Origin of the sequence: Paenibacillus sp. S150 (genome assembly GCF_019352175.1) — a bacterium.
Lineage (GTDB): Bacteria > Bacillota > Bacilli > Paenibacillales > Paenibacillaceae > Paenibacillus_AQ.
Genome location: NZ_JACBYI010000023.1, coordinates 1 through 52,130 on the forward strand (window position 1 = coordinate 1; position 52,130 = coordinate 52,130).

80 protein-coding genes and 2 tRNA genes (1 of these 82 running past the window's edge) are annotated in these 52,130 nt (G+C 46.2%); 66 read left to right on the plus strand and 16 right to left on the minus strand.

Annotation, left to right across the window (positions count from 1 at the left end; all coding sequences use genetic code 11):
• Window positions 1-412: 412 nt before the first annotated feature.
• The 4 genes from HYD27_RS19315 (at window position 413) to HYD27_RS19330 (ending at window position 4,231) form a co-directional block, all read left to right on the plus strand.
• Entirely contained in the window at window positions 413-1,432 is a 1,020-nt protein-coding gene (locus HYD27_RS19315) for an ABC transporter substrate-binding protein (protein ID WP_219217872.1), read from the plus strand.
• 116 nt (window positions 1,433-1,548) lie between these two features.
• Window positions 1,549-3,147, plus strand: coding sequence for a helix-turn-helix domain-containing protein (locus tag HYD27_RS19320; protein WP_219217873.1), 1,599 nt, complete (start codon window positions 1,549-1,551; stop codon window positions 3,145-3,147).
• Between the two features lie 512 nt (window positions 3,148-3,659).
• On the plus strand, window positions 3,660-3,866 hold the full coding sequence (locus HYD27_RS19325) for a hypothetical protein (protein WP_219217875.1): 207 nt from the start codon (window positions 3,660-3,662) through the stop codon (window positions 3,864-3,866).
• Window positions 3,867-4,120: 254 nt separating this feature from the next.
• Window positions 4,121-4,231, plus strand: coding sequence for a YjcZ family sporulation protein (locus HYD27_RS19330; protein ID WP_219217877.1), 111 nt, complete (start codon window positions 4,121-4,123; stop codon window positions 4,229-4,231).
• A gap of 322 nt (window positions 4,232-4,553) precedes the next feature.
• Here HYD27_RS19330 and HYD27_RS19335 read toward each other — a convergent pair whose 3' ends face one another.
• Both HYD27_RS19335 and HYD27_RS19340 read right to left on the minus strand, forming a co-directional pair.
• Window positions 4,554-4,823: a hypothetical protein gene (locus tag HYD27_RS19335; protein ID WP_219217879.1), complete on the minus strand. Its 270-nt coding sequence runs from the start codon at window positions 4,821-4,823 to the stop codon at window positions 4,554-4,556.
• A gap of 457 nt (window positions 4,824-5,280) precedes the next feature.
• Complete coding sequence (locus HYD27_RS19340; RefSeq protein WP_219217881.1) at window positions 5,281-5,568, minus strand: phosphatidylinositol kinase; 288 nt, start codon at window positions 5,566-5,568, stop codon at window positions 5,281-5,283.
• A 218-nt stretch (window positions 5,569-5,786) separates the two neighbouring features.
• On the opposite strand from HYD27_RS19340, the gene HYD27_RS19345 reads away from it, so the two are divergent.
• Entirely contained in the window at window positions 5,787-6,194 is a 408-nt protein-coding gene (locus HYD27_RS19345; RefSeq protein ID WP_219217884.1) for a hypothetical protein, read from the plus strand.
• 402 nt (window positions 6,195-6,596) lie between these two features.
• Window positions 6,597-6,710, plus strand: a complete 114-nt coding sequence (locus HYD27_RS19350; protein ID WP_219217885.1) for a YjcZ family sporulation protein — start codon at window positions 6,597-6,599, stop codon at window positions 6,708-6,710.
• A gap of 578 nt (window positions 6,711-7,288) precedes the next feature.
• On the opposite strand, the gene HYD27_RS32100 is transcribed toward HYD27_RS19350, so the two are convergent.
• Window positions 7,289-8,167 carry a hypothetical protein gene (locus HYD27_RS32100; RefSeq protein ID WP_309242092.1) on the minus strand — a complete coding sequence of 293 codons (879 nt, stop codon included), beginning with the start codon at window positions 8,165-8,167 and terminating at the stop codon, window positions 7,289-7,291.
• A 208-nt stretch (window positions 8,168-8,375) separates the two neighbouring features.
• Between HYD27_RS32100 and HYD27_RS19360 the strand changes: the two genes are divergently transcribed.
• Genes HYD27_RS19360 through HYD27_RS19370 form a run of 3 tightly spaced genes read left to right on the plus strand, consistent with a single transcriptional unit; the run spans window position 8,376 to window position 9,491 of the window.
• Window positions 8,376-8,567 (plus strand): hypothetical protein, encoded by a 192-nt coding sequence (locus HYD27_RS19360; protein WP_220101691.1) that lies wholly within the window; start codon window positions 8,376-8,378, stop codon window positions 8,565-8,567.
• A gap of 11 nt (window positions 8,568-8,578) precedes the next feature.
• Window positions 8,579-8,788, plus strand: coding sequence for a YhjD family protein (locus HYD27_RS19365; protein WP_219217887.1), 210 nt, complete (start codon window positions 8,579-8,581; stop codon window positions 8,786-8,788).
• Window positions 8,769-9,491, plus strand: coding sequence for a hypothetical protein (locus tag HYD27_RS19370; RefSeq protein WP_219217889.1), 723 nt, complete (start codon window positions 8,769-8,771; stop codon window positions 9,489-9,491). The genes HYD27_RS19365 and HYD27_RS19370 overlap by 20 nt, the downstream gene beginning before the upstream one ends.
• A gap of 319 nt (window positions 9,492-9,810) precedes the next feature.
• On the opposite strand, the gene HYD27_RS19375 is transcribed toward HYD27_RS19370, so the two are convergent.
• Together HYD27_RS19375 and HYD27_RS19380 are read right to left on the minus strand one after the other, a co-directional pair.
• Complete coding sequence (locus tag HYD27_RS19375; RefSeq protein WP_219217891.1) at window positions 9,811-10,962, minus strand: site-specific integrase; 1,152 nt, start codon at window positions 10,960-10,962, stop codon at window positions 9,811-9,813.
• Complete coding sequence (locus HYD27_RS19380; protein ID WP_309242093.1) at window positions 10,959-11,174, minus strand: helix-turn-helix domain-containing protein; 216 nt, start codon at window positions 11,172-11,174, stop codon at window positions 10,959-10,961. The genes HYD27_RS19375 and HYD27_RS19380 overlap by 4 nt, the downstream gene beginning before the upstream one ends.
• Window positions 11,175-11,607: 433 nt before the next feature.
• Here HYD27_RS19380 and HYD27_RS19385 point away from each other — a divergent pair.
• The 4 genes from HYD27_RS19385 to HYD27_RS19400 all read left to right on the plus strand — a co-directional run bounded on the left by HYD27_RS19385 (window position 11,608) and on the right by HYD27_RS19400 (window position 13,187).
• Window positions 11,608-11,678 (plus strand) — tRNA-Trp (locus HYD27_RS19385).
• Between the two features lie 345 nt (window positions 11,679-12,023).
• A tRNA-Gly gene (locus HYD27_RS19390) sits at window positions 12,024-12,094 on the plus strand.
• A 153-nt stretch (window positions 12,095-12,247) separates the two neighbouring features.
• Window positions 12,248-12,427, plus strand: coding sequence for a hypothetical protein (locus tag HYD27_RS19395; protein WP_219217894.1), 180 nt, complete (start codon window positions 12,248-12,250; stop codon window positions 12,425-12,427).
• 124 nt (window positions 12,428-12,551) lie between these two features.
• Window positions 12,552-13,187: a hypothetical protein gene (locus HYD27_RS19400; RefSeq protein ID WP_219217896.1), complete on the plus strand. Its 636-nt coding sequence runs from the start codon at window positions 12,552-12,554 to the stop codon at window positions 13,185-13,187.
• A gap of 31 nt (window positions 13,188-13,218) precedes the next feature.
• Here the strand turns inward: HYD27_RS19400 and HYD27_RS32725 are convergent, their stop codons facing one another.
• Entirely contained in the window at window positions 13,219-13,404 is a 186-nt protein-coding gene (locus HYD27_RS32725) for a hypothetical protein (RefSeq protein ID WP_220101702.1), read from the minus strand.
• 3 nt (window positions 13,405-13,407) lie between these two features.
• Here HYD27_RS32725 and HYD27_RS32730 point away from each other — a divergent pair, with 3 nt between their 5' ends.
• The 18 genes from HYD27_RS32730 to HYD27_RS19490 all read left to right on the plus strand — a co-directional run bounded on the left by HYD27_RS32730 (window position 13,408) and on the right by HYD27_RS19490 (window position 28,795).
• Window positions 13,408-13,521 carry an HNH endonuclease gene (locus HYD27_RS32730; RefSeq protein ID WP_309242099.1) on the plus strand — a complete coding sequence of 38 codons (114 nt, stop codon included), beginning with the start codon at window positions 13,408-13,410 and terminating at the stop codon, window positions 13,519-13,521.
• Between the two features lie 305 nt (window positions 13,522-13,826).
• Complete coding sequence (locus tag HYD27_RS19410; RefSeq protein WP_219217898.1) at window positions 13,827-14,363, plus strand: phage terminase small subunit P27 family; 537 nt, start codon at window positions 13,827-13,829, stop codon at window positions 14,361-14,363.
• Window positions 14,329-16,020 carry a terminase large subunit gene (locus HYD27_RS19415; protein ID WP_219217899.1) on the plus strand — a complete coding sequence of 564 codons (1,692 nt, stop codon included), beginning with the start codon at window positions 14,329-14,331 and terminating at the stop codon, window positions 16,018-16,020. The genes HYD27_RS19410 and HYD27_RS19415 overlap by 35 nt, the downstream gene beginning before the upstream one ends.
• A complete protein-coding gene (locus HYD27_RS19420) occupies window positions 16,017-16,190 on the plus strand; it encodes a hypothetical protein (RefSeq protein ID WP_219217901.1) in 174 nt (57 codons plus the stop codon). The genes HYD27_RS19415 and HYD27_RS19420 overlap by 4 nt, the downstream gene beginning before the upstream one ends.
• Entirely contained in the window at window positions 16,190-17,419 is a 1,230-nt protein-coding gene (locus tag HYD27_RS19425) for a phage portal protein (RefSeq protein WP_219217903.1), read from the plus strand. The genes HYD27_RS19420 and HYD27_RS19425 overlap by 1 nt, the downstream gene beginning before the upstream one ends.
• Complete coding sequence (locus HYD27_RS19430; RefSeq protein WP_219217906.1) at window positions 17,416-18,435, plus strand: head maturation protease, ClpP-related; 1,020 nt, start codon at window positions 17,416-17,418, stop codon at window positions 18,433-18,435. The genes HYD27_RS19425 and HYD27_RS19430 overlap by 4 nt, the downstream gene beginning before the upstream one ends.
• A gap of 4 nt (window positions 18,436-18,439) precedes the next feature.
• Entirely contained in the window at window positions 18,440-19,852 is a 1,413-nt protein-coding gene (locus HYD27_RS19435) for a phage major capsid protein (RefSeq protein WP_219217908.1), read from the plus strand.
• A gap of 43 nt (window positions 19,853-19,895) precedes the next feature.
• The gene (locus HYD27_RS19440; protein WP_219217910.1) at window positions 19,896-20,240 is read left to right on the plus strand and encodes a hypothetical protein; all 345 of its coding nucleotides are present in this window, start codon (window positions 19,896-19,898) and stop codon (window positions 20,238-20,240) included.
• Window positions 20,203-20,727: a head-tail connector protein gene (locus HYD27_RS19445; RefSeq protein WP_219217912.1), complete on the plus strand. Its 525-nt coding sequence runs from the start codon at window positions 20,203-20,205 to the stop codon at window positions 20,725-20,727. The genes HYD27_RS19440 and HYD27_RS19445 overlap by 38 nt, the downstream gene beginning before the upstream one ends.
• Window positions 20,727-21,050: a phage head closure protein gene (locus HYD27_RS19450; protein ID WP_309242094.1), complete on the plus strand. Its 324-nt coding sequence runs from the start codon at window positions 20,727-20,729 to the stop codon at window positions 21,048-21,050. The genes HYD27_RS19445 and HYD27_RS19450 overlap by 1 nt, the downstream gene beginning before the upstream one ends.
• Entirely contained in the window at window positions 21,050-21,499 is a 450-nt protein-coding gene (locus tag HYD27_RS19455; protein WP_219217916.1) for an HK97 gp10 family phage protein, read from the plus strand. Before HYD27_RS19450 ends, HYD27_RS19455 begins: the two co-directional genes overlap by 1 nt.
• A complete protein-coding gene (locus HYD27_RS19460; RefSeq protein WP_309242095.1) occupies window positions 21,496-21,882 on the plus strand; it encodes a DUF3168 domain-containing protein in 387 nt (128 codons plus the stop codon). Before HYD27_RS19455 ends, HYD27_RS19460 begins: the two co-directional genes overlap by 4 nt.
• 14 nt (window positions 21,883-21,896) lie before the next feature.
• Window positions 21,897-22,301 (plus strand): phage tail tube protein, encoded by a 405-nt coding sequence (locus HYD27_RS19465; RefSeq protein WP_219217920.1) that lies wholly within the window; start codon window positions 21,897-21,899, stop codon window positions 22,299-22,301.
• Window positions 22,302-22,364: 63 nt separating this feature from the next.
• Window positions 22,365-22,742: a hypothetical protein gene (locus HYD27_RS19470; protein WP_309242096.1), complete on the plus strand. Its 378-nt coding sequence runs from the start codon at window positions 22,365-22,367 to the stop codon at window positions 22,740-22,742.
• A 282-nt stretch (window positions 22,743-23,024) separates the two neighbouring features.
• A complete protein-coding gene (locus tag HYD27_RS19475) occupies window positions 23,025-25,730 on the plus strand; it encodes a phage tail protein (protein WP_219217922.1) in 2,706 nt (901 codons plus the stop codon).
• Window positions 25,731-25,747: 17 nt separating this feature from the next.
• A complete protein-coding gene (locus tag HYD27_RS19480; protein ID WP_219217924.1) occupies window positions 25,748-26,110 on the plus strand; it encodes a DUF6711 family protein in 363 nt (120 codons plus the stop codon).
• Between the two features lie 4 nt (window positions 26,111-26,114).
• Window positions 26,115-28,154 (plus strand): hypothetical protein, encoded by a 2,040-nt coding sequence (locus HYD27_RS19485; protein WP_228745219.1) that lies wholly within the window; start codon window positions 26,115-26,117, stop codon window positions 28,152-28,154.
• Between the two features lie 71 nt (window positions 28,155-28,225).
• Window positions 28,226-28,795 (plus strand): hypothetical protein, encoded by a 570-nt coding sequence (locus HYD27_RS19490; RefSeq protein WP_219217926.1) that lies wholly within the window; start codon window positions 28,226-28,228, stop codon window positions 28,793-28,795.
• 176 nt (window positions 28,796-28,971) lie between these two features.
• Here the strand turns inward: HYD27_RS19490 and HYD27_RS19495 are convergent, their stop codons facing one another.
• Window positions 28,972-29,382, minus strand: coding sequence for a hypothetical protein (locus HYD27_RS19495; protein WP_219217928.1), 411 nt, complete (start codon window positions 29,380-29,382; stop codon window positions 28,972-28,974).
• A gap of 107 nt (window positions 29,383-29,489) precedes the next feature.
• Between HYD27_RS19495 and HYD27_RS19500 the strand changes: the two genes are divergently transcribed.
• The 10 genes from HYD27_RS19500 to HYD27_RS19545 all read left to right on the plus strand — a co-directional run bounded on the left by HYD27_RS19500 (window position 29,490) and on the right by HYD27_RS19545 (window position 37,395).
• The gene (locus tag HYD27_RS19500) at window positions 29,490-29,735 is read left to right on the plus strand and encodes a hypothetical protein (RefSeq protein WP_219217931.1); all 246 of its coding nucleotides are present in this window, start codon (window positions 29,490-29,492) and stop codon (window positions 29,733-29,735) included.
• A complete protein-coding gene (locus HYD27_RS19505) occupies window positions 29,668-31,710 on the plus strand; it encodes a glycosyl hydrolase family 28-related protein (protein ID WP_219217933.1) in 2,043 nt (680 codons plus the stop codon). The genes HYD27_RS19500 and HYD27_RS19505 overlap by 68 nt, the downstream gene beginning before the upstream one ends.
• 16 nt (window positions 31,711-31,726) lie before the next feature.
• Window positions 31,727-32,005: a hypothetical protein gene (locus HYD27_RS19510; protein WP_219217935.1), complete on the plus strand. Its 279-nt coding sequence runs from the start codon at window positions 31,727-31,729 to the stop codon at window positions 32,003-32,005.
• 119 nt (window positions 32,006-32,124) lie between these two features.
• Window positions 32,125-33,108 carry an acyltransferase family protein gene (locus tag HYD27_RS19515; protein WP_219217937.1) on the plus strand — a complete coding sequence of 328 codons (984 nt, stop codon included), beginning with the start codon at window positions 32,125-32,127 and terminating at the stop codon, window positions 33,106-33,108.
• A 168-nt stretch (window positions 33,109-33,276) separates the two neighbouring features.
• Complete coding sequence (locus tag HYD27_RS19520; protein ID WP_219217939.1) at window positions 33,277-33,786, plus strand: phage holin family protein; 510 nt, start codon at window positions 33,277-33,279, stop codon at window positions 33,784-33,786.
• A gap of 12 nt (window positions 33,787-33,798) precedes the next feature.
• Window positions 33,799-34,659 carry a M15 family metallopeptidase gene (locus tag HYD27_RS19525; RefSeq protein WP_219217940.1) on the plus strand — a complete coding sequence of 287 codons (861 nt, stop codon included), beginning with the start codon at window positions 33,799-33,801 and terminating at the stop codon, window positions 34,657-34,659.
• 2 nt (window positions 34,660-34,661) lie between these two features.
• On the plus strand, window positions 34,662-35,018 hold the full coding sequence (locus tag HYD27_RS19530) for a phage holin (RefSeq protein ID WP_219217942.1): 357 nt from the start codon (window positions 34,662-34,664) through the stop codon (window positions 35,016-35,018).
• Window positions 35,019-35,211: 193 nt separating this feature from the next.
• Window positions 35,212-35,424, plus strand: coding sequence for a hypothetical protein (locus tag HYD27_RS19535; RefSeq protein WP_219217944.1), 213 nt, complete (start codon window positions 35,212-35,214; stop codon window positions 35,422-35,424).
• 50 nt (window positions 35,425-35,474) lie between these two features.
• Entirely contained in the window at window positions 35,475-36,626 is a 1,152-nt protein-coding gene (locus HYD27_RS32735) for an AAA family ATPase (protein ID WP_219217945.1), read from the plus strand.
• 4 nt (window positions 36,627-36,630) lie between these two features.
• The gene (locus HYD27_RS19545) at window positions 36,631-37,395 is read left to right on the plus strand and encodes an HNH endonuclease (RefSeq protein ID WP_219217946.1); all 765 of its coding nucleotides are present in this window, start codon (window positions 36,631-36,633) and stop codon (window positions 37,393-37,395) included.
• A gap of 132 nt (window positions 37,396-37,527) precedes the next feature.
• Here HYD27_RS19545 and HYD27_RS19550 read toward each other — a convergent pair whose 3' ends face one another.
• Together HYD27_RS19550 and HYD27_RS19555 are read right to left on the minus strand one after the other, a co-directional pair.
• Window positions 37,528-37,755 carry a hypothetical protein gene (locus HYD27_RS19550; protein ID WP_219217947.1) on the minus strand — a complete coding sequence of 76 codons (228 nt, stop codon included), beginning with the start codon at window positions 37,753-37,755 and terminating at the stop codon, window positions 37,528-37,530.
• Between the two features lie 86 nt (window positions 37,756-37,841).
• Complete coding sequence (locus HYD27_RS19555; protein ID WP_219217948.1) at window positions 37,842-38,702, minus strand: ATP-dependent DNA ligase; 861 nt, start codon at window positions 38,700-38,702, stop codon at window positions 37,842-37,844.
• A gap of 277 nt (window positions 38,703-38,979) precedes the next feature.
• Between HYD27_RS19555 and HYD27_RS19560 the strand changes: the two genes are divergently transcribed.
• Complete coding sequence (locus HYD27_RS19560; protein WP_219217949.1) at window positions 38,980-39,192, plus strand: hypothetical protein; 213 nt, start codon at window positions 38,980-38,982, stop codon at window positions 39,190-39,192.
• Window positions 39,193-39,732: 540 nt separating this feature from the next.
• Here the strand turns inward: HYD27_RS19560 and HYD27_RS32740 are convergent.
• The 3 genes from HYD27_RS32740 to HYD27_RS19575 are packed head-to-tail and all read right to left on the minus strand — an operon-like array spanning window position 39,733 to window position 40,833.
• The gene (locus tag HYD27_RS32740) at window positions 39,733-40,218 is read right to left on the minus strand and encodes a helix-turn-helix domain-containing protein (RefSeq protein WP_309242097.1); all 486 of its coding nucleotides are present in this window, start codon (window positions 40,216-40,218) and stop codon (window positions 39,733-39,735) included.
• The gene (locus tag HYD27_RS19570; protein WP_219217950.1) at window positions 40,215-40,382 is read right to left on the minus strand and encodes a hypothetical protein; all 168 of its coding nucleotides are present in this window, start codon (window positions 40,380-40,382) and stop codon (window positions 40,215-40,217) included. The genes HYD27_RS32740 and HYD27_RS19570 overlap by 4 nt, the downstream gene beginning before the upstream one ends.
• Window positions 40,383-40,401: 19 nt before the next feature.
• The gene (locus HYD27_RS19575; RefSeq protein WP_219217951.1) at window positions 40,402-40,833 is read right to left on the minus strand and encodes a hypothetical protein; all 432 of its coding nucleotides are present in this window, start codon (window positions 40,831-40,833) and stop codon (window positions 40,402-40,404) included.
• Window positions 40,834-40,993: 160 nt separating this feature from the next.
• Here HYD27_RS19575 and HYD27_RS19580 point away from each other — a divergent pair, with 160 nt between their 5' ends.
• Window positions 40,994-41,185: a hypothetical protein gene (locus tag HYD27_RS19580; protein ID WP_219217952.1), complete on the plus strand. Its 192-nt coding sequence runs from the start codon at window positions 40,994-40,996 to the stop codon at window positions 41,183-41,185.
• Window positions 41,182-41,565: a YhjD family protein gene (locus HYD27_RS19585; RefSeq protein ID WP_219217953.1), complete on the plus strand. Its 384-nt coding sequence runs from the start codon at window positions 41,182-41,184 to the stop codon at window positions 41,563-41,565. The genes HYD27_RS19580 and HYD27_RS19585 overlap by 4 nt, the downstream gene beginning before the upstream one ends.
• Window positions 41,566-41,590: 25 nt before the next feature.
• Here the strand turns inward: HYD27_RS19585 and HYD27_RS19590 are convergent, their stop codons facing one another.
• Complete coding sequence (locus tag HYD27_RS19590) at window positions 41,591-41,812, minus strand: helix-turn-helix domain-containing protein (protein ID WP_219217955.1); 222 nt, start codon at window positions 41,810-41,812, stop codon at window positions 41,591-41,593.
• Between the two features lie 159 nt (window positions 41,813-41,971).
• Here HYD27_RS19590 and HYD27_RS19595 point away from each other — a divergent pair, with 159 nt between their 5' ends.
• The 9 genes from HYD27_RS19595 to HYD27_RS19635 all read left to right on the plus strand — a co-directional run bounded on the left by HYD27_RS19595 (window position 41,972) and on the right by HYD27_RS19635 (window position 45,351).
• The gene (locus tag HYD27_RS19595) at window positions 41,972-42,142 is read left to right on the plus strand and encodes a hypothetical protein (protein WP_219217956.1); all 171 of its coding nucleotides are present in this window, start codon (window positions 41,972-41,974) and stop codon (window positions 42,140-42,142) included.
• Between the two features lie 30 nt (window positions 42,143-42,172).
• Entirely contained in the window at window positions 42,173-42,403 is a 231-nt protein-coding gene (locus HYD27_RS19600; protein ID WP_219217957.1) for a hypothetical protein, read from the plus strand.
• A gap of 43 nt (window positions 42,404-42,446) precedes the next feature.
• Window positions 42,447-42,719, plus strand: coding sequence for a hypothetical protein (locus tag HYD27_RS19605; RefSeq protein ID WP_219217958.1), 273 nt, complete (start codon window positions 42,447-42,449; stop codon window positions 42,717-42,719).
• A gap of 41 nt (window positions 42,720-42,760) precedes the next feature.
• Window positions 42,761-42,925, plus strand: coding sequence for a hypothetical protein (locus HYD27_RS19610; protein ID WP_219217959.1), 165 nt, complete (start codon window positions 42,761-42,763; stop codon window positions 42,923-42,925).
• A 208-nt stretch (window positions 42,926-43,133) separates the two neighbouring features.
• Complete coding sequence (locus HYD27_RS19615; protein WP_219217960.1) at window positions 43,134-43,760, plus strand: hypothetical protein; 627 nt, start codon at window positions 43,134-43,136, stop codon at window positions 43,758-43,760.
• Entirely contained in the window at window positions 43,753-44,280 is a 528-nt protein-coding gene (locus tag HYD27_RS19620) for an accessory gene regulator ArgB-like protein (protein ID WP_219217961.1), read from the plus strand. Before HYD27_RS19615 ends, HYD27_RS19620 begins: the two co-directional genes overlap by 8 nt.
• A gap of 14 nt (window positions 44,281-44,294) precedes the next feature.
• Window positions 44,295-44,387 (plus strand): hypothetical protein, encoded by a 93-nt coding sequence (locus HYD27_RS32950; RefSeq protein WP_375373934.1) that lies wholly within the window; start codon window positions 44,295-44,297, stop codon window positions 44,385-44,387.
• A gap of 12 nt (window positions 44,388-44,399) precedes the next feature.
• On the plus strand, window positions 44,400-44,774 hold the full coding sequence (locus HYD27_RS19630) for a LytTR family DNA-binding domain-containing protein (protein ID WP_219217964.1): 375 nt from the start codon (window positions 44,400-44,402) through the stop codon (window positions 44,772-44,774).
• A 193-nt stretch (window positions 44,775-44,967) separates the two neighbouring features.
• On the plus strand, window positions 44,968-45,351 hold the full coding sequence (locus HYD27_RS19635; RefSeq protein ID WP_219217966.1) for a LytTR family DNA-binding domain-containing protein: 384 nt from the start codon (window positions 44,968-44,970) through the stop codon (window positions 45,349-45,351).
• Between the two features lie 141 nt (window positions 45,352-45,492).
• Here HYD27_RS19635 and HYD27_RS32955 read toward each other — a convergent pair whose 3' ends face one another.
• Complete coding sequence (locus tag HYD27_RS32955) at window positions 45,493-45,720, minus strand: helix-turn-helix transcriptional regulator (protein WP_219217967.1); 228 nt, start codon at window positions 45,718-45,720, stop codon at window positions 45,493-45,495.
• Between HYD27_RS32955 and HYD27_RS19645 the strand changes: the two genes are divergently transcribed.
• Window positions 45,714-46,052, plus strand: coding sequence for a S24 family peptidase (locus HYD27_RS19645; protein WP_375373932.1), 339 nt, complete (start codon window positions 45,714-45,716; stop codon window positions 46,050-46,052). The genes HYD27_RS32955 and HYD27_RS19645 overlap by 7 nt on opposite strands.
• Window positions 46,053-46,092: 40 nt before the next feature.
• On the opposite strand, the gene HYD27_RS19650 is transcribed toward HYD27_RS19645, so the two are convergent.
• Window positions 46,093-46,740 carry a LexA family protein gene (locus tag HYD27_RS19650; protein ID WP_219217969.1) on the minus strand — a complete coding sequence of 216 codons (648 nt, stop codon included), beginning with the start codon at window positions 46,738-46,740 and terminating at the stop codon, window positions 46,093-46,095.
• 168 nt (window positions 46,741-46,908) lie between these two features.
• Between HYD27_RS19650 and HYD27_RS19655 the strand changes: the two genes are divergently transcribed.
• The 4 genes from HYD27_RS19655 (at window position 46,909) to HYD27_RS19670 (ending at window position 48,776) form a co-directional block, all read left to right on the plus strand.
• Complete coding sequence (locus tag HYD27_RS19655) at window positions 46,909-47,148, plus strand: helix-turn-helix transcriptional regulator (protein WP_219217970.1); 240 nt, start codon at window positions 46,909-46,911, stop codon at window positions 47,146-47,148.
• A 116-nt stretch (window positions 47,149-47,264) separates the two neighbouring features.
• Window positions 47,265-48,176 carry a DUF3102 domain-containing protein gene (locus tag HYD27_RS19660; RefSeq protein ID WP_219217971.1) on the plus strand — a complete coding sequence of 304 codons (912 nt, stop codon included), beginning with the start codon at window positions 47,265-47,267 and terminating at the stop codon, window positions 48,174-48,176.
• Window positions 48,145-48,549, plus strand: coding sequence for an ORF6C domain-containing protein (locus HYD27_RS19665; protein ID WP_219217972.1), 405 nt, complete (start codon window positions 48,145-48,147; stop codon window positions 48,547-48,549). Before HYD27_RS19660 ends, HYD27_RS19665 begins: the two co-directional genes overlap by 32 nt.
• Window positions 48,546-48,776: a hypothetical protein gene (locus tag HYD27_RS19670; RefSeq protein WP_219217973.1), complete on the plus strand. Its 231-nt coding sequence runs from the start codon at window positions 48,546-48,548 to the stop codon at window positions 48,774-48,776. Before HYD27_RS19665 ends, HYD27_RS19670 begins: the two co-directional genes overlap by 4 nt.
• Here HYD27_RS19670 and HYD27_RS19675 read toward each other — a convergent pair.
• A complete protein-coding gene (locus HYD27_RS19675; protein ID WP_219217974.1) occupies window positions 48,764-49,003 on the minus strand; it encodes a hypothetical protein in 240 nt (79 codons plus the stop codon). The two genes, HYD27_RS19670 and HYD27_RS19675, sit on opposite strands and share 13 nt — an antisense overlap.
• A 91-nt stretch (window positions 49,004-49,094) precedes the next feature.
• On the opposite strand from HYD27_RS19675, the gene HYD27_RS19680 reads away from it, so the two are divergent.
• From HYD27_RS19680 to HYD27_RS19715, 8 genes are all read left to right on the plus strand, one after another.
• Window positions 49,095-49,346, plus strand: a complete 252-nt coding sequence (locus HYD27_RS19680; protein ID WP_219217976.1) for a DUF7667 family protein — start codon at window positions 49,095-49,097, stop codon at window positions 49,344-49,346.
• A complete protein-coding gene (locus tag HYD27_RS19685) occupies window positions 49,343-49,534 on the plus strand; it encodes a hypothetical protein (protein WP_219217978.1) in 192 nt (63 codons plus the stop codon). The genes HYD27_RS19680 and HYD27_RS19685 overlap by 4 nt, the downstream gene beginning before the upstream one ends.
• Window positions 49,531-49,878 carry a type II toxin-antitoxin system PemK/MazF family toxin gene (locus HYD27_RS19690; RefSeq protein ID WP_219217980.1) on the plus strand — a complete coding sequence of 116 codons (348 nt, stop codon included), beginning with the start codon at window positions 49,531-49,533 and terminating at the stop codon, window positions 49,876-49,878. The genes HYD27_RS19685 and HYD27_RS19690 overlap by 4 nt, the downstream gene beginning before the upstream one ends.
• Window positions 49,875-50,150: a hypothetical protein gene (locus HYD27_RS19695; protein ID WP_219217982.1), complete on the plus strand. Its 276-nt coding sequence runs from the start codon at window positions 49,875-49,877 to the stop codon at window positions 50,148-50,150. Before HYD27_RS19690 ends, HYD27_RS19695 begins: the two co-directional genes overlap by 4 nt.
• Before the next feature lie 24 nt (window positions 50,151-50,174).
• The gene (locus HYD27_RS19700) at window positions 50,175-50,342 is read left to right on the plus strand and encodes a hypothetical protein (RefSeq protein WP_219217984.1); all 168 of its coding nucleotides are present in this window, start codon (window positions 50,175-50,177) and stop codon (window positions 50,340-50,342) included.
• Window positions 50,343-50,443: 101 nt separating this feature from the next.
• Window positions 50,444-50,716, plus strand: coding sequence for a hypothetical protein (locus HYD27_RS19705; protein ID WP_219217985.1), 273 nt, complete (start codon window positions 50,444-50,446; stop codon window positions 50,714-50,716).
• A gap of 16 nt (window positions 50,717-50,732) precedes the next feature.
• Window positions 50,733-50,894, plus strand: coding sequence for a hypothetical protein (locus HYD27_RS19710; protein WP_219217987.1), 162 nt, complete (start codon window positions 50,733-50,735; stop codon window positions 50,892-50,894).
• Between the two features lie 87 nt (window positions 50,895-50,981).
• Window positions 50,982-52,130 carry the 5' portion of an AAA family ATPase gene (locus HYD27_RS19715; protein WP_219217989.1) on the plus strand. Its footprint extends 483 nt past the window's final position, so only the first 1,149 of its 1,632 coding nucleotides appear in the window; its start codon is at window positions 50,982-50,984; its stop codon lies off the right edge, out of view.

Genomic DNA, 52,130 nt, shown 5'->3' on the forward strand with positions numbered 1-52,130 from the left:
ACCGACGTATTTTATGGTATTCTTCATAGTAACAGCTCCTTTCGCATGTAGCTCTGAAATGGTGGTTTTCACTTCCATTTTAACCTACGATGTGCGAACAGGGGCTGCCTTTCGTTCATCATAACTTGTGCTTCCAGCCGGGTCTCAGCGGCCGGGAGAAGGAAGACACGCTTTCAAAATTCAGATTTATATGTTTTACCTGAAAGCGATATGCAGTCCACGCTGCTTCGGAAGCATATGCTCCTGTTGAGGGCAGCGCAGCCGTTTCCGCTTGTGAAAATATAAGAATTTAGTTTGTATAAGATTTTTGCAGAGAAAGTGCATTGCATGCAGAGGGAGACATGCTACTATTGTGATTGAGATTATATGAGAATGATAATCAATCACAATGAGGCACAGGAGTGAAGAGAGAATGGTAAAATGGGGCAGGAAATTCATCTGGGCAACTGTATTGCTTCTGGTATTTACCATACCCGCGGCATGTGCAACGAGTAATAATTCTGCGGACAGCAGCGCCGTTCAACCGGCAAATGGCGCGGCCGAAGCCACAGCAGGCAGCGCATCCTCCGGTGCAGGGGACAGTGCGCAGGCTGAAGCTGCAACACGAACCGTTGCCGGTGAATTCGGCGATGTTGAGATTCCAGTGAGCCCTCAGCGGATTGCAGGAATCTATGTGGAGGATTACCTGAAGGCGCTCGGGGTGACTCCGGTGGTTCAATGGTATCATCCGAGCTGGGGCAAGCAGGATTACTTAGGCCTGGATGTGCCTGAATTCGATATCACCGGAAGTATAGAGGCCTTGCTGGAAAAGGAGCCGGATCTGATCATCGTCGACGGCGGTGCGGATGCGGCGAAATTTGAACAGTATTCCAAGGTCGCTCCAACCTACCGGCTGCCGGAGCGGGTGCTGCAGGACTCCAGACAGGTGCTTACGGCCATTGCAGACGCACTGGGTGTTCCGGAGAAGGCGGAAGCTGTGCTTGAGGAATATGACCAGAAGGTGGCGGATGGCAAAGCCAAGCTGCAGCAGGCGGCGGGACAAGAAAAGGTAGCCGTCATCCGGCTGAATGTCGCAGACAAAACCTTTGCATTATTCGGTATCAAAAACCGCTATACCGGTGTGATTTATGATCAATTCGGGCTTACTCCGGTCCCGATGGCTGCGGAAATGACAGAGTATCAGACGATTATTTCCGAAGAGCTGATTCCCCAGCTCGAAGCGGACCATATCATCGTCTTTCCCGACAATGGGGGCTGGGATACAGCGGAGAATCAAGAGGCCATTCAAATCCTTGATGGGCCGCTGTGGAAGAACCTTCCTGCCGTGAAGAACGGAAATATTTATCGAATGGAGCGTTCACACTGGCAGTCCGGCGCGATTACGGCCAACTCCATGAAGCTAGACGATCTGCTGGAGGCTATGGTGAAATAAACCGGAAGTGAGGCACTCCCAGTTGCATAAAGAAGGTCTGTCAGCATAGTTGATGGGCCTTCTTTTTTGTTCTACACTAAGATAGTGAAAATGATTCTCAATTAGGGGGCGCGACGATGCAGGACCTGGATGGCCAGAATGGAAAAAAGCTGTTGTACAGCCTGATCGGTATAGAAGCAGTTACCCATTCCTTTAATGAAAACAGGCCAGTTGCCGTGTTTCCGGACTATACGCTGATCATTATTTCAGAGGGAGAGGGCTGGGTCGAGGCAGGCAACAGCCGTTTTCCTTTGGAGAAGGGCACGGGGTTTCTGTTTGAAGCCGGGGAGGTTCACCGGCTCCAGGCAGGGGAGAAGGCGATGGGCTACCACCGGATCACCTTTGAAATCATCGGCAGCGGGAGCAGTGGACAATGGGGAGCTGAAAGGCTGCCTAAGAACGGATCGCTCCAGCCGGGGCCGCTCAGCTGCAAGCCATACTCACAGTGCGCATTGCTGCTGGAAGCGATCTGCCATAGCCGAAGAAGCCCGGAAGAGATAGGGGAGTTTGCGGGTCTTATCCGTTTTCAGGAGCTGCTGCTGCTGATTATGCGTGCGAATGCTCCGGAGCTGAAGACAAGGGATGAGCATGAGGCGGTGCAGCGTTCCATCCGTTATATGCAGGAGCATTATAATGAAGATATCTCTGTCGGCCGTCTGGCGGAGATCGCAGGTGTTGGCCGTACCCGGTATACCCGGATGTTTAAAGAAATGACCGGGCAAATTCCCGTGGAGCATTTAAACCGCATGCGGATAGAGCGGGCGCAGCAGCAGCTGCTTCTCACCAGGGACCGTCTGCATGATATCGCACAAGCTGTCGGCTACAGCAATGAATACTATTTCAACCGGCGCTTTAAAAGCCTGGTGGGTGTTACACCGGGCCAATACCGGAGCCTTCATCAGGAGGGAGTGCGTGTATTCGCTCCTTTTTTGGAGGATTATCTGCTGGCGCTGGGCATTGTTCCAGTGGCTCAGTTTTCCCATGCCCAGTGGGGGAAGCAGGAGTACCTGGGGCTGCCTCAGGTGCCTGCGTTCGATATTTCAACCGGAAACTGGCAGGAGCTTTTCCGCTACATGCCCGAGCTGATTATGCTGGATGACGGTTTTCAGCGCTGGCATCTGGATGAATGCCGCGAGATTGCCCCGCTGCTCCGGCTTCCCTTTCATCAGGAAGACTGGCGGGCAACCCTGCGCTCCGCCGCGGTCGTCTTCGGCAGAACAGATCGTGTGCGGGAGGTCATCGGCAATTACGAGCAGCAGGCCAAGCGGGCCAGGCAGAAGCTTGACCGCTGCATGAGGGACAGAAGTGTAGCGTGCCTCCGGATTTCCTCCTGCGGAATTACGCTGTATGGATCTGGGGAACTGGGGTATACGGCCGGCGTACTGCATCGTGATCTCGGACTGCGGCCTCATCCGCTTGTTCAGAGGCTCACCCGGGGGCAGAAGCGTGTGGGCCTGACCCATGAAGAGCTGTCACAGCTGACTGCGGATCATTTGTTCATTACCTTTGACCGGCAGGAGGGCGAGGGAAGAGAGCTGCTGGATACAGAGCTATGGAGCAGATTGCCCGCTGTACGCAGCGGATGCGTATACGAGGTGGATTTCCTGGCCTGGATGAACTACGGCGTGCTCTCCCATCAGCGGAAGATTGAGGACGTGCTGCGTGTGCTGGCGTAAAGGTTAACCAGCTTGCTGTGTGCTTGGTATTCACACAAGCAGGAGCTTAAGGAGCAAATGAGACGTTCTGAATAATATATCGGATCACAAAGAATGCGATAATCAGCATAGATGCAAGCCCGAGTAAAAAAGAGACGATGGCTTTATCTGAACGTTTGGATTTGCCCATGCTTTCCACCCCGTATAATTTAAGGACTGACGAAACGTTTTATGGTCCAAAAAGGGAGGGCTAGCCGCCCTTCATCCGTTGATATCTCCAAAACGTCGGAAGCAGGATTGATTTCACATTTTCCAGTATAGGTTTCTCCGCTAACAAGAAGAACACGCTGACACATACTGCTTACGAGTGCAAGCTGAATGTCCGTTTTTTTCATCTCTTTCACTTCCCTTGCTTCTATCTCTAAAATACCTTGTACTATTAATTAAACTACATTAGCATGAATTAACAGTCATTAAAGTTACATCTTTGTATTATTTACCGGAATGCTCTGATCGAGGATTACATGATTCTTGTGACCAGAATGCGCATGGACTCCGAGGATAAGAGCAGTCCCTTCTGCATCAACAGCTTCGATCACAGCATCAAAACAGTTCTGAGCTATTTAAAGCAGGAAACCTATGTTTGGGAAAGCTCGCTTGAGGATGTTCTGAAGGCTGTTCAAAGAGAGCTTGCCGTCCAGCGCTTCATGCTCACACAGCGGGCGGATATCAGACAATGATGAGCGGTTGGCTCTATAGTGTGTGTAAGCACAAATAACCCGCCAGGCCTGGCGGGTTATTTGTGCAAATATAAGAATTTATATGCTTGGCCCATTAAATGATCCTTATATTTCTCGCTGAAACACCCCGTCCCTTATAAGGACGGCGTAGCCGGTTCTGCTTGTTGAAGGGAATTTCTTTGCCTATATGCCCAGGCGATTGGAGGCCATTCGCATATCTTAAGCTGTACTCTATTTTAAGGAGGAATTAACTTATGGGTGAAAATGTTGGCGGATACGGCGGCTATGGCGCATTTACTTCTACCGGTGCTATTTTGGTTCTCTTCATTTTGCTGGTGATCATTTCTAAAACCATTTTGCTGTAAGCAGCAAAACTGCAATTGTACTCTTAGGACCCCGCCAGCCCCGGGCTGGCGGATTTTTTTGAAAGGAATTATATGTTTCACGCTATACATTAGCCTTATCTTTCTCGCTGAAACGGATACCGTCCTTATAAGGACGGCGAAGCCGTTTCCATTTGTGCAGCGCTTATCCAATGCCTGCAGCTTGCATACTGCATTTTATGAGAGGGGAGAGAGAATGGCTTGTGCTGAAGCAGGGGCATGTTTGTACGAATTCAATTGTTTTTGCCGTGAAGACTATTTCATTAACCGGGGGGTCCGGAAGTTCAAAGCTTGAATATATCTGTTATTCAATCATCCCCATCTCGCGGAGGCGCTGCTTGATCACTTCAATCTTCCGTTCCCGTTCCGCCTTCGAATTACTCCCTGCCTCCATTAATTCCAATACCTCCAGATTGATAATTAGACCGGGATCGTCTGAAATTCGCTGCAGAAACTCAAGCAGTATATCATATTCTCTGCGCGGAAGCCCGTCTACACTGAGAAGTTCAGCATCCGCAGCATCCAGTATGTCTCCGATCCGTTTATAGCCTGCCAGGTTAAGCTTTTTTAACAATTTGTTAACAGGGGTCCTTTTTTCGCCGGGTCTAACGGCTAACTTAATGTGATTTATTGGAAGTGCCTCACAGGATTTATGTATGTGAAAACGGTCTCTTAATATGCTGTGGAAATCATTCGACATCTGATATCACCTCAATGGAATATACAGACAACATAACATTTCAGCAGAGGAGATGAATAGTTGTAAAATATTACAGTAAAAGAAAATCGGTTTCGCTTGAAATGCCTGCCCAGACATCCGGCTTGTCCCTGAAAGATCCGTGCTATGTGACCTTCTGTCAATGTCAGGGGCAGGGAGGGGAGTACCCTCCCTCTGTTCAACATATCATTTATAGGCTGGACGCTATAAATGATCCTTCTATTTCTCACCGTAACGGATACCTGAAAGCGATACATAGCATCGCCGCTTCGGAAGCATACGGTTTCTATAAGGATGGCGCAGCTGTTGCTTGTTACAGGAAAAATGGAAGCAAGTACAAAGCCGTAATGGCACCCAAAGGTATTCTTCTTGGATAAAAACGGCGTCTCGGGTAGAAACCCGGATAGTACCCAAATTGTCTGTAAACAGAGTTTTGCGCCGGCATACCTTGAATCATTTCGTTCGTAGGCAAGGCAAGTGTAACAAAATCCTGGTCCACATGAGCGATGAACCCATCATGGGATTGACCGTCGGTTGTAGTTACACCCACGTACTTATTCATGCAACTCCAGGCGACCTGTTGATAATTATTGGCTTCCATGAAAACCCTCCTCGGATAAAATATATCTCCCGTCAACAGTCTATGGCCTTTAACCTATATTGTTCACGGCGAATGCCCATTAATAAATATTTGGATCTTCCCGGGTCATAGATCAAATATGGTAAATAATGGGTTAATTGCAGTTGTGATATATCCAATCCTTTTCTCTCTCTTTACATACTCTATGAGTAGACCATAGGAGAGGAGGTGGAGTGATCATGGCACAAGTCATAGATGTGGGAGCAAGTACAGCGTCAACAGGAAGCCAAACCCTGTCAATTCCGATTCTCTCGCCTGCCCAAAATTTAATACTGGCCGAATTTGGTTTGGCAACGGTATTGAATGGAGATGTTCTGCTGAATGCCACCATTGGATTCCAGACGACTTTAGGTGTCCCAAGCGTCATATTTACCTTGTATCGGGATGGACAACCTATCTTTAATATAGGCGCAAGCGGACTTTCAGTTTTGGCAATCCAGCCGATTGCGATTTCATTCATGGACTTGAATGTTCCGGCGGGGTATCACGCTTATACATTGGGCGTAGCCAATAACAGTCTGAATATCCTGCTGAACACAGCTAGTGTTACCGGACCCGTAACGTATTCCGGTGTTTCCATTGGCTAAGAAAAGCTATTAATAAGCCGCGCCAACCTGAAGGGGGCGGCGCGGCTTATTGTTGTTCAGTCTGCTGTTGAATACTGCTGCCCTGCTTGCAGCATCCTCTCTTGCTGCAGGCATCTCCCAATCAGCCCCAGCGGACCGCCAGTACCTGCACCGCTACTTTCGTTTCTTGCGTCCAATCAGAGCAGCCGCTACACCAACAATCAAAACAGCGACAAAGACAAAAACAATCCAAAAAGCTATACGCAACACTAACCACTCCTTTAAAACAACAGTACGATACTGTGCAGATTTGCGCAACAAAGCATATGCTGGGTCCAATTAATTCTATTTCCAATATACCCAGGCACGGCGTGGTTTATCGCATATTCTAAGCTGTACTCTAATTTAAAGGAGGAAACTGCAATGAGTGAAAATATTGGCGGATTTGGCGGATACGGTGTCGGCCTCACATCTACTGCCGGAATTTTAGTTTTGTTCATTCTGTTGGTCATTATCTCTAAAGCATTTCTTGTCTAATCTTTAAAACCGTATTCAGCCCCCATGATTTATTTGATCCGCCAGCGCCCCCTGGCGGATTTTTATTGTATAAGAAAACCCGAGTCAAACTGGGGGGGGGGGGGCTTATATAACAAAACACTCTCTACAAGCGCGGCGGGTTATTTTATGTATGCTCTAAATTCAAATCGTTCCAACATAATCCATCAATCCATCTGCTGGATCGTCTTCCTGGTGGAACCACATAGACACCTTTCGCCTATGACAGGGCGGCGACCAGGAAGTCTATATCGCTCTCCAGACTTTGTATGTGGAGCTCAGACAATCACCTCTAGATATAATGATGAATCTTCAGACTTGCTCCATTTCCTTTTTTCGGGCTTCCCATTTGTTCGTCCCCACTTTTCATTAATGCTCTTATTGCATTACAACATGAATGCATTCTATGGTTGTCTCCTGGCGCCGGGTCTCTTCCTACTTTTTCATGTTGAAGGCTTAACGTTCATCTTAACCACTCCTTTAAGGAAATACCCCGCCAATATAGGCAGGGTACAATACTATTAGCTTTGCTCTAAAAAGTGTAAATTAAAATGTTACAGTTAATATTCATCTACGCTGAAGGTTAAAATCCTATCGAAGATCACATAATCTTTTCGGTTTGTGAACGGTCCTTTGTTGTTATCATGTTTGTCAATTCCATAGCGAGAAGCTCCTGATGCGTTGTCGTACCAGTTAAGAAACGAATTAACCTCATCCATTGAGAGATCAAATTCTTTCTCTAGGCCGGTGGTCATTGTTACGACCAGGATCGCACGGTCAACAGTCGGCTGTTCAGGAGTCGGTGAAGGAGCTGCCGTTGGTGTTGGTTCTATGGTTGGTTCAGGTGTTGAACTTGGTTCTGTTGTTGGTTCGGCAGTAGGCTCTACAGTTGGTTCTGCAGTTGGATCGGGAGTTGCACTAGGTTCTACCGTTGGGCTTGCTGTAGCAGTGGGGACAGGGTTTTCAGTATTTATAACATCCAATTCATAAATTTTTGTGGCTACGCTTGATTTTTTTAACAAAGAAATATAGCGTACATTATAAGCTACAAAGGTTCTTGAGGTTCCGTCAGGAGCTTCTGTATATGTAGTCATGTTTCCTCCGCCACTCGATCCCTTGTCTGCATTATATACATTCAATCTCAGATTAGTAATCTCTGCCTTAAGCCTTACGGTATTGAGTTCAAAGATTTCTCCTAAATCAATTGTTAGTACTTTGCCCGGAGGCAATAAATAGAAGGTTGTTTCATCATTATCTGTTATTAATGTAGTAGAATCTATTTCTCCACTATTCCAAGTGTTTTCTAAGATTTCTGTTTTTCCATTAGCATAACCACCAGGATACGCATAAGATGATGAAGCTGGCATGAACGATGAGATGACTGCAATGATTAAAACAACAGCCAAGGATGAAACTAATACTTGGAACTTTCTAGTCACTGGGATATTTCACCTTTTTTAATTTAATTATGTAATGATAGGCGTGATATTGGTATATGTCTAAACATAATTTCTTAAATTTAGAATAATTAGATCGAGTTCAATTAATATACATAAATATACCATCTGAGGAATATACTCGCGTTTGATTAACGAACACGCGTTTGGTCGTGATACAAACGAACGCTCCTATTCAGGAGGCGACATCATGAAAATGCGAATTGGGCAAACCGTAGAAATTATATACCTGGATAAGGCGGGCAAGATCACACAACGCAAGATTGATATCCTCGGCATCCGTGACGGACGTATCCGGGCGACCTGCCTGATAACCGGCGTACCCCGGGTATTTTTAGCTTCCAGTATCTTGTCTTGGCGTCTTGTGAGACCTGTGGTATGAGTAACATGACAATGGATGAGCTGACCATGCTCCGAAATTATATCCTCCTGCCGTATATGCAGACAATGGTTGAGAAGAGCATCGCAGATATAGAGTATTCGACGAATGTAATGAGCCAAGCTTACCTAATGGCGGGCCAACATGTTTTGGATCAGATAACGAAAGAATCTTTCGCCTGCCCGCCCGTAACGATGTTGGAACTTGAGCGCTTCAGCTATTAGCCAGTTGCTCCGCTTCAACAACGGCAATTCTGCCGTTGTTTCGGAGCAATCAGGCCAGCCGGGCTTCAACAACGGCAATTCTGCCGTTGTTTCGGAGCAATCAGGCCAGCCGGGCTTCAACAACGGCAATTCTGCCGTTATTCCGGAGCAATCAGGCCAGCCGGGCTTCAACAACGGCAATTCTGCCGTTATTTCGGAGCAATCAGGCCAGCCGGGCTTCAACAACGGCAATTCTGCCGTTATTTCGGAGCGCTCAGGCCAGCCGGGCTTCAACAACGGCAATTCTGCCGTTATTTCGGGGCAATCAGGCCAGCCGGGCTCCAACAACGGTATTTCTGCCGTTATTTCGGAGCGCTCAGGCCAGCCGGGCTTCAACAACGGTATTTCTGCCGTTGTTTCGGGGCGCTCAGGCCAGCCGGGCTCCAACAACGGTATTTCTGCCGTTATTTCGGAGCGCTCAGGCCAGCCGGGCTTCAACAACGGTATTTCTGCCGTTATTCCGGAGCGCTCAGGCCAGCCGGGCTTCAACAACGGCAATTCTGCCGTTATTCCGGAGCAATCAGGCCAGCCGGGCTCCAACAACGGTATTTCTGCCGTTGTTTCCGGGCCTGGGGCAACCTCTCGTAAGTTCTCTCCCCGTAAATTCCTTGTTAACATGGGAGAGGAACTTATGGGACGCCGCACTAGTACCATGCCCTTATAGGGCTGATAAAAGCCCCAGGCTAAGCCGGTGGTGGTTATGACTGGTGATTTTCTGCACTGCGACCATGCTTAAAGAGCCATCCAAAGCCTGTTCTACTCCTCCGCCACACTCCGTTTTACCCCTAAATAAAAAGAAAAACCCTTATTATATAAGGGTTTTCAGAAGTGATGCAGTATAGGACGGATGGGGTTCGAACCCATGACCCCTACCCTGTCAAGATATCGGCACTAACTTCCTATACCTTCCCGACACTTCCTGATCCTTGCGGTTATGCGGTTTAAATGCGTTTATAGACTGTTTTAATTATCCCCTAAAATCCTCAGTTTACCTCTTTTGCGGCACCAATTATGGCACCAGTTTTGAAAAACACGCCTCCAAAAAGATCGGCAGTGTCTTGTTGCATATTAGGCATGATGTGAGCATAACGGTCAATCATTTTCACGCTTGCCCACCCCATACGTTCGGCAATCCGTTTATTATTCTCCCGGGCTTTAAGCAGCATAACTACATGGGTATGCCTAAGATCATGAAATCGAATTCTCTTCACCTTAGATTTTTCAAGGAAAATACAGAATGAACGGTTTAGATTTCTCGGAGTGACACGGGTACCAATATTAGTGCAGACAACCAAGTCATTGTCCTCGTATATATTTTTATTGCTCATCTTCTCTTCCCTGGTTCTATGGCGCAGTGTACGGAGAGCGGTGACAGTAAATACGTCAATACCAATAGACCGTCTACCTGCAGTTGTTTTAGTTTCAGCCTGAAAGTTCTTCCCATCATGACTAAGAGTTTGTGACACTGAGATTGTTCGGTGATCCAAGTCTATATCCTTCCATCGCAGTCCTAAAATCTCTCCTTGCCGCATTCCAGTAGTTAATGCCAGCAGAAAAGCGCAATAGTATCGTGCATTTTCCTGTAGAGCAGAGTTTAAAAATCTATGTGATTCTTCTTCGGTCCAATAGAGCATCTCTTTTTTATCAGCTTTTGGTCGTTTGACCGCATTTGCTGGGTTCTTAATTAACATGTCATAACCAGCAGCTTTATTGAGCGATTCGTTAATAATAGAGTGCACTTTTTGTATGTTTTCATCAGATAATTTACCAGACTCAGAAAGGTCATTGTACAAATTTTGAATGTGTCTGGGCTTGATTTCACCTAATTCTAATTCACCAAGAGCAGGGAGGATATGGTTATTTACTAAAGCAGAGTAAGTCTTTAAAGTGCTTTCACGGACAGAAAGCTTCTTATCTCTCAGGTGATCGGCCATGAAAACCTTATACAATGTTTTAGATCCTTTCAGATCAAGCCCGCCACTTAATTGATTCTTAAGTTCTCGTTCAGCTTCGTCCGCATCCTGTTTGCGCTTGAACCCCCTACGCTTAATCCGCTTTCTATCCTTTCCAGAGCCCACCTCAATAATAAAGTACCATTTGTTCTTTTTGAGGGAATCATCTTTGAATGATGTCATGATTTCACCTCTACCTCTTGCTTAAACTCAACAATCTCACTTAAACTTTCGCATCCAAGTGCCACGCAGAGCTTATCAAGTGTTTCAAAATTTACACCTTTAGCTCGTCCGTGGTACAACTCCACAACTGTATTCCGGGCTAATCCCGATTTAACAACCACATCTGATATTTTCAACCTTTTCTTTCCCATGAGTTCGCTCAATTTATTCACTATCAATAATATCACCGTCCTAATGACTACAATAATAAATATAAAGGTGATAATAGTCAACATATTAATTATTTTAACTGAGTTATATAATATCCAATAACAAAACTTTGGAAATAAAATATGAAATTAATGATCGAAAAATGCGATAACCTTGTGATCCATTTCCTATTTTACGTGATATATTTATAGCATGGAAAACAAAGAGAACAGCACCCGACACTAACCAATGCCTGTTTGACGGTCACAGAGCCGCAAGGGCAACACAGGCGGGCAGGCTGTTCTTTTTACGTTCCAGTGTCAGTCAGCAAACAGACACAGCTTGTCAAAGCCTCCTGGGGCGCGTTCAGCGCGTCTCTGAAAATGAGGGGTTAATACTCGCCCTATGAGTCCAGGCAGTACGACGCGCGTTCGTGCGGTCTGGCAGGGGCAATCTATCGAGGTCGGTTAATGGTAAACCTGCGGATTCCAAACCCGCGACTGGAGGTTCGATTCCTCCCCTCGGTGTATGTGTCGTCGGGCCGGAGCCTTAAAAGGTCGGGAGATGTAATCCGGGGTCGGAAGGTGGAACCGGCCAATTATGATGTGGTGGCGGAATAGGTAGACGCTAGTCGTTGCTGGATATGGTTATATCACAGACTCCAGTAGGTGCACGGTTCAATTCCGTGACAGCGACAATAGACGAGTCTGCGCGAGGGTTCGCATTACGGGTACGAAAATATGGGTTCAACTCCCATGCAGATATGCAAGGTGCAAATCCTTGCTCACATCCACGATCCTGCGAAAGCTCCGGCCGATTACCAAACGTGCGGCGTTAAGCACAGGCCCAGAGAACGCAGCAGGATCAAATCTGCGGGCATGGTGTAAAGGTAGCGCATCGGCCTTCCAAGCCGATAGTGCGAGTTCGATTCTCGCTGCTCGCTTCAACTAAATTCAAAGGAGGCCACACATTGGAGCAACCACTGCTTGCCTGAATTGACAAGTGGAGCCGATGCATTAAGTTAACATCATATGCAGCACATAAAGCCATCCATTAACTTGGGTGGCTTTTTCTATGCCCAGAAAGGAGCAGACACATGAAAATCCATAAAGATGGAACACTCGAAGGCACACCAGAGGAACTGGCGACATACATGCGGATAAAAGAAACAACCAGTTCTGGAGGAACATTCACAAGGAATTACGATCCGCATGGATACCAAAAGTTTGCCACCCAAGCACAATATGACGCAAATGCGAAGACCACAACAGTGTGAGTCTCCGAAAATACGGGGGTTATATCGTAAAGACGTAACAAACCCATAATTTAAACCCCAAAAGCTGCAGAGGTGACGGCGAAGTAAGGTGCATGGGAATCACGGATGAAAGAGGTGTAGTTAATTGCGGATGATGAAATACGTTTGTCTCAACTGTAGGTGGGTCAACTATAGACGAAACGCTGAAGATGGAGTTACATGTAACTGCGGTGGAAAGCTTGATCCCCTTGGATGTGAAGAGAATGGGGTTTTTGCTCCTTGCAATGAAAAATCTGTGTTCGAACAGACATGCCATACAACAGAATCGCTATACGAGGCCATGAAAGCTCTTGATGTACTTGGCAAAGAATACAACGTAACAAAACGGGTTGTCGTTGAAGAGGAATGCTATGTTGGGGAAGGGCCTCCATTGAGAAGACTCATGCCAATGAGCTACCCAGAATGGACCATAACAGAATGTGAACCGCAGGATAAAAAAGCAGAAACTTCTCCCGGCAGTCTGCAGATCAAGATAGATGTTGATACATCATCAGTACAGGAAGCGCTAAAGGACGTTGAACGTCTGTCTGATGAATTGGCTGGACTTGAGGGACAGGGCGGCGTAGAGAATAAACTGGCATACCTGGACAGACTCATCGGAATAGCAAGCATCTCATCACGGTGTGGCGGGCCAACAGGAATTGATGTTACAGGCAGAGTAGCCATCGTCTGCAACAGCATCCAAGATGAGCTCGGGCTGAAAAGTGCCAGCCAAGATTAAACGTCCCTGCTCCTACCCACGCTGCCCTGAACTAATAGAGTCCGGCACCTACTGCACCAAACATACCAAGGTCAAGGAGCAGCAGCGCGGCAGCGCCCACCAGAGAGGATACAACCGTAAGTGGCAGGCAGCCCGCATAAGGTTCCTGCGACACAACCCTGAATGTGTTCACTGTGAGCAGCAGGGCGAGGTAACAGCAGCAACAGTAGTTGACCATATTATCCCTCACAAGGGAGACATGGAGTTGTTCTGGAATGAAGCCAACTGGCAACCACTGTGCGCATCATGCCACGGTATCAAGACAGCAAAGGAGGACGGAGGCTATGGTAACTAACAACAAGCATAAGCTTCACCAAACCACAGCACCGCCATAGACCCACTCAGTGCCTCATATAGCCATTACTCCCTATAGAGAGAGTAAATAATCCTATAGGAGAGCACAAGCCCCGAAGGGGCGGAGAGAGCGCACTACGCAGGGAGATAAATGCTCCTACATGGGGGTATCATCAAAACGGGGGTCAAAATGGGGCTACTTACCCCAAGGAGGCAGGGGGGTCTAAATCCTTTGGATTCTTTCAATTGGAGACCGTGTGCCCTCTTCCAAAATACGAAGTCGAGTTTTCATAAGGGGGGGTTATCATGGGCCAGAGGGGGCCGAAAACGAAGCCATCAGAGTTAAAATTGCTGCAAGGCACATACCGGAAAGACCGGGCCCCGGAAAATGAACCGAAGCCAAATGCGCCGCCGTCGATACCGGAGCCGCCGAATTATATGGATGTGACAGCAAAAAAAGAGTGGCGGAGGCTTGCGCCGGAGTTGTACAGGATCGGCCTGCTGACAAAAGTTGACCTTGGCACCTTTGAGGCGTATTGCCTTTCATATGGCCGGATGGTTGCAGCGCATAAGTCACTTAAGAAGGCAAAAACCATGTTCCACGAGTATACCAACAAAGCGGGAGCTACAAATTTCGTAGCCCGGCCAGAGATTGCGGTGATACAGAAGGAGTCGATGGTCATCAAGGCATTTTGTGCTGAGTTTGGCCTTTCGCCTTCAGCGAGGGCACGGATGGAAGCACCGGACATCCTGCCGGGCGGAGCCGGACCGCCGAAAGAGGATAAAAACAGCTTTGATGGATTCTTAAATGGACAACGAAGACGCAACCTGCCCGGTACGTGAGTACGCGGAGCGGGTTCTTTCTGGTGACATCCCGGCGGGTGAACCGGTCCGGCTGGCGTGTCAACGGCATCTGGACAACCTCAGAAATTCCGAGCTGAATGTTAGCACATTCGAATACTATTTCGATGATCTGGCAGCGAATCATGCTCTTGAATTCTTTGGATACCTGCGGCATTCGAAAGGAAAATGGGCGCGGCAATCCTTCGAACTGCAGTTGTGGCAGCAGTTTATTATCGGATCAATCTTCGGATGGCTCCATAAGAAGACGCAGCTGCGCCGATTTAGAACTGTGTATGAAGAGATTCCCCGGAAAAACGGGAAATCAACAAAAGTATCTGGCGTAGGGCTATATCTAACGGTAGCAGATGAAGAATATGGTGCTGAAGTGTACGCAGCGGCGACCAAGCGGGACCAAGCCAAGATTACATTTGATGAAGCTGCCCGAATGGTCAAAACCTCACCGGATCTGATGCAGAAATTCCGGGTGTACAAGAACAATCTGCATGTGATCGATACCGGATCGAAATTTGAGCCTCTGGGAGCCGATTCAGACTCTCAGGACGGGTTGAACGTTCACGGTGGGCTGATTGATGAGTATCACGCTCACAAAACGTCAGCCATGTACGATGTTATTGAGTCCGGTACGTCTGCCCGGGAGCAGCCATTGATTTATGTAATTACCACGGCTGGCGTTAATCAGAACGGACCGTGTTACCAGTTGCGCGAATATGCCTTAAAGGTCTTGAAAAGCACAGAGCCGGACGAGACTTTCTTCGCTTATATCGCAACCATTGATGATGATGACGATGTTTTTGACCCGGCGACATGGATGAAGGCCAATCCTAACCTCGGTATTTCCAAAGAGCTTGATTACATGGTCAAGCAAGCCAATAAGGCGAAGCATATGGCAACGGCCTATGTCAACTTCTTGATCAAGGATTTGAACAAATGGACGAATGCCGCAATCAAATGGATACCTATGAGTAAGTGGGATGCATCCGCAGGCAAGATTGAGCTGGAGCAGTTGAAGGGCCGGAAATGTTACGGCGGACTGGACTTATCAACCAAGTTGGACATAACAGCCTTTGCCCTGGTCTTCCCGCCGGATCACAGTGACGGTGAATACATCGTGCTGGTGTTCTTCTGGATACCGGAGGACGCGGTTCAGGAGAAGGAAGGGAAGGATAAGGTGCTCTATACCAGTTGGGTTGAGGATGATCTGGTCTATACGACACCAGGCAATGCGATAGATTATCGCTTTATCCGTAAAACGATCAATGACCTCGGCAAAATATACGAGATCGAGGAAATCGCATTCGACCCATGGAGAGCCACACAGACAGCCCTTGAACTAGCCGACGATGGTTTTACCATGGTGGAGATGAGCCAAACGCTGAAAAACCTGTCTGAAGCCACTCAGGAATTCGAAAAGCTGGCCGTATCCAAGCGGCTGATCCACGGCGGCAACCCAGTCATGCGCTGGATGGTAGACAATACAGTCGTCCGGATGGATGAGAACGAGAATGTGGCTCCATCCAAGAAGAAATCGAGTGGGCGTATTGACGGCGTGGCGGCGACAATCAATGCGCTGGCCCGGTGCATCGTTCACGAAGACAAGACATCAGTATATGAGAAGAGGGGGCCGCGCTCACTGTGAAGAAACCGAAAATCCGAGAAGATACCGTCCGGGAGGCTTGCCTGATCGCGGGCTTTTTGTCGTGTTGTGCAGGCATTTGGATGGTCTTTCCGCCGGCGGCGCTCATCATCGGCGGTGCGCTGCTGATATGGATAGGGCAGCCCGCCAAAAAGCAAGGGAGGGGTAGCTGATGGGCATCTTTACAAGCATCCTTGCTCAAAAAGAGTACTCCATGGAGGATTTTACAAACGACATTCGCAAGCGGCTGTACGGTGGCCGAGCCTCGCCGGGCGAGAGTGTATCTGAAGCGCAAGCGATGAAGTTCATTACCGTGTTTGCTTGCGTCAGAGTCCTCGCTGAGGGCGTTGGTTCGCTGCCCTTATTCACCTACAAGAAGCGCCCGGGCGGCGGTAAGGACAAGATGGACACGCATCCTGTGTTTGAACTGCTCCATGACCGACCGAATAGTGATATGACCTCTCAGACTTGGAGAGAGGCGCAGGTGGGGCAGTTAGCAACGAGCGGAAACTGTTATTCCGCCCTTACGGTTAATAGACGCGGACAAATTGCTGATGTATACCCTATTGCTTGGAATGAGTGCTACCCGCAGCGAAATCTGATCACCAAAGCTATTGAGTATCAAGTCGCTGGTGATGGAATTTATCCAGCTGATCGGATATTTCATGTTCCTGGCTTTGGATTTGATGGAATAACAGGGTATTCACCTATCCGAATGGCTGCGGAAGCGGTAGGCATGGGGATGGCCGCGTCTGAATTCACCTCTCATTTTTATAAAAATGGGATGAATGTGGGTGGTGTGCTTGAGCATCCGCAAGGATTAAGCGAAATCGCATATAACAGGTTGCAGGAATGGATTAGCGACAAGGGCGTAGGCATGGGGAACTCATGGAAGCCTCTTATTCTGGAAGAAGGTATGAAGTTCTCTCGCATCCCAATGCCTTTTGTTGATGCTCAGTTCATTGAGACTCGGAAACTTAACCGTGATGAGATATGCGGTCTATTCCGCGTTCCACCGCACATGATCGCCAACCTGGAACGCAGCACCAACAACAACATTGAACATCAGGGCATTGAATTTGTCATGCATACGCTAATGCCATACCTTACTCGGTTTGAGCAGACGGCTAACTGGAAGCTGTTCACGCCTGCGGAAAGGGCGGCTGGGTACTACGTGAAGTTCAACGTTGATGGGCTGCTGAGAGGCGACTACAAGAGCCGTCAGGAGGGGCTTGCCGTGCAACGTCAGAACGGTGCGCTTAATGCGGACGAATGGCGTGAGCTGGAGGATCGCAATCCGATTGATGACGGCACCGGGCAGATTTATGTCGTGAATTCCGCAGCTGTACCACTTGGGGATACCGGCAAGACTTCACCGGAAGGGGGTGATACAACAAAATGACGATAACCAAATATGTAAGAGCTGAGGCCAAACCTACCGCCAAGGAGCGGAAAAAGTTTTGGTCTTTTCGTTCTGCCGGACAGGGGCAAGGGGATTTGCTGCTTTACGGCATCATTGAGTCGGAAACCTGGTGGGGCGATGAGATTACGCCTGTCACCTTCAAAGATGAAATGGACGCCCTTGGAGATATCTCTGTGCTCAATGTCTACATCAACAGCGATGGCGGGGATGTGTTCGCCGGGCAGGCCATACACAGCATGCTGAAGCGTCACAAGGCTCACGTCAATGTCTATATCGACGGCATTGCTGCCAGTATCGCCTCTGTCATCGCCATGGCCGGAGACACGGTGTATATGCCGCGCAACTCCATGATGATGATACACAGTCCGTGGACAATCGCTATGGGCAATGCAAAGGACTTTCGCAAGCTGGCCGAGGACCTTGACGCCGCTCAGGATACCCTCATTGCTGCCTATCAGGACAAATCCGGCATTGACCGGGATGAACTGATTGCGTTGCTTGATGCGGAGACCTGGCTGTCCGCCGAGCGGGCTGTAGAGCTGGGGTTTGCTGATGAGATTGAGCAGACAAAACAAATTGCTGCGGCTGTTCGCAATGGAGCCTTATCCATCAATGGGCAGCAGATGGACTTTAGCCGGTACCAGAACGTGCCGAAATTTACGGCTGCTATATCAGAGGAAGCGGAAGAAGGCGGATCAGCACCTGCTTATCCGATGGATGCCCGGGTGCAGGTTATCACAGCGCCGCACATGGAGGGACACAGCACCGGTACTGTCCGGGAAGTCGTCCTGACATACTCCTACGGCATCGTTTTTGATGGCATGGAGGACATGGGCATCCATCACTGGTATGTGGAATCTGAGATCGGCCCCGCAACCGGAGCCCCACCGGGGAACGATGACGAGGAAGATTCGGAACCGGATGTGTCAGCAAAACGGGCGCCTATGGCGCTCTATGAACGAATGATCCAACACAACGAAAATAGGAGGCTTTAACTATATGACTATGAAATCAGGAAGAATGAAATTGGACCTGCAACACTTTGCCGGTGCTGGTACAGGCGCTCCAACCATGCAAGAGATGCTTCAGGATCGTGCTGAACAGATCACTCAGCAGCGGGCATTGCTGGATAAGGCGAAGTCGGAGAAGCGAGACTTCACGCCCGAGGAAGAGACGGAATTTAACAACTTCGAGACTCGTATCGTTGCTCTGGACAAGCAAATTACCCGTGAGGGCGCGGTATCTGCACGCGAGCAACAACTTGCCGACGTTACCAAGCCTTATCGACCTTCGGCATCCGCATTGGGCGGAAACCCCGTTCAACCTCAAAAGAAAGATGACGGTGGCTTTGCTAACCTGGGTGAAATGTTCGATGCACTGCGTTTTGGTGATCCGAAAGGCCGTTTGCAAGAACTCAAACGAAACGAAGGTCAAGGCGGCGGACGACAAGTACCGGAAGCTTTCCGTGATCAGATGTTCTCTTTCCGCAACGAATGGACTATTGGCGGAGACGGCGGCGCGGGTGGATTCCTCCCGACTCAATTTCGGCCAGATACCGTACTGCAATTGGCAGCGCCGACCGCAATTGTCCGTCCGCGTGCCACAGTGCTGCCTGCGGGCGAACCTCCTGATTCCAAAATCACCATCCCAGCACTTTCGCAAGGTTCCAACGGTGTGTTTGGTGGGGTGGAGGTAACGTGGATCGAAGAAGGCGGCAATAAACCTGAAACAGATGCGGATATGGAAGAAGTTACGCTGCAGCCGCACGAAGTAGCTGCAACAACCGTTGTCACAGACAAACTGCTCCGCAACTGGAAGGCTGCTGATGCCTTTATCCGTACACTGCTTGAGCGTGCAATGATTGCGGCGGAGGACATTGCATTTTTGACAGGCAACGGTACAGGCAAGCCTTTGGGCGTGCTCAACGCCGCAGGAGCTTTGACTGTTAATCGCGGAACTGCCAATCAGATTAAATACGTTGATGTGGTGAATATGCTCGCCAAATTGCTGCCGGAGTCGGTAGGCGATGCGCTTTGGGTTGCTCATCAATCCACATTGCCGCAGTTGATGACCATGCAGGACCCTGCAGGTAGGTACATTTTTATCCAGGGCGATGCAACCCGTGGGATTCCTTCAACATTAGCTGGCATCCCGATCCAATTTACCGGACGCACAAAGCCACTCGGCACGAAAGGCGACCTGCAGTTGGTTGACCTTATGTATTACCTCATCAAGGACGGTTCCGGCCCTTATGTTGATGCCTCCGAACATGTGCTGTTCCGATCGAACAAAACGGTAATCAAAGCTTTCTGGAACGTCGATGGCAAGCCGTGGGTCATTGAGCCTCTGACACTTGAGGACGGCGTGACTCAGGTCAGCCCTTATGTAATCTTGGACGTTCCTCAAGCCTAACCAATAAAAGGGGGCTGTAATGGCCCCTGAAGGAGGACGCGCGATGACAAAATCATTTTTGGTGACATCAGATTTTTATGATGCCGAGACTGGAGACCTTATCAAATCTGGGAGCACCTTCGAGGCCGATGCCGAACGGAAGGAAGTGCTTCGGGCTGCTGGAGTGATCGGCAAAGAAGACAAGTCCGCGTCAGCCCAAGACAAATGGCCAAAGCATGTAGGCGGCGGAGTGTATGAACTCTCAAACGGCGAAAGGGTTAAAGGTAAGGAGGATGCTGAAGAAGCGGAGGGAAAGCTGAAAGCAGGTGATACGGATGCTAAGGCAGATAACAGAGCCGACGGAGGAGCCAGTGACGCTGGCGGAGGCAAAGAGGCACCTCAGGCTTGAGCCAGATGAAACAGACGAGGACGATCTGATTGCATCTCTGATATCGGTAGCGCGGGAATATGCTGAAGGTCGGCAGTGGAAGAAACTGGCCGTTCGTGATTTTGAACTGAAGGCAGCAGCCGACCGGACGTTTCAGTTGCCTCCACCCTGCCAGGAGATTCTATCTGTGGTTGTGACAGATAAGGACGGTCAGGCTATTGAGATACCGGGAACTGATTACTATCTGTACTCGGATAATTATAAGGCTTCGCTGGTTCTTAGCAGCGCATATAAGTACCCTTCACTTCTCCCGGACAATAGATTTCCGGTACAGATCGAATTTACTTGTGGCCTGCCGACTGCAGATGTGCCCAAGAAAACCAAACACGCAATTCTGCTCCTTGTCGGGCACTGGTACGAGAACCGTGAAGCGAGTACGGAAAAGAAGCGGGAAAAGCCGCCCTTTGCTGTCGATGCTCTGCTAGATATGGATAGGACGTGGTATTAGTGGAAGCAGGCAAACTGAATAAGCGTGTCTCCATCCTCCGTCCACCGGGAGAAGATGAAGCCGATTCCTGGGGGCAGCCGTTGGACGACTGGCCGGAGGTCTGCAAGGTTTGGGCTGGCATTCATCCGTTAAGCGGGCGAGAACGCATTGCAGCGGCGCAAGTTGATGCGGACGTAACCACACGAATACCTATTCGTTATCGGCCCGGCATTGATCGAACGATGGTCGTCAAATATAAGAATCAAGAATTTGAAATCTTATACACTATTCATCCAGAGTACAACCGGCGCGAACTGCAATTGATGTGCAAGGAGCGACAATAATGGCGCGAAGAACTGAAATTATTGGAATGCGAGAGCTTGAGAGATCCTTTAGGCGTCTCGGTAAAGTACCTCAGACTGTAGCAACCAAATCAGCCAAAGCAGGCGCGAAAATTGCGCATAAAGCAGCCAAACAAAACGCCCCTGAAGACACGGGTAACCTCAAAGGCGCAATCGTTTTGAAAGCGGAACGACGGGTGAAGGTCGGGAAGAAGGTCTACGATATCATGATCGACCCGGCTAAAAATGACCTTTTCGTTAAAATGTCCGCAGATGGAAATCGCTCATATTACCCGGCTTCACAGGAATACGGCTGGATGACAGAGACTGGGCATTATATCCCTGGTTATCGCTTTCTGAAACGAGCAATAACGGACAACGAGAGGGCGATTGAGCGGAAGATACTTGATGTTGCAGGAACGGAAGTAGTAAAGGCGCTTAATGCGAGGTGAACATTTTGGATTTTGAGCAGGCTTTGGTGAAAGAACTATCTGCGATACCCGGCTTAACTGGTAAGGTTTATCCCGGTCAAGCTTCAGAAAAGATTATCCCTTATATTGTTTATCTCTCCAGCGCTGGACTCAAAGATAAAGACTTGGATGGATACAAGGATAGCCGGAGGGTACCATTTGAACTGAACATTGTGGCGACTAGGTATTCCGACATGAAGCAATATACAGAATTAGCAATTGATAAAATCATAAGCTTTGAACGCAGGGTCATCGGTGCAGATGGCCCTTTTATTCGTGAATTGACCTACGAACCGCCTGCGGAATTATTTGAGGATGCTGTCAAAGCATTCCGCAGCGTGATTGATGTTGTAGTTTATTTTTGAAGGAGGAGATCCATTTGGCAGAACGCGCAGTAGGCACGAAACTCCTGATAGGTACAGTACCAGTAGGCGGGCTGACTTCCATTGGAGGTATTGAAAAAACGGCGGATACCTTGGACACCACTACCCTTGATAGTGATGGAGGATATCGGACGTTCACGGGTGGTTTTAAAGATGGCGGCGAGGTTTCCTTGTCTGGATACTTGGAGCCGGACAACGAAGGACAAGTTGCAATGGACACTGCATTCGAAGCAGGAGATACAAGGGCCTTTAAAATCGTGTTCCCGGCAGAACTTGGAGCCAGCTGGGAATTCAGCGGTGTTGTCACGGGGTTTAGTACCGGAGCCGAGTTGGAGGAATTGGTTAGTTTTGAATCTACCATTAAGGTATCTGGTAAACCGAACTTGGTCGTAACAACTTAATAGACAAAATTCGCATGGGCCGGTCCGGAGGATACGGCCTATTTGCGTGAGGGGGAATTATTAGTGAGTGCTGAAGATAAAAACGATGTGGTGATGATTCAATTGGACCGTCCGCGCGAGTTGAGATACGGGCACAAGGCCATAAAGAAAATGCTTGCTGATTCAGGTTCAACCATCGAGAACATCGATATTGATAATATTGATCTGGAAGAACTTGAAAAGTATATCTACTACGGCCTACTGTCAGATGCTAAAAAGAACGGAGAAACGTTGGAACTGAGCCAGATGGAAGACTTGCTGGACCTCGCTCCAAACTATGTCCATATCACAGAAAAACTGACTGAAGCGCTGAACATTGCATTTGGCGGCTTTACGGTACCGGAGGGAAACCCGGAGGCGCCGGCGGAACTGTCGGCAAATGGGACTGGCAAGAATCCTTAAAAGCAGCCATTGATATCGGCATTCGTATTCCAGAATATGACGAGATGACTCCCCATGAACTTAATTTGTACATTGCTGCTTATAACAAACGGACAGCTGCAGATAGCGAAGAACGGTTGATTAATGCTTACCTTAATGCTTACTGGCATAGGAGCAAGCGCATTCCGTCATTAAAGGATGTGCTGAAGAAGACCAAGCAGTCCCCGGCACAAACCCCGGAAAAGATGCTTGAGATGGTTAAAAATCTGAACGCTGCTTTCGGCGGAACAAGCGGGTGAATGAATGGCAGTTGTTAAAAACCTACTGATCCGGGCTGGGGCGGATTTTTCCGCGCTGCGAAACGCTACTCGGCAGGCACAGAGGGACTTAAATGGCTTTAAAAGCAGCGTTGCCAAGACCGTAAAAGGAATTGGGACATTGTTGGCTGGAATCGGTGCTGGATTTGCGATAGGTGGTGCGGTAAAAGATGCCATGCAGTTTGAAGCGGCAATCATGCAGATTAACCGCACGCTGGGCAGCAATGCTGGTGCTTTCCAGAAGTGGGCTAAGGAGAATGAAAAAACCTTGGGCATGTCCACGCTGGAGATAACTAAATACGCTGCGGTATATTCCAATCTAATCAGCGGATTTTCAGCAACTACAAGGGAGACTACACAGCGCACGCAAGCGTTATTGCAAGCGTCTGCGACAGTGGCTGCCGCAACGGGCCGCACCATGGAAGACACTATGGAACGCATTCGTTCCGGTCTCTTGGGAAATACAGAGTCGATTGAAGATTTGGGCATCAACGTGAATGTCGCCTTGCTGGAATCCTCCAAATCCTTTCAACAATTTGCTAATGGGCGTAGCTGGAATCAAATTGATTTTCAGACGCAACAAACCATTCGGCTCATGGCAATTCTGGAGCAGGCGACAAATAAATACGGGACAACGGTGGCTGATAACACTGCCTACCGGCAAGCGGTATTCGTTGCCCAACTCAAAAACACTCGGCTGGCGCTTGGGCAAGCCTTTCTGCCAATATATAATTTCATCCTGCCAGCATTGACCCGTTTGGCATCCGCCTTAGCTACGGCCATAAACTTTGTTGCTCAATTTACTACGGCTTTGTTTGGTGGCAGCAGCCAGGTCAAGGCAACTGCAGCTCAAGCAAACGCCGTGAGTGGTCTTGGCAGTGCTTACGGCGATGCTGCGGACCAAGCTAAGGCAGCAGGCGATGAGGCAAAAAAGGCTGGGAAAAAGGCTCAAAAGTCAGTCGCTGGATTTGATCAACTCAACCTTGTCGGTGATAAATCATCTGCAGCGGACAGCGGAGCAGATGCCGGTGCCGCAGGGATCGGTGACATGAATGTGGATACCGGTGCTGGCGTTGGAGCGTTGGGCACTATGGGTGCCAGCATGATTGATGTATCTGATAAGGCAAAGGCCATGGCTGAGAAAGTCAAGAAGGCTTTTGCGGCGATGAAGAAGGCTGTAACCGACAACAAGGATATCATAATTGCTGCTCTTGCTGGCCTTGCTACGGCTTTTGCGGGTTTTTGGTTGGCTACCAAGTGGGGAAGTATGGTTAAGGCCATACAGACAGCAGGAAAGGTTATAGGGGCTGTGATTGCCGGGATATCCTGGCCGATTGTGCTCTTAATCGCTACGGTTGCCGCCTTGGTTGGAGCGTTCGTTTATTTTTACCGGACCAATGAGCAATTTCGTAACACTGTGCAGGACATCTTTCAAAAAATTAAAGATATTGCGGTTGATCTTTGGCAAAATGTTATGGTTCCGTTCGGACAATGGCTTATGGGGGAACTCCCGAAAGCCTGGGATGCCGTAGCTCAAGCTGCGAAAGTCCTTTGGGATAATGTGCTCGTTCCGTTTGGAAAATGGCTTGCAGATGTGCTCCCGAAGGCTTGGAAGGTTGTTGCCGATGTCGCGATGTGGCTATGGGATAACGTGCTGAAGCCTTTCGGAGCATGGCTGATGGATGTCATGCCTAAAGCCTGGGGCGCTGTTCAAAAGGCGGCATTATTTTTATGGAATGATGTTTTAAAGCCCTTCGGTAATTTCCTGCTTTGGATTTGGAAAGAGGTTATAGTGCCGCTAGCTAAAATACTAGGTGATGTTTTGGCTATTGCTTTTAAATTTGTTGCCGATGTCGCCACATCATTATGGAAGAATGTCATCGTGCCACTCGCAAAGGCGCTGTCTGAATTGTTCGGTCCAGCAGTGGAAGCTGTATCAGCCGTGCTAACGTTTCTTTGGCAAAAGGTATTTACGCCATTCGTCTCCTTCCTGGCAGGCACGGTTAAGGTGGTTTTTGAATCTCTGATAACGGTCATTACATTCCTTTGGAAGAATGTCCTTAAGCCCGTAGCCGAGTACATGGGTGGTGCGTTTGCTCAATTGTTTGACACGGTATTCCGGAGCGTGGGCACTCTTATTGACGGACTGAAGACATCTCTCAAAGGGCTACTTACCTTCGTGACAGGCGTATTTACCGGAGACTGGGGTAAAGCCTGGGAAGGAGTTAAGAGTGTTTTTAAAGGCGTATTTGATTCGTTGTATGGTCTGGTCAAACTCCCCCTCAATCTAATCATTGATGCGATTAACCGTGTGATCGATGGCATCAATAAAGTTAGCTTTGACATGCCTGATTTCTTGGGTGGCGGAACGTTTGGGATGTCCATTAAAAACATTTCGCACTTGGCTAAAGGTGGCTTGGCCTACGGGCCTACACTGGCGGTGGTCGGTGATAACAAAGGAGCTGCGTCCAATCCGGAAGTGATTGCTCCACTTTCCAAGTTGGAAGGGATGATGAATAACGGAGGGGATAACCGAGAAGTTGTTTCCGTGCTCCGCGAGTTGATCCAGACGGTCAAAACATCTGGCGGGAATGTCACTTTACAGGTTGGGGCTACAGAGTTGGCCCGGGCAGTTGCATCCGGAGCAAACGAAATCCAACGGAGAACAGGTAAATCAATCTTTGTGATATAGGCAGAAGGAGGTTAACAGTGCTTGGTATAAAAATCAATGGCTCGCCTATTGCGGTGAACCCATCCGTATTCCAACCCACGATTCTTGATTTGGACGATGCCGAGAGCACCACGCGAACATCGGATGGTGTGCTTAATCGGGATCGGGTGGCGGTCAAGAGGCAGATACAGGTAGAGTTTCCTCCCATGCCGATGCCTAAAATGTCTGCCCTGCTAAAACAAATGTCTGGCGTATTCTTTGAATTCTATTTTCCTGATCCGATGGCTGGTGGGTATGTGACAAAGACCATGTATGTTGGTGACAGACCGGCGCCTATGGTTATTGTAAAGAATGGGGTGGTTTGGTGGGATACCCTTAAAGTAACCCTGACGGAGAAGTGATGCTATGTATCCTATATCAACGATATTTGCAGATTACCTAAAGGGCTTTGATCATGAATTTATGGTCAAGGCCTCTATTGCTGGGGAGGATTTCGACAACACCAAAATTGTAGATTTCCAGATTGAAAGCAGCATTGTCAGTGGCGAGGAATTTGAAATCGGTACGGCGATCCCCGCCAAGCTAACTATCAAACTGCGGACGGCTGAAGAGATCCCGGCGAATGCTCGGGTAATCCCTTATCTGGCCCTGTCCTTGGCTCGAATGACTTGGAATGAGGCAAACATTGCTTGGGATGATAACCCCTTACCCTGGGTTGGCGGTGCCACAGAATGGATGCCACTGGGTGAGTATTTTGTAGACTCCCGCCAAAAGGTTAATGATGTCTGGGTGTACACCTGCTATGACAAATTGGTCTTTGGGGATGCGCCGTATGTATCGGCTCTGACCTATCCAACCACTCAACAAGCCGTGCTTGATGAGATTTGCGGTTTGCTGGGGTACACGTATGACAGCAGTGTTGTCATTAATCCGGCGTACATGGTCCCGGTGGCTCCGCCAGGCTTCAGCAAACGCCAGGTACTGTCGTACATCGCCGGGGCAAACAGCGGATCGTTTTATTGGGGCAAAGCAGGCGTCTTACGCATGAAACGTTTTACGGCATCTGACACGCCAGTGTTTACTCACACCACATCGGACTATATCCGAGCCAAGCAGCTAAACCCTCCCAAGTCATATAGTCGCATTGTCGTGACATATGACACCGAGGATGACCTGACATATGAGGCGGGTAGTGGTGACGAAAACCATACATTGTACTTGGAAAATCCACTTGCAACCCAGGCCATCGCAGACGCTCTACACGCCTCTCTAGGCGGCATATCATATTTACCCCTAGAGATGGACTCCAGAGCGTTTCCGCAGTTGGATATTGGCGACAAGATCGGATTTGGGCTGTATGAAGGATCGTCTTGGATGGAGGCATTCTCCCCGTGGATGAATACGGAAATTCCATGGACCGGGGTTTTGCAATATGAGTCCTACATCTTACATTCGACAATGATCTTTAAGGGCGGTCTGCAACTCAAATTGAAGGCTCCGTCAATATCTGAGCAAAAGAGTGAATTTGAAGTACCAGGTACTCTTACAGAGGCGGTCAACAAGTTGGACAAGACCGCAGTCAAAGAAGGCAAACGGTACTACGGAACGACGATTACTCGAACAGAGGGAATTGTGGGAACTGTTGAGGGGGATTCGGCAAAGGTTGTCTTAAACGCCGATGAACTCACTTTCTACGCAGGAAGTGACAGAGCACTATGGTTTGACCTACCCAGCCATAGATTCAAGTTTAACGGCACCTTGGAAGCGGTAGACGGTATATTCAGCGGTAAACTGTTGGGCGGGGAGATCGAGATCGGCAGCGGAGAGAATGTCTTCAAGGCCGACAATTCAGGCATTTGGTCTGGGGCGCAGAACTTTGTAGAAGCGCCATTCCGGGTTAATATGGCCGGACAGATGGAAGCTGAGGACGGTAGGTTTAAAGGTATTATTGAAGCCTCTGATATTTTAGGAGGTGAGATAATAGGAGCACAGTTCTTTACCGATGAGCCTGGTCTTTACCCTCGCGTAGAGATTGATCCGTACTCTATTGCCTTTGGAGTGTATTCTGCAGAGAATAGTGGCATACAAATCCCAGCTTTTGCAGGCGGGGTGTCTCGAATAATCTTCCTGGCTGATGGGTCGCAATCAACAATCTATAGCTCTCCTACCCTTGGGTTAGCTATAACAAGTTTTGGCAGAATGAGTCTCGGAGGCACATACATTGATCTTTTCCCACAACCAGGAGGGAATGTGAATGTTCCATCGTGGAGTCAATTTTATAGTAATGGATCATCTACGTCTCTTCAGGGGGAACTTAATGCTATATGGACAGCTTTAGCTGGAAAGGCAAATGCTTCACATTCACACACAGTTACTATTCCAAATCATAATCACGGTAATCCAGATAACTTGAATGGAGGTGGAGGAACGTTTACCGCTTCATAAAATTTGTTGAAACTTTTTGCGATTTCTGACGATAATAGAGGTAGAAAACTTTACCAAAAGGAGCGGTTGTTTTGAAAAAGTTTATATCTGGTGTAATCGTCGGTTCGCTGTTGTTTGCCAGTGCTTCCGTTTTTGCTGACTCAGCTAGTTTAATAGGGCAAAAAGTACAAGGATTATTTAGTGTTGAAAAAGGTGGAGTAAAGGTATCCGACGCTGTAATTATTAATGGATCTGCCTATGCCCCTGTTAGGGCTGTTGCAGAAGCGGCAGATGTGAACCTTACGGTGAAAGGAAAGACAATCATCATGGAAACTAAAAATCAGGAAACTGCTTCCTCAAGCGTTACCTCCAATTCAGAAGTAACCGACCCCAAAACTTCTTTGAGTGAACTAAAATCAGAACGAGCAAAAGTCGCTGCGGATATTGAAAGATACACTGCCAGTATCAAAGACTTGAAAGAAGGGTTAATTCCAAGCTTAGAGGAACAAACTAAGATATTGGAAAACACCGGGAAGATCGGAGAAATGACAAAAGAAAATTTGGAAACATACAAAAAACTTTTGAGCGAGAAAGAGGCAGAACTGATTGTTCTTAACCAACGGCTCAAAGAATTGGATGCGGAAATAGCAACTCTTCAATAGAATTAAACTGCTTCACTAAGTCTCGCCAACGCTGGCGGGGCTTTTTGTGTTGGAGAAACGGAGGATTCAAAAATGGATGAACAACGGATTAGGGAGATTGTGAGGGAGGAAATAGCTGCCCACAAGGAGCAGCCGGAGATTATCGGACTTACAATGGAACAGAAGGAAGTAATTGCTCAGTTTTTTGAATTAATAAAGCTCAAACCTACAATCTGATCCGGAAACAAAATCATATCATTAATAATGTGCGAAGGCGCTTTTGAACCATAAGGAGTAATTTTTGCATTCTTCAAAAGAATACTGTCCAATTCGCTTGGAAACTCAACGATTCTATCAATGCCAACTTGTTCAATATAGGCTTCATTCCGATTCTGCAAGACGTTCGCGAAAATATAAGCTGATAAATCCTTGGTTGGGTCCACAGTATCCAACACATGAGTTAGTTTGGCTTCGATGTGGCCAAAATTGGTTATTATCAACAAAGATAATTCACCGGTTATTGAGGATAATTCGGAACCGTTGAATTTTTCGAGAAATTCCGCTGTGCTTCGAATGGCGATTCTCTTTAAAACTGATTCAGTGTCCATAAATACACACCTCCCTTCATTTGGAAAATAGGCCTAGCAACCTACATTTCGACAGAATGGGAGGTTTTTCCTGTGGAACAACCGTTCGAAATAAGGAGGTTTTTAGCTTGGCTAACATCCAAACTACATTAAAAATAGAGCTTGATCCTCGTGTCCCCGTCCCGGAAATACTCGCCGTAATCAGGGCCGTCACACCATTCCATCTGGGTCAAGAAGAATTGATCCTTATCGGAGTCATGGAAGCGATAGAAAAAAGATTGATGTCTCTGAAAGGAGTTGAGAAGCATGCCGAACCGATACCTGAACCTGGACGGAAGCCAGCAGATACGGGAGAACTACAACCAGATAAGTGAAGGGTTTGACGGAGTTGAGGCTGACATAGATGCCGCGATTGAAGTGTCTGGAAGCATCCAGGCAGAGGTAACCGAACACAAAGATTCATCTGCCGCTCATGCCGCCGAACATATCACCTATGATGGGCCGGTTGCTGGTGCCGAGAACATGAAATCAGCCGTGGACAGCGTTCAGCAGCAGCTTAATACAGCAGTCATTGCCGGTGACAGTGGTCCGGCCGCAGCGCAGGCAGCCATTGATGCGACAGGCCATGATTATGGTAACCTTAAGGTTCGACTGGATACGGAGCACACCGCCGTGAGTGAACAGTTGGCGGAAACTGGTCAAGTTTTGATCAGTCGAGAAATTAATGTTAAATATCCTCCTGTACCGCTCGTAGCAGCGTCAGGAGATGGGGTAGTTGACGACACTTCGGCAATACAAGCTGTATATGATCTTTTAGTCGATGGCGGTACGGTTTATTTTCCAGAAGGAACGTATTCAAAAACGGATGCTATATCAATTAACTATTCAAATATTAGAACTGTTTTTGCTCCTAATGCTAAAATTATCGACACGGTACAAGGTAAAAACGGTTTTTCAACCGGACAATATTTAAGCAATATCAAATTTGAAGGGATTGATATTTTAGGTTGTTCTGACGATACTTTTGCCAGCGCTGCTGATGCAGTATTTATAGGAGAAGGAACTAATAATGTAGAAATATCAGACTCCCGATTTGATGGTTATACTATTGGGATTTTGACTGAAATCTATAACTATGACATAACAGTCTCTAGATGTGAATTTTATAACATGACCTACATTCCATCAGCTACGGCAGGAGGATACGGAATAGTATATCAAGCCTCGCGTAACACTAAGACGTTTGACTGCTATTTTGATAAAAGCATCTATAGACACGCTATATACGTGGGGCGTAACCCCTTTACTGATGTTTCTGGCAAGGACCATACTATCCAAAGAAATACATTCGAAGGAGATAGCCAGCCCACTTATATAACTGGGTTCGAGCTTCGACTGAAAATAATGGCTAATTCGGATGTGACGGTTAGTAACAATACATTTACAGGTGGAGTGGGACACATTTTAATACAGTCTACACAGACTGTGAATGCTGACCCTAAAAATATCATTATATCAAACAATACTTTTAAGGATATCGTAAAGGGAAATTCCACTCATTCGTGGGGGATTGGGGAAGAAGGACCTGGTTCCTTTATGGAAACGGTAACTATCTCCGGTAATATATTTAACAATTGCGACTGCATAGGCCATATCGGAATTAATTTAGGGAAAAAAATTACTATTGAAGGCAACACCGTAGACAATGCGGTTTCAGGACATGGTATTACTTCACAGAACAAGGTTGAAGATTTGAGAATCATCAGCAACGATATCCGTGGGTTAACCTCTAGTTATCGCTGTGTCTATTTAAATACATCATCTACAGTGTCAGATCCGTCTACGCACTCCCTTAATGTTGTGATACGAGGAAATGATTTCGGTAATGCTCAGATAGGCATTTACTTTAATTCTACCTTAACAGCTACCATTGAAAATAATTTAATCGAACTCACAACACAGCAATCTGTTTATTTCGCAAATGTGAAATTTACAGGTGTGATACGCAACAACACTTTTCGAAATGGTAATTCCGCAATACATTTCAACTCATTATGCGTTGATCCAATATGGATTTACGATAATGTTTTTGAGGGTCAGACCGTTAACCAGATTGAAAATGACGGCAATGCATATCTTTGTGAACCGATCAAAAACGGACGAACAAGCGGATCGAAAGCTAATAAACGGACATTTGTTCTAAGTGCCGCGCCGACTTCTGGGACTTGGCTGGCAGGAGACGAAGCGTTGTTTTCAGCTGCGGTTGCTGGAGGTTACGTTGGAACAACTTGCATCACTACAGGAACACCAGGTGTGTGGAAAAACTATGGAGCAGTCCAATCATCTTAAGGGGGGGGAGTTAAAAATGGCCTTGTCACAAAGCATTACACTAAGTAATGGCTTATCAGTAAACGAAGCCTACATTCGAGTGGACACCGTAAATGGATATAAAGGCGGACTTGACATCTCTGTTAATTCCTATGTATCGCAAGCTGCTTTTACACAGGGACAGGGGTATATAGAACAGAGTTTGTACCACTTTATTCCTTCCGTGGAGGAAGGATCGGAGAATTTCATCAAGCAGGGTTACGATTATCTTAAAACATTACCTGAGTTTGAGAGTGCCATTGACGTTTTTGAATAGGAAATAAAGCGTTTCTTATTCTTCATAAAAACGATTTGTTTACGAAAACCCCCATACTGTACTATCATCAATAGAGACAAATATTGTATAAAATACAACGAATAATGGGGGAGTTATAAATGTCTAAGGAAAGAGCTTTTTTGTTTGATAAAGTTTGCACCTCGCAGTCCAAGGGGATTGCTATTATTTTTGTTCTTATTAGCCACCTTAATGAACAACTAGGAGGACATAAAATATTCGAACCCCTCGGCAGCATAGGCGTTGCATTATTTTTATTTGCATCTGGGTATGGCCTAACTAAGTCTCAAGAAAAAGGTGGGTTACAAAGCTTTTTTAAGAAGCGCATTACAGTAGTTCTAGTTCCTTATATGTTTGTGACTTTTTTGTGGATTATAGTCGATTATTTGACTGGTAATACGCATTCCCTAAAAACCATAGTATTGGCCATTTTAGGTTTTGACTTTAGTAGATCGATAGACCCTACAATGTGGTATATCTCATTTGTTTTAGTATGGTACACTGCGTTTTACATTTGTTTTGTGTTAACATTAAATAACATCGTTCGAGTAATGATGTTGTTCACTTTTTCAGTAGTATGTATAGGTGTATGGCAGCTTAATCTCATTGGAAGCGGTAGTTACGAATGGGGATTGCACTCATTAATATTCCCTATTGGCGCATGGTTTGCATTGTTCGGTGAAAAATTTATTCGCAAATATAAGACTAAGTCATTACTTTCACTTATGGCATTATCTATAATCATGGGTATTCTAAATAATTATATAGTCTTAAATAGCGGAATATACAACGCGGTTAATGACGTGATTGGTACGGTGTTTATTGTTTGCGGATTGATGTTGTTGAGACATTCTAATTTTAAATCTCTATTTTTAGAACTTGCGGGGAAATACTCATATGAAATTTATTTATTTGAAGGGTATTTCTTATATAGAATGAATTTTTTTGAAATAATAGAGAACAAAGGTTTAGCGTTAATATCATATTTATCCTTAGTCTTAGTGCTATCTTATCTACTCAAGAAAATAATTGATACTACTAAACATGCAACAACAATAATATCGAAAGTCAGAGCTGATCAATAGTAAGACTATATAAAATAGGCAGTTGGACCCTACTGCGCAGCAAAGGAGGTGAGGCTCCGGCATGTGAAATTCAGAATCACATAGACAACACGCCCTATGCAGGCGTGTTTTTATTTTGCCCTCATACCTGGTATGGGGGCTACTTTTGTTGGGGAAGGGAGCAGGGGGATGCTCAATCATATCAAGCAATTATCCACTATCGTGTACACGGCTGCTGTAGGCTCCGGGAGCCGCGAGGTTGCCACAGGGGGGATTACATCTATGGCCGGACTGCTGGCGACCATAGCCGGGCTGCTGGGAGGCTGGGACAAGGGGCTGCTGGTGCTCATCGTGCTTATGTGCGGCGATTATGGCACCGGCGTAATGGGAGCAATCAAGACCAAAACAGTTAGCAGCGACATTATGTTTTGGGGCGGCATCCGTAAGGCGGTTGTGCTCTTTGTCGTCGGCCTGTCCTCGCTGATGGATGATTGGATACAACCAGGAGCGCCGATCTTTCGGACGGCGGCTATTTACTTTTATGCGGGGCGCGAGGGTTTGTCAGTCGTTGAAAATCTTGGCGTGCTGGGCGTGCCTTTGCCGCAGGCCATTAAAGATTTTTTGCTGCAACTGTCAGAGGACAAGGCAAAAAACAATCCGTCCAAGCCGGAGCACCCGGATAATGACCAAACAGCATAAGGAGGGATACAGGTGTCATTAACACTTGATCAAGTAAAACTCAAATCACAGGCCCGGCTTGTCGGGCTGCATCCGGTGCTGGTGGCGGCTACGGTGGCTCTCATAGAGCGCTGCTACGCCCGGGGAGTCAATATAGTCATTACCCAAGGGCTGCGGACCATAGCGGAGCAGGACGCGCTCTATGCGCAAGGGCGCACCAAGCCGGGGGCTATTGTTACCAATGCCAAAGGCGGCTACAGCTATCACAATTTTGGACTGGCCGTAGACTTTGCCTTGCTGCTGCCGGACGGCTCCAGCGTCTCCTGGGATATGAACAGAGACGGAGATGGCGACAAGACAGCGGACTGGTCAGAGGTTGTGCAGGAGGCCAAGGCGCTGGGCTTTGCCTGGGGTGGTGACTGGACCACCTTTAAGGACTATCCGCACTTTGACATGACCTTTGGCCTGACCACGGCAGAGCTGCGGGCCGGGCTGGAGCCGACAGCAAAACAGGTTCAAGCGGCGTATGCTGTTATTGATAAAGTACAAGGGGAGGCAGAAGAGGATATGAGTAAAATCGCGGAGCTGGAAGCACAGGTGAAGGAATTGGCGGCAGCATTGACGAGTCTGACCAACAGCAAGGATGTGCTGAAGGATCAGGCAATTAAGCAGGCCGGAGAAATCAAGGAGCTGCGGACCGCAGTACTGGAACTGACCGACACCACGCCGCCAGCATGGTCCCTGGAGGCCATTCAAGCGCTGCACGAAACGCCGTCAGTGCTCAACGGCCAGCCAGTCATTGATACGCCAGACAAGGCTACCAAGACAGAGGCGCGGCTGTTTACGGTGCTGCACCGCTTGGGGCTGTCCGGCATTCAGAAGGGAGGCAAATAACCATGCAATCAATTATCGAAGCGGCACAGCCGTATATCACCACCATTGTCACGGCCATTATAGGTGCTCTGGCTGCCGTCCTGTTGGCTGCTGTAGGCGTTATTAAAGCTAAGGCTGTAACTTATCTGGACAGTAAATTAGACGCGACACAACGGGAACTGCTGCATAAGGTAGCGAGCGAGGCTTATGCTTACGCGGAGACAGTCTACAAGAGCGCAGAGAGCCAGGCCAAGTTGGAGCAGGCTTTAGATTACGCCACAGAGCAATTAGGCCGCAAGGGGATCAAGGTCACGCCTGCGGAGATTCGTGCAGCTATTGAGGCGGCGTACCTCAAGGCTCAAGCTCCTGTATCACAATAGCATTCACTTGCCCACTGGCTTCGGCTGGTGGGTTATTTTTTGATGAGAGTTTAGATGTAGGTTGTTTCTACTTAAACTAGTAAGCGAGGGCAGAGTATTATTTCGTTACATTAGTCATACAATAACACATGTCTTTTTTTATTAAGATTATTCCATGCCTCAAAATAAAGAAAAATGGTAGGTGAGAGAAAAAATGGGCAATCTGAAAGAATTTATCGTACCTTATTCTATTCCAAATATCATAATTATGAACATATCTACTAAGAAAAAAATTATTTTATACGCTGTAAGTTCCAGTGGCAGATCAGTAGTTGTAGGACCAGTTGAAAGTGAATACGATAGAGGATGGTTAAACCGGTGTTGGGAGATATCCAAAGAGGAGTTGCTTGAAAATTATTCCTTATAATAATTCAAATATATGGTATAATCCTCTTATTTAATATAGGAGGGAAAAATGTGAAAATCAACGGAATAATCATTCAAAATATTGGCGGCATTAATAATTTGAGTCTTAAGTTTAATGAAAACTTAAATATGATTTGTGGTGTCAATGGAGTAGGTAAAACGACAATTCTTGAATGTATTATTAATTCTTTTAGTGGTTACAATTCAGGGAATCCCAAACGTAATGCAAAATCTGAGCGTGGATCTTGGAATATCGACATTGATAACAAAAAAATACATTTCGATACTAATTCGTTTTTACCTCATGAAACAAGAAAAGATTATGAGTATCTTGCCGATTCAGCACATAAAGTCATGTATGTGAAAGATGAGAGGCAAATAAATTATCAGAAGCTGCCTGGAATTCTACCTGATGATAAAAGAGATTATTATAGATATCAACAACTTCTACTAGAAGGAATTCGTTCAGAATCCATTAAATCTTGGTTTACCAATAGAATGGTTTTTAAATCTATGGGAAATTTAACTGACTCAGAAATTTATAATTTAGATTTAGCCACACAGTGTTTTTCGTTATTAGATGAAAATGTTACATATTCTGCTATTGAACATACTAACTTTGAGGTTATGGTTAATACACCACGGGGTGAAATACTTTTTGAGTATTTGTCTTCAGGGTTTAAATCGGCTCTTTTTATTCTTTTAGGGCTAATTAAAGAAATTGAATACAATTCCGAACCTAAAGTTAAAGTTAGCGAGTTTGATGGTGTGATTCTAATTGATGAAGCAGATGCACATTTGCATCCATATTGGCAAGGGAGTTTTGTCGATACTTTAAGAAAAATTTTTAAATCCGCACAGGTAATTATAACTACTCATAGTCCACATATGATTCAAGTCGCTAGTTTCGAGGAAATAATCGCTCTTGGATTTAACGATTTGGGTGAAGTCATTGAACTAGATTTAATTAAATCTGAATTTGGATTTAAAGGATGGACAGTGGAGGAAATTTTAGAAGACGTAATGGGATTAAAAGAAACTAGATCTAGCGATTACATAGATGTAAAAGTCAAATTTGAATCAGCATTGGATGATGAGGATAAACAAAAAGCAACAGAATTATATGAAACCTTAAATAAAATGTTGCATCCCAGAAGCCCGATGAGAAAAGTATACGAATTGCAGTTAGGATCATTAGGGTGATTAAATGATAAAAATTCAAAGAACTGATCCGCCTACTAATTTAACTCAAGAAAAAATAGAAAGATTGACAGCCGAGTACATGGAGACAAACAAAAATGTCTGGAATCAAGATTATATAAAAAATGCTTTAATGAAGATGAGCCATAATAAATGCATCTTTTGCGAATGTAAATTAGGAGAAGAGAGTAAGTATATAGAAGTTGAGCATTTCCACCCCAAGTCTTTATATCCTGAAGAAGTCGTGGATTGGGAGAATCTTTTGCCTATTTGCAAAAGATGCAACGGTTTAAAAAGAGATCACGATACTAAGATGCTTCCAATTATTAATCCTACGCTGATTGATCCGAAAGCCCATTTAACTATTAAGGGTTATAGATTTTCTAGTATCGATGATCTTGGAAAAAGGACTATTAGGGTATTAGGTTTAAATGACTCAGATCGACTTTTTTTACCTCGTGTGAAGATAGGTAATGAAGTATCAAATATATTAGATGGTTTGGTAAGATGGGTTGAAAAGATTAGAGGAAACAATTCAACTGAGGACGAAAATGAATTAATAGGAAAGATGTATAACATATTAAAATCATGTCAACCCGATTCCGAATATAGTACTATCTGTTCATACGCACTTTTCAGAGACGATAATTACTACGAGGTAAAGGAATATATGCAACAGCAAAAAATTTGGAATGATGATTTATCTAATTTAGAAGAAGTAGGATTAAAAAACTGTCTTATAGAACACCCAGCATCTCACTCCAGTGTCTAATGTCATTTATATGAATATCCCGTCGATGTCAGTAGTCGGGGTATTTCTTTGCATTCAGGAAAATTTTCCTTATCGTCACATACATAAATTATTTTAAGAAAATAACCGTCCTGACCTTAACTTGGGGACGGTTCATTCATTCGTTTCTCCTTCGATCCGCAGTCTGATTACCCGTGAAATACTCTCCACATCACTGTATGGCACCCAAACAGGTCCCTCAATCGTATTGATCTTTACTCGATCCGGATCTGCTGATACCTCCGCAATGCCCTTTATCTTATCCCCGTTTAATAGCCATACAACAATCATTTCCCGTCTTACAGCCGCGACCTTTAAACTTTGCTTAAGCTTTTTATCCATGACCGTACCTCCGGGCTTTTCTGAGTATTATACACCCCGTTTGATAAAATAACCCGCCGTGCTTATGCCTGACGGGTTATTTTTGCTCATACAATAAACTCTGTAAATACTGGACTCCGCAGCATGCCGGACTTGGTCCAGTTCCTCATTCTCACCTTAGCCCGCAGCCGGGGCTCCAGATGTACAAACTCTTTGTCCTCGCCATTTACGAGCTGCTGAGCTACACCTCGAAAAGCTTGCTTGTGTAGTGGTGTAGCTCCAAGTTTGATGATCCCAGCCGGGCGCAGTCTACCGGACGGCCCGGGGACCGAAGCGAGCCAGCCGAACTCCTGTTTACGATATCCAGTTATATACACCTCTGCATAGGTCCAATTAATGACCTTCTGCCAGGCATGGGAACGGCGGCCAGTCTCGTAGGTGCTATTCTTACGCTTGCCGACGACACCTTCCATGCCCCGAGACTCAATCTCTGTAAATAGAGCTTCACCAGCGCCGTCTATATGCGGTACTACGCCGTAATTGCTGGAGGGTAGGGGTAATCCTGCCAGTATCTCTTTGCGGCGCAGGAGCGGCAACTCACGCAGGTCCTCGCCCTTATATTGTAATATATCGAAGATAGCGTAAAAGGCTGGCAGAGTGGATGTGAGTTGCTGAATCTTATCCGCCCGGCGTGCCTGGAAGCGGCTCATGACAGACTCAAAATCAGACACTCCGGTTGCCGGATCAACGCAGGCGACTTCACCGTCCAGGATCACATCATTTTCAAACGGTAGCTGAAGCTCGGGGTATTGCCGGGTACAGTCGTTGTTGTGACGGGTATAAAGCCGGATGACCCCGGCCTGCTGGGAGTAGATTAGCCGGTGGCCGTCTATCTTTGGTTCGAATATATAATCGCTGTGGCTAAACGGACCGGGGGCCGTTTGCAGAAGCATAGGGGATATAAACATAGTTTCACCTCTATCTAATTATAAATGCCATAAGAGGGGAAAAGGGCAGGTAAGTGTTGGACATAAAAGTACCCATTAACATATGACTGGTCGGCGGCTTTTTTACGTTTACAGATAATCATAAATCGTATATTGTAAGCATATGGTAATCACTTTAATGGGGGTAATAAATGATGAAAGAGAAGACGTTGGAGCAGTTCCAGGCCGAATGGAATATGCACGTCGGAGCAATGCGGATGGTCTTAACTAACAATAGAGATATTGGAGGGGAATAGATGTGAGGCTAGGAGCGGATTTGAAAAAAGAAATACAGTCGGCCACAGTAAAGCCGAAGGAAATCAAGATGAGTCCGTACACCTTTGAAGATATCCGGCAGGATAAGGGGTGTCAAGGCGATATAATGGAGTGGTTTCCAAATGGCGGTTTTAGTTTTATGATGATCCCCATTAAGGTGGATTTAATGGTTAAGAAATGGGAGTTTGTATCTTAGTTGCTAGCATCGTAAAAGCCCGTCTACCTTAACTGGTCGGCGGGCTTTTTACGTTTATATAAAATTATCTTTTTCCAGCTTTTTTTGCCGACCATTCCCGCGCTTGGCGGTTTTTATGCTGTCGCCTACACTCGTCGCTGCAAGTAACACTTCCGTTCACGGGTTCAAATTCTTTTCTGCACCAAGAGCACGTAGAGTTCGTCTTTCTTCTCTTTATTTTTCGCGGCGGGTTTATCCGCTCTTTATTTTCGTGATAAAAGGAAATGCTTGTTTCCCGATCGTACTCGGCGCTATGGATGGGTTGGCATTTTTCGCAGAAGCGTTGATTGCCGCTCATAACGCTGTAAACATTGCCGCAGCGTTCGCACTTGTCCATGCTGCCGAGAGGACGGGTATCTCCGCTGCGTTTTCGTCTCCTGTAGCTTTCAGCCTGCTCCCTGCGGCGTCTGTCCCGACATTCCGGGCAATAATAAGCCCGAGGCCCACCCTGGAAGGTGCGTCCGCAAGAATTACAGGTTCTGGTCATAAGCATGTTTTGCATCACTCCATCGGAGGTGGATTGCTTTGTTTAGGATTGGGCTGATTCCGGTCGATTACCCATGTCTTGCCGATTTTTCTTGCAACGACCTTCCCGCCCAAACAGTAATTTTTTATTGTTCCGGGAGCCAGGTCCCATAACTTGGCAGCCTCTTCGACGCCCATCACGTTATTTAGCGCGTGCTGTTGGGTATGATAGGCATGCACGTATGAGTCTTTTAATGGCTCGTTGGTAAAGTCTTCAACGTCTAGTTCGGCCATAAGCTCTCCGAACATGTCCAGCAATACCAATTCCGCCTCTCCAAACTGATGCGCATGCTCCATCAGGTCGCGGTGAAGGCGCTCAAGCGTCTGCGCAGGCTTAACTCCGAGCTGAGACAGGTGAGAGGCGGCAATGCCAACCTCTCCCTTATCGTTTACTCGGTCGCCTAACACATTTGCAATGGCAATTAAACGTCCGAAAACTTCACTTCGATCTTTTTTGATCACGAATCACACCGCCAGTTCAGCATGATCCGTTCCATATTTTCTTCTGCCTCAGACTCGGAATCAAAAGACCCCTTAGTCTGCACACCGTCCGATATCGTCCAGGGCAAAAACCCGTCCTCATCCGGCCACTCAGACCGGACGACTTTAAAATTTTGAATAATCATCTTATTTCCTCCTTTTTTATCAAGACCAGGTTAATAATCCGCGCTCGATGCACAGAGTTTCCATTGACTCTCCCGCGCGAAATTCAAGTTTCATGCGGTCAATTGAGACAGTGTAAATGCGAACGGCCCGGCCAGTAGCTTTTTCAACGCCTGTTCTGAATTCGGTAATCAATGTCTTTGTTTCTACTTTTTCATTCCGCAAAGCCTTGTAGTCAAATCTAGTCTTCGATCCAACTACGGATACATTCAGAACTTCGACGTTAGTAACCGCGAAATGTAAGAGTCCATTGACCTTTCTAATTTCGGTAAACCCGAAATGTTTTTCTCTGATTGCCTTTACCTCCTTCCAAGCCATAGCCAGCGCTTGGGAGAAATACTCACGAACCTTACCACCAAACTTAGCAACTGCTTCCCGTGCGATTTTCCAAGCTCTGACCATAACGTTTTTCATTTTCATTTCCTCCTTGATGTGCGTCACCGCATTTATTGATATAAATATATCATGTGCGTTACCGCATGTCAACGGGTATTTTGGAAAAACTTCTCCATTGCATAAAGAACATTAGTTCGCATATAATACAAACAAACGTTCCTATTTCGGAGGCGATCACATGAAAATGAGCATCGGCCAAACTATAGAAATTATATACCTGGATAAGGCGGGCAAGATCACACAACGCAAGATTGATATCCTCGGCATCCGTGACGGACGTATCCGGGCGACCTGCCTGACAACCGGAGCGCCTCGGGTATTCTTGGCTTCCAGCATCTTGTCCTGGCGGCCTGTGAGGGCCGTGGTATGAGTAACATGACAACGGATGAGCGGACCCTGCTCCGGGACTATATCCTCTTGCAGTACATGGACCAGATGGTCCAGAAGAGCCTTGCAGACATGGAGCACACCTCAAACCTGCTTAAGCGTTTGTATCTTATGGCCGGACATGCTGTCCTGGATCAGATCACAAAGGACTTGTACCGGCTGCGGCGGGAGATGAAGCAGAGGGATATAAAAATACTCGGAGACGAGCAAACGGATTTTGTCATCTACCATAATATTAATTGCAGGGGATACCAGGAGCGGTTTGCACTGACCCGGGATGTGCTGCGCGCGGAGATTAGTCTACAGTTGACCAAGTATACATCAGAGCTGGGCACGTTCCTAAAAGAGGCGCGACAACAATAATGAATGATGACATAAAAAGGCCCCGTCAGTTATATGGCGGGGTTTTTTCTGTTTTCTTTCTCCGAACGACATCCTCCACTTCGCAATCCAACACTTCGCATATCCTATCAATAATATCAAGGGCCACATAATCATCATTCCAAAGCTTAGCTGCGGTCCCCGAGGACATCCCCACACTCCGAACAAAATCCATTTTCTTGATGTTTCTTTTTACAAGCAATATACGTAACGGTTCAAATGTAAGCATCGTATCAACTCCTTGTCTTAATAGTATATGATCAAGAAAATAATTTCAATAACTCAAAAATAATTTCATGAATACACTTGATATTTGTTTCGACTTCGTTTATGATTGAATTAAGAAGTTGAAAAAATATTCTAGAAATTGAAACAAGGGGATGATGCAATGGAGGAACTTAATGAATACGAATTTGAAGTTCATTTCAGGGATCAGCCGTATCTGGAAATAATTCGCCGTGGTAAAACGCAGTTGGAAGCTCTATTCAACGCAGAGCACGACTACGAAAACGAACCAGGTTACGCCGCAGTGATCTCAGTAGATCCACATAAAATCTAAGCCGGCGGGCATACGCGGGAGGGATAAAGGATGATATACGAAGAAGATGACATGTACGCTGATCCGTTTGAGCAATGGCAGGAGTACACAGAGTACGAAGAAGAACAGGAGGGGGAAAACGGGCGCATCGAAGACCAGATACCGAGAGTACTTGCAACGGAGTATGACCGTCTACCAAACGCACACAAAGCCATTATCGGCGGTTACAATGCCGTACTGACAGCTAACGGGTGGTTGACAGTCATCGTTGTAAAGGGCTAATAACACGGGGCTACGGCCCCACTACTATAAGGAGGGATAAACCGTGCTGAACATTACAACGGATGAACACGGGTTTAAAACGGCTGAATTGAATGCGCAGGCTGGCGGAAGAGTCGTCATTATGGACTTTGGCGCTGAATACGTAACTGACATAGGCTCTGTATCGTCAATCAACAGCCACGGATTAGGTGGGAATGACTGGATTCGGAGCGTATCGGACATTGATCGTCATGTTACGGATATTGAGCGTTCTCGCTGGCTGACGACAGCGGAACAGCGGGCTTGCATTGAGTTCCTGCGGGCGATTGCGGAATAACATTAGGGGCTACGGCCCCTCTAAAGGAGGCAAGTGAAGATATGAAATTTACACCTGGAGAACGTATAGCAGTTGAGTTAGCGTTGGAAGCTCGGATTCAAACCCTCGAACAGAACATAGAGGATTGGGAAGGAGATGAAATTGCTGAGGATTGTAAAGCGTTATTGGCAGATGCACAATCGGCGCTTTTGAAGATAAATTCATAATCCGCCTGATGAGCGCTGAGAGCGCCTAGGACCAGCTGCGGGGCTGGTTGAAACCTACCGGAGCATTTATCCGGGATGGTCGCGGAATCCGCCATACGAGGGCATTACGGCGTCCCTGTGATTCTTATAAACTATCTGTATACGTAATTTGGTATCCAGATATATAATTAACCTATTGAAAGAAAATTATGTCAGGTGGTGTAGAAGGTTGATTTCAGAGGCAGTAGGATTTTTATTATTTTCGACAATTGAAGGTGTTGGCATCCTATTCATAATGATGGCTATTTTTCGAATGAACCCACTAGATCACATATGGCCATCGCTCTTTATAATCCTGCTCATGAGCTTACAGAGTTTTGTTTTACGAAATGAGTTGGAGTTGACCTATATGGTTCCGGTAATAAACATTTTGCTTTTTATTTTACTGCTGACAACAGTAGTTAAGACACCGGTACTGTGGTCAGGTATCATTGCTATTTTGGGATATATGGCTTTTGCAATTGTTCAAACCGTAGTTGTCTTCACAGCATTTGGGTCCATAGCCAACGCACAATCCACACTCTTTCATGGGTATTCTACCCAAGCAATGACGGCAATTCTATTAATCCTTATTTCATGGTTCATGTCAAAAAATCGTATGGGCTTCACTTTTGAATTCGAAAGACTCCGGTTAAAAAGCGAAAACACTATCGTTATTGTACTGATGCTGATTTTTTTGATTATATTTTCAATTATCATGATTAGACAAGACATCTGGCTCAATATTGTATTTTTCGGAGCAGCGCTAATGATGTTAATATATTACGCCATAAGGGAGGAACGCTTCTATGATTGATAAGATATCGAGCACATTAGCCTCTCACATCAAGAAATCAGTTCCTGATCATCATGCGACTGAAGAGGTACTGCAATTTTCGCTGGGCATTATTCTAAATGCAGGCTTTATTATTACTCTTACGCTACTTATCTCAATTGGTACAGGACATATAATTTCAGCACTTATAGCTCTTACTGGATTTGCAATTCTACGACAACTAACTGGAGGGCTACATCTTCAATCTGGTACGTGGTGTGTATTTGTCAGCACTTTGCTGTTCACAGGGATTAGTTTAATCAGCTTGCCCGAAGGGGTAACCGCTATTATCACTGTTTTAGCACTAATTGTTGTTGCAGTAATGGCACCAAAGGGGCTTGAAAACCAGTCACGCATTGATCCCAAACATTTTTGGAAAATGAAATTAGCAGCAAGCGTTATTGTTGCAACCAACTTGATTTTCCAATCCACAACACTGGCGCTTTGTTTTTTTGTACAAGTACTGCTATTGATTCCTGGAAAGGAGGTGGAAAATTCATGAATTTGATTGCGAATATGTTGTATGCTGTTGCGGATTTTACTGTTGGCACAAACAGCTTCTTGTATATTTACAAGGGCAAAATCCCTGCTCAGCTACTGAAGAAGTAGGGGGCTTTAAATATGGATCATATTGTTGTCACAAATGACATTCATGCAACCGGAGGGTTGATACTCGTCAAAGTAGATGAAATACTATATTTTAAAAGCAGAATGGAAAAAATGCACATTAAGATAGTTACATCGACGGCAGATTTCGACGCGATGGGATCTATAAAATATTGGATTGATATGATGAATAATTCAGGACACCGCTTTAAACTTATTGACAGAGGGACGGTAGTGAACGTTAGTAAGATAGCCGGGATTAATGAAAGGGAAAAAACATTGATGTTTGCTGGGCGGAATACCGGAAATGAATGCACTATTGCGTTCCATCGGTACCGGCAGGTTCGAGATGAATTGCTCGAATTAAATAACCGAATTTGTGTCATATAAACAACAGAAAGAGGTCTCTAGGGCCTCTTTTATTTTGCGTAAAATGTCGAAAAAACATATTTGTATTGGGAAATTGAGAATCCCAATTATGATTGTCTAATTCCTGTAAATGGTATTAAATTAGAATATATTAATTCAACGTTTAAAAAAATGTTGACAAAATTTAAGTGTGGTTTTAAAAGGGGGGCATTAAATGATTTATGTAACAGTTACTGAAAGTGAAGATGGTTCAGGGATACAACAAATACCAGTTGATGAGATATTGTATATGCAATTTGACAACCGACTATTTATTTCGGTTCAAACAGAAGATGCTCAATATGTTACAACTGGAGCTCTGAGATACTGGGAGTCAGCTTTTGAAAAGGCTGGATTGAACTTTCTGCGCTTAGATCGGGGGGTATTGGCAAACCTGGATAATATCCAAGCGGTGGATTCAGTATTTAAGATTGCGTATTTTGGTGTTGGAAAGAAGAAATGTACAATGTCAAGTTCGGGATTTAAAGAGTTGAACAAGAAAATGGTCAAGGGCTCGTCCTGGCAGACAAGCCCTTCCAGAGATGTTTTACAAAAATAACACCTTTAATTTATCATGATTCTTTAAAAAATGATAATGGATTCACACTTTGAAATCACCTTGACAAATCGCTTTGTCGAAGAAGTGTACTAATTTTGTTAAGTGATAGATTAACTCCTGCGCGGGGGGAGAGTAGAGAATCTACTCATTCCGTTTGCTTGACCATTGTAATGTGTATAAGTCATTTACACTACAATTGAGGAAATGGGCTGCATTAATTGCAAACTCAAGGGACATCCTCGGCTTACCCTTTATCAATTGATTGACGTAGGAACGCGAGCAACCCATGTGCCTTGCAAACTCAGCCTGTGTAATGTTCTTTTCCCTAATACGGTCAAGCAGTTGGCAGTCCCCGAGCAGGAATGCCATGCAATTCTCCTTTCCTAAAAATTCTATATCAAATTATATCATCATGGAGGCGTAATATGGGGAAATTTTCTTATAGAGCTACGGACAATAGCATGTCAGGAGATCGGATATACATAGGCGATGTTCTAATCATAGAAGAAACGCAGTCGTATTTGCCAAATGAAATTTGTGCAATAGCAAACCAATCTGATATTTCAATGCTGGAGTTTAGAAGGGTTGAAGAGACGGAAACTGGGCATCGCTTGAAAGCCTCTAATATTGAGATAAAAGAAGAGATAAGAGAACATGTGATAATTGTAGGTAGAGTCGTGATGGCATACAGAACCCCATAACAAAAGCCCGCCTGTGAGGGCGGGCTTTAATAATATTTGCCTAAAAACTAATAACTACCTTTTTTAGTTTTCCAATAATGCGTATATTCTTTTCTTCTCCAGTTAATATGATAGGGGCATAGTTTGGATTTGCAGATTGTAAAATCAAAGTATTATTTTGCTTGTACACCTTTTTAAGTACGGCCTCTTCATCTATAAGAACAGCTGCTATTTCTCCGTCTTCAACCTCTTCCTGCCCACGAATGAGCAACAAATCACCGTCATATATTCGAGCCCCATTCATACTGTCACCCTTGGCTCTTAGGTAGAAATACTCTCCGCCATTGATCCAAGAGCGCGGAGTTGTTTCATACCCTTCAATGGATTCATACGCTAATTCACCGTTGCCGCAGGAAATCTTTCCAACCACAGGTAAACTTATGTATTCAGAATTTTCAATTTCGGTTCCCGTATATGTATAAGCGCCTTCTGTCAATTGATTTACCGTGACGTCAAGGGCTGCAGCTAAATCTCTAAGTCTATCCATGTCAAATTTATGTTCACCATTTTCATAGCGCTGAACAGTTTTTTTAGTAATGCCAACTTTTTCCGCCAAAATCTGAAGACTATAATTTCTAATGTCACGGTACTTTTTAATGTTTTTTCCCACTACACTATAAAATATTTTTTTATCTTCAGAAACGCTCATTTTAAATTCTCCCTCATCTAATGTTTGAATACAGTATAACCTCAAAAAGACACTTAATACAACAATAATTTATGTTCGTGTCTTTTTAGGGGTTGACGATGCCTAAAACAGGTGCTAATCTATGGGTGTCTCCGGGAGACACGACAGCGAGAACAAGGGGGTGAGCGAATGCTTAAGATCAGCGTTAAAGCAGCTAGAGTAAACTCAAAAAAAACAGCAAAAGAAGCGGCAAAGGAATTGGGCCTATCTATTACGGCTTATTCCAGAAAGGAAAACGGCCACGTACGGTTTTATGTGGACGAGGTTATAAAGCTGAGCCAACTCTTTAAAGTTCCAATTGAAAATTTTCATGAGGCGGGGTGTCTTCCAGAGACACAAAGCAATACGGGCATTCCGCTAGAAAAATAAATTACACTCTAAAATTCACGCTGCACACAGCATTACCAGAAAGGATGGTGAACATACTTGCTCACACCAATACACACAATCAACATCGACGCTCAAATCCGGGAGGGAGGCAGACAATGACCCAAGTGGCTTTATCGACAGACCTGCAGGTTATCACAGCAGAGATTAACAGTTACAAGCAAGTTGCTGGACAGTCGCTTTTCGAGATTGGCAAGCGGCTAAAGCATGTCAAAGAGAATGATCTTGTTCATGGAGAATGGATGGTTTGGCTTTCGAATATCGACATTGACCACAGCACTGCGCAAAAATTCATTCATGCATATGAGCAATTCGGAAACCTGGCGACGTCGCCAACTTTACAGGTCGGCAAGATATTTGAACTATTATCCCTTCCAGAGTCAATTGACCGCTCTGAATTCGTAGGGCAGGAACACATCGTACCGTCAACGGGCGAATCTAAGAAGGTCGAGAGTATGACTGTCAAGGAGCTGCGGGAAGTCAAGAAGGCTCTTAAGGAGACACAGCAAGATAAGGACGCCGCTGAACTCCGAGCCAAGCAAGCAGAGGCGGCCAGACAGTTATCCATCCAGCAACACACCGAACAGCAAGAGAAGCTGCAGCAGGAAATCGCGGCGCTTAAGAAGCGGAAAGGCCGTTCCAAGGAGGATGAGGAAACACTCCGCAGGCTGATTGAAGAGAACAACGAACTCGCAGAAGCCAAAAGACATTTGGAGGGAGAAATCGCTGAACGCAACTCCTTAAAGGAAAAGCGTGAATATGACTTCAGGAAAATGAAAGAGGCACTTAGCAAAACCCGCGCCTATGTTGATGTTGATCTATCCACAGCATTAATGTATTTCGTTTCCATTCGGGACCAACGAGAAGCGCAGGAAGTGGCCGAACATTTTTGGAATTCGCTCGATGAAACAATAGCAAAAAGCCGCAAAGAATGGGCGGCGATATTGATAAATCAGGTCATAGAGGAGGTAGGGGAAGATGCAAACCCAGCTGCAATTATTGACATCTGATGAAATTGAAACTCTGGTCGAGAAAGCTTCCAGAGCAGAAGAGGAAAAAGAACGGCTTCAGAGAGAGAATGAGCAACTTCGTTTTCGGATCATCTGCACTCAAAAAGACCAGAACAAGATTCAGGCAAAAGGGAAATCGCACATCGGGAAATGGGCGATCTTGGCAAAAGAGTCGGGGTTAACGGTCAATCTGCGCCGAGCTGTTACGAGAATGTGGGGCGAGTATAAAAAACACTTTGGATTGTCTAGGTCTTATCGGGACACGCCAGAGCATCGGTTCGAGGAAGCTCTACATTGGATTGACGCTTGGTCCCTGCCAACTTTCTTAATGGAACAGCCAGGGCATCTATTGGAGAAAGGAGAATCCCAATGATCAAACGCTGGCTTCACAAGTTAATGCGCAAAGCCGTGTACGCAGTACTCCCGGAAGACATCAACGCACGGTTGGCATATCGTGCCGAGGTGAACAAATTCGTTGAATCAATATCTCCCACCCCGGCAGGAAGAGGCTTGCCTGAAGTTGATATTGCGCGGACAAAGGAAAGAGCAAAAGATTCACTCTCAGATTACAGAAACCTTAAAGGGAATCATGACTCCTGATTGAGTTGTTGTTCAAGGACTCTAACAGAAATAGCAACGGCCTGACGAACTGCTTCAACCGTAACGGTACTGACCAACGAAAATAAAAATTCATCATTTCTCGGATCAAGGTCTTTTTCCTTTAATGCCGAAACGGCAATCAGTGCAGATGTGCTGATTCGTTCCCTTACTCTATCGTAAATTCCGCTATCGTCTAAGTCCTTAATGATCTTTTCATACTTTTCCATTATGAACACCCCCTCACTTAAATATTGTAGTCTCGACAACTAACAATTCGACAGCGAGGAAAATATTCCTACAAAGGAAAGGAGAATTACAATGATCGGTATCCACAAGCTACACCGCCAAATGGCTTTTATCACAGCCGTGAATATCAATAAGAACGGAATCCTTGAAATGGGCATGCCCGAATTGATGCTCTTGATGCCCCTGCTGCTGAAAAACTATAAGCTGGTCTCCGAACTGGACGCATTGAAGGAACTGGCTTTTCACGCTCACGAAATGGGAGATATGGAATGGCAGCAGGACATCTGTAAGCAAATTGAAGAGCTGGAGGCGCAACTGGTATGAACGACAAGCAATATCAAATCCGGTACCACCGCGAACAAATGGCCTACTGGTTGAGCGTTATGCATGCAGCCAAGGCAGCGGGTGACGACAACATGGAGCGGCAGGCAGTCCGTGAGCGTCGTGAACATACAAATGCTGTTTTGTCTCTTTGGGCTACCAAGGCCGAGGAATTGGCGGTGTGTGTATGATCATTGAGCCAAAGCGAGGGGAAATCTGGTGGGCGCACATGGGCGGCAATCAAGGCAGTGAGCAAGGCGGGCTGCGGCCAGTACTTATTATTCAAAACGACACCGGAAACCGTTACAGCCCAACAGTGATTATTGCAACCATCAGTCACGCCAAACGCAAGGACCTGCCGATACATGTCCGGGTGGATCGGTCCTATAAAATGCCCAAAGAATCGGTGATCATGCTGGAGCAGTTAAGGACCATTGACAAATCAAGGCTGCGGAACTGTAGCACTCAACTCACCAATGAGCACATGGGAGAGGTCGATCAGGCGCTCATTGTCAGTCTGGGGTTGCCATTATGACCACCATCATTCGGAGCACAGTCAAGTGTCCTTATCCCAATTGCGGACACACAGGCGATGTCATCACCGCCCTGCACTGCCGCACAGCGCACAATATGGAGCGCAAGGAGTTGTTCGGGAAATACGGCCAGCCGGAGGCGGTCAGGTTTAATATGGATGCCGCCAAGAAGAACCTGGAAGGCCATATCCCCCCGAAGCCGCTTAACACTGGATATCCCAGCGATACCATGCATGCCAAGGATATGCGGACGACCAGGAGTAAGCGCAAGTAGACTAACGTCAAGGAGGTGAACAAGATGATGAAGGAAATCACTGATTTAATCGGCAAGACCGGGACGCTGACGCGGACCATCACTGTAACTGGAGCTGTTGAAACACCAGAGGGCGAAGTTGAAGTATGTGTGAAGGATGATTTCGGAAATGAATTCTGGGTCCCGAAGGACGCTAATGTATCACTGTTTTAAACCGGGTTATTCATACCCCTATTATTTTTTTGCCAAAATCGGGGTTTTGAACCCCAAAACGTCATAAACCACTCAAAAAAAACATATCGGAGGAATCATTCATGAAATCAAAATTCCGTATCACCAACAAGCGTAACGCCTTTATCGCAGCCATTCAATCTCAGCGTGCCAAGGACTATGCGGAAGCCAAATCCCGCCGCCAGTTCAAGCATGAACCTTCTGAGAAGGTAGCTTACATCCCCGGTTCCCTTGGCCCTTCTGTTGTCACTACAGCGATCAAGAAGGAATATGGCGGCATTGTTAATCGCACTGGTCGTAAACTGCTTGCGAAGACCCAGAAGGAAGAACGGCCTAGATTCTACAGCCATCAATAAAACGGAGGCGGCCGCTATGAGTGCCAAATGCAAGTGTAACAACTTCGCTGTTTACGCGGTGGGCGATGATGCTCAGATGATGTGTCTGCTCTGCATGCTGGATGCAGTAGATACGGAGATAGCTATCCCGGTCCGCACACTGGACCCATGGGAGATTGATCCTCCCAAAAACAAATAATGCCCCCGGCTGCAACCAGGAGCATTAAGCAAACTCTTACCTTAAAATTCACGGTCACTATACCACAATATTTAGGAGGCTGTAAAGATGCTGCATATTAAGCGGATCGAGATTAAGGATTGGCTGGGGATCAAAGAGCTGAGTATTTCCCCGGGCAAGATCAATAAAGTAGATGGCGATTCCGGCGCAGGCAAGACCAGCCTTATTGAGGCGCTGGAAAAGGCACTGACCAATAACAGTCGCCGGACTGAGGTGATCAGCCACGGCCAGGAAGAGGCTGAGCTGTTTGTCGAGCTGACAGATGGCCTGCAGATCACCCGTAAAGTTCGGACGGAAAAGGCGGACTATCTCAAGGTTAAACACGACAGCAAGGCTGTAAGCAACACGGAAGGCTTCCTGCGCAAGTTGATCAACGGTGATATCTTCCGCCCTATCGAATTCATGCAAAAAGATGCTAAGGAGCAAACGGAAATCATCCTGAACATGCTGCAGATTGACTGGACAACAGAGGGCATCAAGGCATGGTTCGGGGAGATGCCGGAGGCGGATTATCAGCTGCATATCCTTCAGATTTTGAAACAAATTGAATCAGCATATTTTGAAGAACGCTCCAGTATTAATCGCGAAATCAATCTGCTGCGGGCGAACATTGAAGGCATCAAGCGCGACCTGCCGCCAGACTATGACGGCGAAGAATGGCGGGGGGTGGACCTGCAGCAGCTTTACCGCAGGCTGTCCGAGGCTCAGGAATCCAATAAGAAACTCGAAGAGGCCAAGATGCTGATTGACGGCCTGACACTGCGTATCGACGACATCAAGCGGCGTTCTGCGAACACTGCTGAGGAAAGCAAGCTTGATTATCGGAGACAGCGAGACACCCTGACAGCGGGCATCCAGCGGTTGCAGCAACGTGTTGAACAGGATCAGAAATTGATTGATGATGCTGACCGCCGAATCTCGGAGGCGAACCTGCAATTGGACAATGAACTGGAGCAGGCTATTGAACGCCTTAAGCTCCAGTACCAGCAAAAGAAGCTCAACATCAAAGAAGATATTCAACAGGAAGTTGAACTGAACAAAAGATATATCAGTGAACACCGGGAACAGATCGCTGAAAAAACAACCTCACTTGATAATCTCGCGGAGCATGAGCGCAAGGACAAAGAGAAGATCGCGGATCAAGAGACGAACCTGATAGCAGCTGAGAAAGCGAAGTCAGGCCATGCACAGCAGGTC

What these genes read in the sequence shown, in the direction of transcription:
- HYD27_RS19315 (WP_219217872.1), top strand. Translation starts at nt 413, where the DNA reads ATGGTAAAATGGGGCAGGAAATTCATCTGGGCAACTGTATTGCTTCTG.
- HYD27_RS19320 (WP_219217873.1), top strand. Translation starts at nt 1,549, where the DNA reads ATGCAGGACCTGGATGGCCAGAATGGAAAAAAGCTGTTGTACAGCCTG.
- HYD27_RS19330 (WP_219217877.1), top strand. Translation starts at nt 4,121, where the DNA reads ATGGGTGAAAATGTTGGCGGATACGGCGGCTATGGCGCATTTACTTCT.
- HYD27_RS19340 (WP_219217881.1), bottom strand. Translation starts at nt 5,568, where the DNA reads ATGGAAGCCAATAATTATCAACAGGTCGCCTGGAGTTGCATGAATAAG.
- HYD27_RS19345 (WP_219217884.1), top strand. Translation starts at nt 5,787, where the DNA reads ATGGCACAAGTCATAGATGTGGGAGCAAGTACAGCGTCAACAGGAAGC.
- HYD27_RS19350 (WP_219217885.1), top strand. Translation starts at nt 6,597, where the DNA reads ATGAGTGAAAATATTGGCGGATTTGGCGGATACGGTGTCGGCCTCACA.
- HYD27_RS19360 (WP_220101691.1), top strand. Translation starts at nt 8,376, where the DNA reads ATGAAAATGCGAATTGGGCAAACCGTAGAAATTATATACCTGGATAAG.
- HYD27_RS19365 (WP_219217887.1), top strand. Translation starts at nt 8,579, where the DNA reads ATGGATGAGCTGACCATGCTCCGAAATTATATCCTCCTGCCGTATATG.
- HYD27_RS19375 (WP_219217891.1), bottom strand. Translation starts at nt 10,962, where the DNA reads ATGACATCATTCAAAGATGATTCCCTCAAAAAGAACAAATGGTACTTT.
- HYD27_RS19395 (WP_219217894.1), top strand. Translation starts at nt 12,248, where the DNA reads ATGAAAATCCATAAAGATGGAACACTCGAAGGCACACCAGAGGAACTG.
- HYD27_RS32725 (WP_220101702.1), bottom strand. Translation starts at nt 13,404, where the DNA reads ATGGTCAACTACTGTTGCTGCTGTTACCTCGCCCTGCTGCTCACAGTG.
- HYD27_RS19410 (WP_219217898.1), top strand. Translation starts at nt 13,827, where the DNA reads ATGGGCCAGAGGGGGCCGAAAACGAAGCCATCAGAGTTAAAATTGCTG.
- HYD27_RS19415 (WP_219217899.1), top strand. Translation starts at nt 14,329, where the DNA reads ATGGACAACGAAGACGCAACCTGCCCGGTACGTGAGTACGCGGAGCGG.
- HYD27_RS19425 (WP_219217903.1), top strand. Translation starts at nt 16,190, where the DNA reads ATGGGCATCTTTACAAGCATCCTTGCTCAAAAAGAGTACTCCATGGAG.
- HYD27_RS19430 (WP_219217906.1), top strand. Translation starts at nt 17,416, where the DNA reads ATGACGATAACCAAATATGTAAGAGCTGAGGCCAAACCTACCGCCAAG.
- HYD27_RS19435 (WP_219217908.1), top strand. Translation starts at nt 18,440, where the DNA reads ATGACTATGAAATCAGGAAGAATGAAATTGGACCTGCAACACTTTGCC.
- HYD27_RS19440 (WP_219217910.1), top strand. Translation starts at nt 19,896, where the DNA reads ATGACAAAATCATTTTTGGTGACATCAGATTTTTATGATGCCGAGACT.
- HYD27_RS19455 (WP_219217916.1), top strand. Translation starts at nt 21,050, where the DNA reads ATGGCGCGAAGAACTGAAATTATTGGAATGCGAGAGCTTGAGAGATCC.
- HYD27_RS19475 (WP_219217922.1), top strand. Translation starts at nt 23,025, where the DNA reads ATGGCAGTTGTTAAAAACCTACTGATCCGGGCTGGGGCGGATTTTTCC.
- HYD27_RS19485 (WP_228745219.1), top strand. Translation starts at nt 26,115, where the DNA reads ATGTATCCTATATCAACGATATTTGCAGATTACCTAAAGGGCTTTGAT.
- HYD27_RS19495 (WP_219217928.1), bottom strand. Translation starts at nt 29,382, where the DNA reads ATGGACACTGAATCAGTTTTAAAGAGAATCGCCATTCGAAGCACAGCG.
- HYD27_RS19505 (WP_219217933.1), top strand. Translation starts at nt 29,668, where the DNA reads ATGCCGAACCGATACCTGAACCTGGACGGAAGCCAGCAGATACGGGAG.
- HYD27_RS19510 (WP_219217935.1), top strand. Translation starts at nt 31,727, where the DNA reads ATGGCCTTGTCACAAAGCATTACACTAAGTAATGGCTTATCAGTAAAC.
- HYD27_RS19515 (WP_219217937.1), top strand. Translation starts at nt 32,125, where the DNA reads ATGTCTAAGGAAAGAGCTTTTTTGTTTGATAAAGTTTGCACCTCGCAG.
- HYD27_RS19520 (WP_219217939.1), top strand. Translation starts at nt 33,277, where the DNA reads ATGCTCAATCATATCAAGCAATTATCCACTATCGTGTACACGGCTGCT.
- HYD27_RS19530 (WP_219217942.1), top strand. Translation starts at nt 34,662, where the DNA reads ATGCAATCAATTATCGAAGCGGCACAGCCGTATATCACCACCATTGTC.
- HYD27_RS19535 (WP_219217944.1), top strand. Translation starts at nt 35,212, where the DNA reads ATGGGCAATCTGAAAGAATTTATCGTACCTTATTCTATTCCAAATATC.
- HYD27_RS19545 (WP_219217946.1), top strand. Translation starts at nt 36,631, where the DNA reads ATGATAAAAATTCAAAGAACTGATCCGCCTACTAATTTAACTCAAGAA.
- HYD27_RS19550 (WP_219217947.1), bottom strand. Translation starts at nt 37,755, where the DNA reads ATGGATAAAAAGCTTAAGCAAAGTTTAAAGGTCGCGGCTGTAAGACGG.
- HYD27_RS19555 (WP_219217948.1), bottom strand. Translation starts at nt 38,702, where the DNA reads ATGTTTATATCCCCTATGCTTCTGCAAACGGCCCCCGGTCCGTTTAGC.
- HYD27_RS19570 (WP_219217950.1), bottom strand. Translation starts at nt 40,382, where the DNA reads ATGATTATTCAAAATTTTAAAGTCGTCCGGTCTGAGTGGCCGGATGAG.
- HYD27_RS19575 (WP_219217951.1), bottom strand. Translation starts at nt 40,833, where the DNA reads ATGAAAAACGTTATGGTCAGAGCTTGGAAAATCGCACGGGAAGCAGTT.
- HYD27_RS19580 (WP_219217952.1), top strand. Translation starts at nt 40,994, where the DNA reads ATGAAAATGAGCATCGGCCAAACTATAGAAATTATATACCTGGATAAG.
- HYD27_RS19585 (WP_219217953.1), top strand. Translation starts at nt 41,182, where the DNA reads ATGAGTAACATGACAACGGATGAGCGGACCCTGCTCCGGGACTATATC.
- HYD27_RS19590 (WP_219217955.1), bottom strand. Translation starts at nt 41,812, where the DNA reads ATGCTTACATTTGAACCGTTACGTATATTGCTTGTAAAAAGAAACATC.
- HYD27_RS19595 (WP_219217956.1), top strand. Translation starts at nt 41,972, where the DNA reads ATGGAGGAACTTAATGAATACGAATTTGAAGTTCATTTCAGGGATCAG.
- HYD27_RS19600 (WP_219217957.1), top strand. Translation starts at nt 42,173, where the DNA reads ATGATATACGAAGAAGATGACATGTACGCTGATCCGTTTGAGCAATGG.
- HYD27_RS19610 (WP_219217959.1), top strand. Translation starts at nt 42,761, where the DNA reads ATGAAATTTACACCTGGAGAACGTATAGCAGTTGAGTTAGCGTTGGAA.
- HYD27_RS19620 (WP_219217961.1), top strand. Translation starts at nt 43,753, where the DNA reads ATGATTGATAAGATATCGAGCACATTAGCCTCTCACATCAAGAAATCA.
- HYD27_RS32950 (WP_375373934.1), top strand. Translation starts at nt 44,295, where the DNA reads ATGTTGTATGCTGTTGCGGATTTTACTGTTGGCACAAACAGCTTCTTG.
- HYD27_RS19630 (WP_219217964.1), top strand. Translation starts at nt 44,400, where the DNA reads ATGGATCATATTGTTGTCACAAATGACATTCATGCAACCGGAGGGTTG.
- HYD27_RS19635 (WP_219217966.1), top strand. Translation starts at nt 44,968, where the DNA reads ATGATTTATGTAACAGTTACTGAAAGTGAAGATGGTTCAGGGATACAA.
- HYD27_RS19645 (WP_375373932.1), top strand. Translation starts at nt 45,714, where the DNA reads ATGCCATGCAATTCTCCTTTCCTAAAAATTCTATATCAAATTATATCA.
- HYD27_RS32955 (WP_219217967.1), bottom strand. Translation starts at nt 45,720, where the DNA reads ATGGCATTCCTGCTCGGGGACTGCCAACTGCTTGACCGTATTAGGGAA.
- HYD27_RS19650 (WP_219217969.1), bottom strand. Translation starts at nt 46,740, where the DNA reads ATGAGCGTTTCTGAAGATAAAAAAATATTTTATAGTGTAGTGGGAAAA.
- HYD27_RS19655 (WP_219217970.1), top strand. Translation starts at nt 46,909, where the DNA reads ATGCTTAAGATCAGCGTTAAAGCAGCTAGAGTAAACTCAAAAAAAACA.
- HYD27_RS19660 (WP_219217971.1), top strand. Translation starts at nt 47,265, where the DNA reads ATGACCCAAGTGGCTTTATCGACAGACCTGCAGGTTATCACAGCAGAG.
- HYD27_RS19665 (WP_219217972.1), top strand. Translation starts at nt 48,145, where the DNA reads ATGCAAACCCAGCTGCAATTATTGACATCTGATGAAATTGAAACTCTG.
- HYD27_RS19670 (WP_219217973.1), top strand. Translation starts at nt 48,546, where the DNA reads ATGATCAAACGCTGGCTTCACAAGTTAATGCGCAAAGCCGTGTACGCA.
- HYD27_RS19675 (WP_219217974.1), bottom strand. Translation starts at nt 49,003, where the DNA reads ATGGAAAAGTATGAAAAGATCATTAAGGACTTAGACGATAGCGGAATT.
- HYD27_RS19680 (WP_219217976.1), top strand. Translation starts at nt 49,095, where the DNA reads ATGATCGGTATCCACAAGCTACACCGCCAAATGGCTTTTATCACAGCC.
- HYD27_RS19685 (WP_219217978.1), top strand. Translation starts at nt 49,343, where the DNA reads ATGAACGACAAGCAATATCAAATCCGGTACCACCGCGAACAAATGGCC.
- HYD27_RS19690 (WP_219217980.1), top strand. Translation starts at nt 49,531, where the DNA reads ATGATCATTGAGCCAAAGCGAGGGGAAATCTGGTGGGCGCACATGGGC.
- HYD27_RS19695 (WP_219217982.1), top strand. Translation starts at nt 49,875, where the DNA reads ATGACCACCATCATTCGGAGCACAGTCAAGTGTCCTTATCCCAATTGC.
- HYD27_RS19700 (WP_219217984.1), top strand. Translation starts at nt 50,175, where the DNA reads ATGATGAAGGAAATCACTGATTTAATCGGCAAGACCGGGACGCTGACG.
- HYD27_RS19705 (WP_219217985.1), top strand. Translation starts at nt 50,444, where the DNA reads ATGAAATCAAAATTCCGTATCACCAACAAGCGTAACGCCTTTATCGCA.
- HYD27_RS19710 (WP_219217987.1), top strand. Translation starts at nt 50,733, where the DNA reads ATGAGTGCCAAATGCAAGTGTAACAACTTCGCTGTTTACGCGGTGGGC.